The sequence below is a fragment of the Ezakiella coagulans genome (assembly GCF_003096635.1).
GTDB lineage: Bacteria > Bacillota > Clostridia > Tissierellales > Peptoniphilaceae > Ezakiella > Ezakiella coagulans.
The window spans coordinates 1-57671 of the sequence record NZ_QEKV01000007.1 but is presented as its reverse complement, the minus strand read 5'-3'; the positions used below and the strand labels follow the sequence as shown (position 1 = coordinate 57671).

The 57671-nt window shown below is 34.3% G+C and carries 45 protein-coding genes and 1 tRNA gene (1 of these 46 running past the window's edge); 7 read left to right on the top strand and 39 right to left on the bottom strand.

Translation table 11 applies throughout. The features are described from left to right. The 6 genes from dnaK to lepB all read right to left on the bottom strand — a co-directional run. Positions 1-874, bottom strand: the beginning of a protein-coding gene (dnaK, locus tag C7381_RS06405) for a molecular chaperone DnaK (RefSeq protein ID WP_034545793.1). 956 nt of this gene lie to the left of the window's left edge; the window shows 874 of its 1830 coding nt (coding positions 1-874); the start codon lies at positions 872-874; its stop codon lies off the left edge, out of view. A gap of 33 nt (positions 875-907) precedes the next feature. Next, entirely contained in the window at positions 908-1429 is a 522-nt protein-coding gene (grpE, locus tag C7381_RS06400; protein ID WP_116480328.1) for a nucleotide exchange factor GrpE, read from the bottom strand. After that, entirely contained in the window at positions 1430-2449 is a 1020-nt protein-coding gene (gene hrcA, locus C7381_RS06395; protein ID WP_034545797.1) for a heat-inducible transcriptional repressor HrcA, read from the bottom strand. A 197-nt stretch (positions 2450-2646) separates the two neighbouring features. After that, positions 2647-3777, bottom strand: a complete 1131-nt coding sequence (hemW, locus tag C7381_RS06390) for a radical SAM family heme chaperone HemW (protein WP_116480327.1) — start codon at positions 3775-3777, stop codon at positions 2647-2649. Next, entirely contained in the window at positions 3777-5579 is a 1803-nt protein-coding gene (gene lepA, locus C7381_RS06385; RefSeq protein WP_116480326.1) for a translation elongation factor 4, read from the bottom strand. Before lepA ends, hemW begins: the two co-directional genes overlap by 1 nt. A 6-nt stretch (positions 5580-5585) precedes the next feature. After that, entirely contained in the window at positions 5586-6248 is a 663-nt protein-coding gene (lepB, locus tag C7381_RS06380; RefSeq protein WP_116480325.1) for a signal peptidase I, read from the bottom strand. Between the two features lie 155 nt (positions 6249-6403). On the opposite strand from lepB, the gene C7381_RS06375 reads away from it, so the two are divergent. The 4 genes from C7381_RS06375 (at position 6404) to C7381_RS06360 (ending at position 11990) form a co-directional block, all read left to right on the top strand. Beyond that, positions 6404-6841, top strand: coding sequence for a kinase/pyrophosphorylase (locus tag C7381_RS06375; protein ID WP_116480324.1), 438 nt, complete (start codon positions 6404-6406; stop codon positions 6839-6841). A 9-nt stretch (positions 6842-6850) separates the two neighbouring features. Further along, positions 6851-9487: a pyruvate, phosphate dikinase gene (ppdK, locus tag C7381_RS06370; RefSeq protein WP_116480323.1), complete on the top strand. Its 2637-nt coding sequence runs from the start codon at positions 6851-6853 to the stop codon at positions 9485-9487. A gap of 78 nt (positions 9488-9565) precedes the next feature. Beyond that, entirely contained in the window at positions 9566-10291 is a 726-nt protein-coding gene (locus C7381_RS06365; protein WP_116480322.1) for an ABC transporter ATP-binding protein, read from the top strand. After that, entirely contained in the window at positions 10281-11990 is a 1710-nt protein-coding gene (locus C7381_RS06360) for an ABC-2 transporter permease (RefSeq protein ID WP_116480321.1), read from the top strand. The genes C7381_RS06365 and C7381_RS06360 overlap by 11 nt, the downstream gene beginning before the upstream one ends. Positions 11991-12036: 46 nt before the next feature. On the opposite strand, the gene C7381_RS06355 is transcribed toward C7381_RS06360, so the two are convergent. The 10 genes from C7381_RS06355 to C7381_RS06310 form a co-directional block, all read right to left on the bottom strand. Further along, a complete protein-coding gene (locus C7381_RS06355) occupies positions 12037-16968 on the bottom strand; it encodes a phosphoribosylformylglycinamidine synthase (RefSeq protein ID WP_116480320.1) in 4932 nt (1643 codons plus the stop codon). Continuing rightward, the gene (gene trpS / locus C7381_RS06350) at positions 16968-17957 is read right to left on the bottom strand and encodes a tryptophan--tRNA ligase (RefSeq protein WP_116480319.1); all 990 of its coding nucleotides are present in this window, start codon (positions 17955-17957) and stop codon (positions 16968-16970) included. Before trpS ends, C7381_RS06355 begins: the two co-directional genes overlap by 1 nt. Positions 17958-17994: 37 nt before the next feature. Next, positions 17995-18855: a KPN_02809 family neutral zinc metallopeptidase gene (gene ypfJ, locus C7381_RS06345; protein ID WP_116480318.1), complete on the bottom strand. Its 861-nt coding sequence runs from the start codon at positions 18853-18855 to the stop codon at positions 17995-17997. Positions 18856-18872: 17 nt separating this feature from the next. Continuing rightward, positions 18873-19403 (bottom strand): hypothetical protein, encoded by a 531-nt coding sequence (locus C7381_RS06340; RefSeq protein WP_116480317.1) that lies wholly within the window; start codon positions 19401-19403, stop codon positions 18873-18875. 110 nt (positions 19404-19513) lie between these two features. Then, a complete protein-coding gene (locus C7381_RS06335) occupies positions 19514-20029 on the bottom strand; it encodes a class IV adenylate cyclase (protein WP_116480316.1) in 516 nt (171 codons plus the stop codon). Positions 20030-20034: 5 nt separating this feature from the next. Then, positions 20035-20763 carry a glucosamine-6-phosphate deaminase gene (nagB, locus tag C7381_RS06330; protein ID WP_116480315.1) on the bottom strand — a complete coding sequence of 243 codons (729 nt, stop codon included), beginning with the start codon at positions 20761-20763 and terminating at the stop codon, positions 20035-20037. A 5-nt stretch (positions 20764-20768) separates the two neighbouring features. Next, positions 20769-21452: a metallophosphoesterase gene (locus tag C7381_RS06325; RefSeq protein ID WP_034545825.1), complete on the bottom strand. Its 684-nt coding sequence runs from the start codon at positions 21450-21452 to the stop codon at positions 20769-20771. Continuing rightward, positions 21449-23044 carry an ATP-binding protein gene (locus C7381_RS06320; RefSeq protein WP_116480314.1) on the bottom strand — a complete coding sequence of 532 codons (1596 nt, stop codon included), beginning with the start codon at positions 23042-23044 and terminating at the stop codon, positions 21449-21451. Before C7381_RS06320 ends, C7381_RS06325 begins: the two co-directional genes overlap by 4 nt. Next, positions 23041-24078, bottom strand: coding sequence for a metallophosphoesterase family protein (locus C7381_RS06315; RefSeq protein ID WP_116480313.1), 1038 nt, complete (start codon positions 24076-24078; stop codon positions 23041-23043). Before C7381_RS06315 ends, C7381_RS06320 begins: the two co-directional genes overlap by 4 nt. Next, entirely contained in the window at positions 24075-24920 is an 846-nt protein-coding gene (locus C7381_RS06310) for a hypothetical protein (protein ID WP_116480312.1), read from the bottom strand. Before C7381_RS06310 ends, C7381_RS06315 begins: the two co-directional genes overlap by 4 nt. Before the next feature lie 93 nt (positions 24921-25013). Between C7381_RS06310 and C7381_RS06305 the strand changes: the two genes are divergently transcribed. From C7381_RS06305 to sdaAA, 3 genes are read left to right on the top strand one after another with little or no spacing between them, the layout of a single operon-like run. Further along, complete coding sequence (locus C7381_RS06305; RefSeq protein ID WP_116480311.1) at positions 25014-26849, top strand: hypothetical protein; 1836 nt, start codon at positions 25014-25016, stop codon at positions 26847-26849. A 2-nt stretch (positions 26850-26851) separates the two neighbouring features. Further along, on the top strand, positions 26852-27523 hold the full coding sequence (gene sdaAB / locus C7381_RS06300) for an L-serine ammonia-lyase, iron-sulfur-dependent subunit beta (protein ID WP_034545838.1): 672 nt from the start codon (positions 26852-26854) through the stop codon (positions 27521-27523). 1 nt (position 27524) lies between these two features. Continuing rightward, positions 27525-28409 carry an L-serine ammonia-lyase, iron-sulfur-dependent, subunit alpha gene (gene sdaAA, locus C7381_RS06295; protein WP_116480310.1) on the top strand — a complete coding sequence of 295 codons (885 nt, stop codon included), beginning with the start codon at positions 27525-27527 and terminating at the stop codon, positions 28407-28409. 47 nt (positions 28410-28456) lie between these two features. On the opposite strand, the gene C7381_RS06290 is transcribed toward sdaAA, so the two are convergent. From C7381_RS06290 to C7381_RS08860, 23 genes are all read right to left on the bottom strand, one after another. Then, on the bottom strand, positions 28457-30076 hold the full coding sequence (locus C7381_RS06290) for a phospho-sugar mutase (RefSeq protein ID WP_116480309.1): 1620 nt from the start codon (positions 30074-30076) through the stop codon (positions 28457-28459). Positions 30077-30129: 53 nt separating this feature from the next. Then, positions 30130-30226, bottom strand: a tRNA-Sec gene (locus C7381_RS08590). Positions 30227-30308: 82 nt separating this feature from the next. Then, the gene (locus C7381_RS06285) at positions 30309-30998 is read right to left on the bottom strand and encodes a response regulator transcription factor (RefSeq protein ID WP_245893783.1); all 690 of its coding nucleotides are present in this window, start codon (positions 30996-30998) and stop codon (positions 30309-30311) included. Between the two features lie 2 nt (positions 30999-31000). Beyond that, complete coding sequence (gene selB, locus C7381_RS06280; protein ID WP_034545849.1) at positions 31001-32884, bottom strand: selenocysteine-specific translation elongation factor; 1884 nt, start codon at positions 32882-32884, stop codon at positions 31001-31003. Continuing rightward, positions 32884-34263: an L-seryl-tRNA(Sec) selenium transferase gene (gene selA / locus C7381_RS06275; RefSeq protein ID WP_034545852.1), complete on the bottom strand. Its 1380-nt coding sequence runs from the start codon at positions 34261-34263 to the stop codon at positions 32884-32886. Before selA ends, selB begins: the two co-directional genes overlap by 1 nt. 7 nt (positions 34264-34270) lie before the next feature. Then, entirely contained in the window at positions 34271-35308 is a 1038-nt protein-coding gene (selD, locus tag C7381_RS06270; protein ID WP_116480308.1) for a selenide, water dikinase SelD, read from the bottom strand. Further along, the gene (locus tag C7381_RS06265) at positions 35301-35879 is read right to left on the bottom strand and encodes a ComEA family DNA-binding protein (RefSeq protein WP_034545855.1); all 579 of its coding nucleotides are present in this window, start codon (positions 35877-35879) and stop codon (positions 35301-35303) included. The genes selD and C7381_RS06265 overlap by 8 nt, the downstream gene beginning before the upstream one ends. A 102-nt stretch (positions 35880-35981) precedes the next feature. After that, a complete protein-coding gene (locus tag C7381_RS06260; protein ID WP_116480307.1) occupies positions 35982-37352 on the bottom strand; it encodes a DNA repair protein RadA in 1371 nt (456 codons plus the stop codon). 1 nt (position 37353) lies between these two features. Next, a complete protein-coding gene (locus C7381_RS06255; protein WP_116480306.1) occupies positions 37354-39741 on the bottom strand; it encodes an ATP-dependent Clp protease ATP-binding subunit in 2388 nt (795 codons plus the stop codon). Then, the gene (locus C7381_RS06250; protein ID WP_165803618.1) at positions 39734-40687 is read right to left on the bottom strand and encodes a hypothetical protein; all 954 of its coding nucleotides are present in this window, start codon (positions 40685-40687) and stop codon (positions 39734-39736) included. The genes C7381_RS06255 and C7381_RS06250 overlap by 8 nt, the downstream gene beginning before the upstream one ends. Further along, complete coding sequence (locus C7381_RS06245; RefSeq protein ID WP_116480304.1) at positions 40668-41078, bottom strand: hypothetical protein; 411 nt, start codon at positions 41076-41078, stop codon at positions 40668-40670. Before C7381_RS06245 ends, C7381_RS06250 begins: the two co-directional genes overlap by 20 nt. Continuing rightward, positions 41068-41541 (bottom strand): CtsR family transcriptional regulator, encoded by a 474-nt coding sequence (locus C7381_RS06240; RefSeq protein WP_034545866.1) that lies wholly within the window; start codon positions 41539-41541, stop codon positions 41068-41070. The genes C7381_RS06245 and C7381_RS06240 overlap by 11 nt, the downstream gene beginning before the upstream one ends. Before the next feature lie 340 nt (positions 41542-41881). Continuing rightward, complete coding sequence (locus C7381_RS06235) at positions 41882-43075, bottom strand: copper amine oxidase N-terminal domain-containing protein (RefSeq protein ID WP_116480303.1); 1194 nt, start codon at positions 43073-43075, stop codon at positions 41882-41884. A gap of 125 nt (positions 43076-43200) precedes the next feature. Further along, the gene (locus C7381_RS06230) at positions 43201-44052 is read right to left on the bottom strand and encodes a bifunctional 5,10-methylenetetrahydrofolate dehydrogenase/5,10-methenyltetrahydrofolate cyclohydrolase (RefSeq protein ID WP_116480302.1); all 852 of its coding nucleotides are present in this window, start codon (positions 44050-44052) and stop codon (positions 43201-43203) included. Positions 44053-44097: 45 nt separating this feature from the next. Continuing rightward, a complete protein-coding gene (locus tag C7381_RS08715; protein WP_052085375.1) occupies positions 44098-45117 on the bottom strand; it encodes a C40 family peptidase in 1020 nt (339 codons plus the stop codon). Between the two features lie 93 nt (positions 45118-45210). Then, positions 45211-46500, bottom strand: coding sequence for a phosphopyruvate hydratase (gene eno, locus C7381_RS06220; protein ID WP_034545883.1), 1290 nt, complete (start codon positions 46498-46500; stop codon positions 45211-45213). Next, entirely contained in the window at positions 46501-47274 is a 774-nt protein-coding gene (tpiA, locus tag C7381_RS06215; RefSeq protein ID WP_116480301.1) for a triose-phosphate isomerase, read from the bottom strand. Further along, positions 47264-48448: a phosphoglycerate kinase gene (locus C7381_RS06210; protein ID WP_116480300.1), complete on the bottom strand. Its 1185-nt coding sequence runs from the start codon at positions 48446-48448 to the stop codon at positions 47264-47266. The genes tpiA and C7381_RS06210 overlap by 11 nt, the downstream gene beginning before the upstream one ends. 2 nt (positions 48449-48450) lie before the next feature. Then, a complete protein-coding gene (gap, locus tag C7381_RS06205) occupies positions 48451-49461 on the bottom strand; it encodes a type I glyceraldehyde-3-phosphate dehydrogenase (protein WP_116480299.1) in 1011 nt (336 codons plus the stop codon). 172 nt (positions 49462-49633) lie between these two features. Continuing rightward, positions 49634-50599 (bottom strand): BMP family lipoprotein, encoded by a 966-nt coding sequence (locus C7381_RS06200; RefSeq protein ID WP_116480298.1) that lies wholly within the window; start codon positions 50597-50599, stop codon positions 49634-49636. Positions 50600-50711: 112 nt separating this feature from the next. After that, a complete protein-coding gene (locus tag C7381_RS06195) occupies positions 50712-55718 on the bottom strand; it encodes an S-layer homology domain-containing protein (RefSeq protein WP_116480297.1) in 5007 nt (1668 codons plus the stop codon). 238 nt (positions 55719-55956) lie between these two features. Then, the gene (locus C7381_RS06190; RefSeq protein WP_116480296.1) at positions 55957-57276 is read right to left on the bottom strand and encodes a CAP and S-layer homology domain-containing protein; all 1320 of its coding nucleotides are present in this window, start codon (positions 57274-57276) and stop codon (positions 55957-55959) included. 304 nt (positions 57277-57580) lie between these two features. Beyond that, positions 57581-57661 (bottom strand): hypothetical protein, encoded by an 81-nt coding sequence (locus C7381_RS08860; RefSeq protein WP_425433148.1) that lies wholly within the window; start codon positions 57659-57661, stop codon positions 57581-57583. Positions 57662-57671: the final 10 nt, after the last annotated feature.

Here is a 57671-nt window from a genome sequence, read left to right as displayed (position 1 = left end):
CCGGTGCAATTGTCTTTTCAACCAAATCACTTGTGAGTTCATTGAATTTTGCTCTTGTAATATCCATATTTAAGTGAAGCGGTCCATTTTGAGTTGCTGTAATAAATGGCAAGTTAATGTTTGTAGTCATAGTTGATGAGAGTTCCTTCTTTGCTTTTTCAGCAGCTTCTTTAAGTCTTTGAAGACTCATCTTATCTGATTTCAAATCAACTCCGTTTTCCTTTTGGAATTCATCTGCAATATAATCAACGAGTTTGTTGTCGAAATCGTCTCCACCGAGTCTGTTATTGCCTCTTGTAGCCATAACTTCGAACACGCCGTCGCCAACTTCAAGAATTGAAACGTCGAATGTTCCTCCACCAAGGTCATAAACCATAATCTTGTGTTGACCTTCTTCTTTGTCCATCCCGTATGCAAGTGCAGCAGCAGTCGGTTCGTTGATAATTCTCTTTACATTTAAACCTGCAATTCTTCCTGCGTCTTTTGTGGCTTGTCTTTGAGCATCTGTGAAATATGCAGGAACTGTAATAACAGCGTCTTCAACTGTTTCGCCAAGATAGCTTTCAGCATCTGCTTTTAACTTTTGAAGAATCATTGCTGAAATTTCTTCAGGTGTATAATCTTTTCCATCAATACTAATTTTATAATCGGTACCCATTTCTCTTTTAATAGAAGAAATTGTTCGATCCGGGTTTGTAACAGCTTGTCTTTTTGCCGTTTCACCAACTAATCTTTCTCCTTCTTTTGTAAATGCTACAATACTTGGAGTAGTTCTGTTTCCTTCAATATTATGAATAACAGTAGGGTCTCCACCTTCCATAACTGCAACACATGAATTTGTTGTACCTAAGTCAATACCAATAATTTTACTCATTTATAATATCCTCCTCAATTTAAAATTAATTAATTATTTACTTACTTTTACCATTGCCGGACGTATAACTTTATCTCCCAGCATAAATCCTTTTTTTAGAGTTTCGGTTATTATTCCACTTTGAACTCCATCTTTTTCTTCCATCATTACCGCGTAGTGCAGATTAGGATCAAAAACTGCCCCATCGCTTTCCATAACATTTATATCTACATTTTTAAAAGCTTCGATAACTTGATCATAAATCATCTTGACTCCGTCATATATATTTTTATCCTCTATATGTGAAAGTGCAATATCAAAATTATCAATTACAGGAAATAAAACTTCCGCAAATTTTTCAACTCCCAAGTTCACACTATCATGTTCTCTCTTTTGTGCTCTCTTTTTAAAGTTTGTAAAATCTGCTTTAAGCCTTATAAGCTGTGTCTTTAGAGAATCTATTTCTGTGGTTAATTCATCCGATTCATTTGTATCTTCATCGCATAAATTCGGTTGAACATCTTCATCAATGACTTTTTTATCAACATCATTCTTAAACTCATTATTTTCTTTCATTTAGTCCTCATCCCCTTTCAAATTCGCATTTAGAAACCTTAATGTCTTGTCAAGTTCAAGAATTGCATTTATAGCATTTGAATAATTCATCCTTACAGGAGCAATTATACCAAAAGATGCGGTCCTGTCACTGTCAAGCAATATATTTGAGGTTATAACTGTTAAATTTTTTAAACTTGAATTTTCATCGCCTATATGAACACTAATTCGCTTATTTTCACTACCTTTAATTAAATCTTTTATCTGCGAACTGTCTTCCATAATCATAGCTACTGTTTTTACATTTTCTGTATCTATAAAATCCGGATGCTCAAGTAATCTCGTCACACCACTTAAAATCAATTCATCTTCCATTGATTCATCCGACTCAATATCTTTTAGAATGTTTTTTAAGACGTCCAATTTATCAAAAAATTCTTTTTTGTAAAGCTTTTCAAGATTTTCAAGGAAATAACTTACTTTCCTATCGTAAAAATACTGCTTTAGAAAATTATTAAATTTCTCCTCATTGATAGTGCCTCCGTCATGAACAACATTTGTAGAAACTTCCAAATCTTTTGTCATTATTACAAATAGAAGATTCGAATCGTCTATACGCTTTGCAAATACTTGAGAAATTTCAGCATCCTTATAATGAGGAATAAACGTGAGTGTGGCATAATTTGTCATCAAATTAAGAACTTCTCCCGCTTTTAGCATCATCTTCTCAAGCTTAGTCCCTTCCGACTCCAACAATCTCTTAACAAACTTTCGAGGGTTGTCTTCCTGTCTTGTTGTGGAATCAATCAAAGCCGTTACATAATTTTCAATTGCAGAACCCGAAGGAATTCTTCCGCTTGAGTGATGTGTTTTTGAAATAAATCCCTTTTCTTCCAAATCACTCATTACATTTCTTATAGTGGCGGCGCTAAGTCCTATGTCATAGTTTTTCTCAATAGTTCTTGAGCCGACCGGCTGACCGGTTTCAATGAAAGAGTTTATAATACTGTTTAATATTTTCAGTTCTCTTTGACTTAACATTTTACACCTCCCACTTTTTATTAGCAATCTTATGTTGTGAGTGCTAACTATTAAATATATACCCATATAATTTTCATTTAATCATAATTAAACTGTAATCTATAAATTTTTTATTATAATTTTTTATGAATTAGCACTTATATGGTTTGAGTGCTAACAATGAATCTTATACCCTGATTTTTAATTTTAAAACATATTTATAAAAGTAAATCAATCTCAACAAGATTTGATAAATCCATTCCTTTTTCTGTTAAAACCACATGACCTTTTTCTATTTTTATAAGTCCGGAATCACAATGTTTTTCTAAATTAAATACATCAAAGAATTCTCTATTAAATCTCTCATTAAATTTCTCAAGAGAAATTCCATCTTTAGTCCTTATATTTAAAAAAGAATATTCGCTCATCTTGTCACTTAAATCAAGAACATATTCGACTCTATATGGTAACTCTTTTCTTTCAAGTGCTTCATAATAATATTTTAAGTTTGAAAAATTCTTTCTTCTTTCCCCTTCTATAAAAGCGGAGGCCCCAATCCCAAACGCAAGATACTCATCAAGGTTCCAATATTTTTTATTATGTCTTGACTCAAAACCGGATTTAGCAAAATTCGAAATTTCATATCTTTCATATCCAATTTCACTCAAGAAATTCGAAAGGTCATGATAGCTCTTTCTTTCTTCATCTTCGCTCGGAAGAATTAGTTTTTTGTTTTTTATGTCTTCATAAATTGGAGTGTTTTCATGCACAATAAGACTATATGCTGAAATATGATTTATTCCTAATTCACTTATCAGCTTAGCATCTTTTAACTCCCGCTCTTCTGTATTTCCAGGAAGAGATAACATCAAATCTGCAGAAATGTTTTTTATACCGCTCTCTTTCAATTCATTAACCGCTTTTAAAAAATCTTTAAATGATGAGGTTCTATTCAGTGTTTTTATAATTCTGTCGTCAGACGTTTGTAGTCCAAGACTCGCCCTATTTATTCCGGTTTTATAAATTTCTTTATAAAGGTGCTCGTCAGTTGTTCCTGGATTTATCTCAAGCGTATTTTCGGAATGATCTAAAACATTAAAGCCACTGTATATCGCTTCCATAATTCTATTAACATTCTTTGTTCCAATTAAAGAAGGCGTGCCGCCCCCAAAATAAATTGAGTCGACACACCTCTTTCCATAAAGTTTTGAATAAAGACCAATTTCCTTTATCAAATAATCCACATATCTATTTTTTTCATCTTCACTTTTAGGAACAAAGCTTAAAAAGTCACAATAACTGCACTTACTTTTACAAAACGGTATGTGTATATAAATTCCTAAATTCATTACTTTTCCTTATATTTCAACACTTCCATGAACGCTTCTTGTGGAACGTCAACATTTCCTACAGAGCGCATTCTTTTTTTACCTTCTTTTTGTTTTTCAAGCAATTTCTTCTTTCTTGAAATATCTCCGCCGTAACATTTTGCAAGAACGTCTTTTCTTAGTGCGGAAATTGTTTCTCTTGCAATAATTTTCGAGCCGATTGCAGCTTGAATAGGAACAGCAAATTGATGTCTTGGAATTACGTCTTTAAGCCTTTCAGCAATATCGCGTCCCCTTGAATATGCCTTTGATTCGTGAACAATTAGACTGAATGCATCAACAAGTTCTCCGTTAATTAGAATGTCGAGTTTAACTAGGTCGCTTTGTTCATATCCAGCAAGTTCATAGTCGAGCGAAGCATATCCTTTTGTGTTGGATTTAAGTGCATCGAAGAAATCATAAATTACTTCATTTAGAGGCATTCTAAAATGCAAAACAACTCTTCTTTCGTCGAGATATTCCATGTTCTTAAATTGTCCTCTTCTTTCGATACAAATGTCCATAATGTTTCCAACATAATCTTTTGGTGCCATAATATTTGCATCAACCATCGGTTCTTCGATAAAATCAATTTCTCCTTGCGACGGTAAATTTGTAGGATTTTGTATTTCAAGTACTTCCCCGTCGGTTTTGTGAACTCTATAAATTACCGATGGTGCTGTAGCAATAATATTTAAGTCAAACTCCCTGTCAAGTCTTTCTTGAATTATTTCCATGTGTAATAGTCCTAAGAATCCACATCTAAAACCGAAGCCCAAAGCTTTCGATGTTTCCGGTTCGAATGTTAGGGACGCATCGTTAACTTTTAATTTTTCCAAAGCTTCTCTAACAGTGTTGTAGTCCTCGCCTTCTGATGGATAAATCCCGCAATACACCATCGGAACTACTGCCTTGTATCCCGGAAGACGTTCTTTTGTAGGTCTAGACGCATCTGTAACAGTGTCACCCACTCTTGCGTCCTTGACCTCTTTTACAGAAGCTGTGAAATATCCTACGTCTCCTGCTTTAAGCTCATCAACTTTTAGCATGTGTGTTATATTTACACCAACTTCGGTAACTTCGAATTCCTGATTTGTGGACATAAATTTAATATTCATTCCGGCTTTAATGCTTCCGTCAAAGACTCTTACATAACACACAACTCCCAAATACGGGTCATAGTATGAGTCGAATATGAGTGCTTTTAGCGGTGCATCATCATCTCCTTCAGGTGCCGGAACATTTTTTACAATATATTCCAAAACATCTTTAATATTTAATCCTGTCTTAGCGGAAATTAACGGCGCTTCAGAAGCATCGAGTCCGATTACATCCTCAATTTCATGTTTTACCTCATCCGGCATTGCACTAGGCAGATCCATTTTATTTATAACCGGAAGTATCTCAAGATCTTGATCGAGTGCAAGATAAACATTTCCCAAAGTTTGAGCTTCAACACCTTGTGTTGCATCTACAACCAAAACAGCTCCTTCACATGCGGCAAGTGAACGTGAAACTTCGTAGTTGAAGTCAACGTGGCCCGGGGTATCAATCAAATTTAATGTATATTTTTTACCATCGTCAGCTGTATATAAAAGTCTTACCGCTTTAAGCTTTATTGTTATGCCTCTTTCTCTTTCAAGGTCCATACTGTCCAAAGTTTGCTCTCTCATATCTCTTAGTTCAACTGTATTGGTAGCTTCCAAAAGTCTATCTGCGAGAGTGCTCTTACCGTGGTCTATATGAGCAATGATAGAGAAATTTCTTATATGCTCTTTTTTCATAAATAACTACCTCAACTTTCCAATTCTATCAAATGGGAAAACTCTAAAAACGCATCTTCCACCTATGCTTTTTTTATTTACCGGTCCAAATGCTCTAGAATCTCTACTAGCAAGTGGAAGGCGATTGTCTCCCATAACAAAATATTCTTCATCCGATAAATCAATCGAAACATTTCCTTCAGTATAAATTCCGGTTTCAATATACGGCTCGTCAATGAGTTCGCCGTCAATAAAAACACTTCCGTTTTCTATTTCAATATGTTCGCCCGGAAGACCTACAACTCTTTTTACATAGTAATTGCCGTCTGTTTTAACCTCATCTTTTAAAACAACAATGTCTCCGCGTTTAAAACTTCTAAACAATTTATCAAGTTTAAGCTCAATAAGCCTGTCTCTATTGTGCAAAGTAGGCATCATGCTTTTTCCGTCAACAACCGTGAATGCAAAAACAAATTTTACAATTAAAATTGCTATGATTGCAGCCGATGCCAAACTTTTTATCCATTCAATCACTTCTTTTTTTATCCTTTTTGTTTTATTTTGCTCATCTGCATCTTCAAAAGCTTCATCGCCATCTTCGATTGGCTCTAAGACTTCTTCCGAAGCATCTTTATTTTCGATTAATTTTTTATCATTATTTTCGATTAATTCATTTTTATCATCGTTCATATTTTACACCTCTATCCGTTTAATTATACCATTTAATTATTTAAACTTCAAGGAAAACCAGTATTTTTATTGCTTCATCAAAGAAAAATAAACGAGCTATAATCTTTAAAAAAAAATATATATGTGGTATAATAAAACGAGTGAGAGGTGAAACGATGGATTATAAAAATATTGATTTTTGCCATAATTATGATGACGGAAAAATCCTATCAGATTTGAATGATGCGGACGTAATATTGCTTGGTCCATCGAGGGTTGGTAAAACACCACTTTCATTTTATATGGGCTATTTTGATTTAAAAGTTTGTAATATTCCACTTGTACCAGAGGCAAATTTAACAGAAATGTTTAAGTCTCTACCAAGGGAAAAAACCTTCGGTCTTACAAGAAGTGTCGAGTCAATCAGAAAACACAGATTGTCACGAGAAGAAAATCTTGGTATCAGTTCGAATTACGCAAGTGAAGAAAGAATATTTGACGAGCTTATGTACGCCCATGATATTTATAAAACGCTTCGAATACCAATTATAGATTTAGATAAGATGGCAATTGAAGAAGCAACGGTTTTTATTTCTAAAAGAATTAGTAGATGAGGAGGAAACATGAACAAGTTTACTTACAGTTTCGAAGAAGGTAATGCAAAGATGCGCTCACTGCTTGGCGGCAAGGGTGCAAATTTATGTGAAATGACAAATTTGGGGATTCCTGTACCCCCGGGATTTACAATTTCAACCGAAGCATGCACAGCATTTTATAATAATGACGAAAATCTTCCGGAAGGTTTAATGGAAGAAGTTACAAAAAGGATTGCTGAAGTCGAAACTAAGATCGAAAAGAAATTCGGGGATAATGAAAATCCACTCCTATTCTCCGTAAGAAGTGGCGCAGTTTTTTCTATGCCGGGAATGATGGATACAATTTTAAATTTAGGTTTAAATGACGAAACCGTTGAAGGCCTCGTAAAAAAATCATCAAACGAAAGATTTGCTTGGGACAGCTACAGAAGATTCATTCAAATGTTTTCCGATGTTGCAATGAGTATCCCAAAATATGAATTTGACGACATATTTAATGATATAAAGAAAAAAGAAGGTGTCAACAGTGACCAAGAAGTCTCAGTTGAAGGCCTTAAAGAAACAGTTAAAAGATATAAAGAAAAATATAAGGAATACATCAAGGATGACTTCCCTACAGATCCAAAAAAACAACTTGAAATCGCAATCAAAGCTGTTTTTGATTCATGGATGAATCCGAGAGCAAAGACTTACAGAAGACTCCACAAAATTGACGACAATCTAGGAACTGCTGTAAACATTCAATCAATGGTCTTCGGTAATATGGGAGATAATTCAGGAACAGGCGTTTGCTTCTCAAGAAGCCCGTCAGACGGTGAAAACAAATTATTCGGCGAATTCCTTATGAACGCTCAAGGTGAAGACGTTGTTTCAGGTGTAAGAACTCCGCAAAGTATTTCACAACTTGAAGATACAAATAAAAACGTATATGACCAATTTCTCGACATTATTGAAAATCTTGAAAAACATTATAAAGATATGCAAGATGTTGAATTTACAATTGAAGACGGCAAATTATACTTCTTACAATGCAGAAATGGTAAGAGAACCGCAAGAGCAGCTTTAAACATTGCAGTAGATATGTATGAAGAAGGTCTTATCACAAAAGAAGAAGCTTTGATGAAACTTGAACCGAACAGTTTAAATCAACTTATGCACTATCAGTTTGACCCAGCTGAATTAAAGGACAAGGTTCCTTATGCAAAGGGTCTTCCAGCAAGTCCAGGTGCTGCATCCGGTGAAATCGTATTTACTCCTGAAGCTGTACGAGAAAAACATGAAGCCGGAATCAAAACTATTCTTGTCAGAGAAGAAACTTCTCCTGAAGATATCGACGGTATGGTTTTAGCTGAAGGTATCTTAACTGCACGCGGAGGTATGACTTCTCACGCAGCTGTTGTTGCAAGAGGTATGGGTAAGTGCTGTGTTGCCGGAACAAGTGAACTCAGAGTCGAAGAAAATAAAAAAATTATTAAAGGTAAAAATGGAGATCTCAAAGAAGGAGATATAATTTCTATAGACGGTACAACAGGTACTGTATATTTAGGCGACATTAAAAAGATTGAACCTTCCCTAACCGGAAACTTTGGAAAATTTATGTCATGGGCAGATGAAGTAAGAAAACTTGGTGTTCTTACAAATGCCGACACGCCGAAAGACGCAAAAACCGCAAGAGAATTCGGTGCAGAAGGAATCGGTCTTACAAGAACTGAACATATGTTCTTCGATGAAGCTAGAATCAAAAATGTTCGTAAGATGATTCTCGCCGACACGAAGGAAGAAAGAGAAAAATATTTAGCAAAACTTCTTCCATACCAAAAAGAAGACTTCAAAGGAATTTTTGAAGCAATGGACGGTCTTCCTGTTACTGTAAGACTTCTCGATCCACCGCTTCACGAATTCTTGCCGGTAAAAGACGACGATATTAAATCAATTGCTAAAGATATGGAAATTGATGAAGAAGTTTTAAGAACAAGAATCGAAGAATTAAAGGAATTCAACCCGATGCTTGGACACAGAGGTTGTAGACTTGCCGTCACCTATCCTGAAATTTACAGAATGCAAGCAAGAGCAATAATTGAAGCTGCTCTTGAAGTAAGTGCGGAAGGAAAAACTGTTAAACCTCAAATTATGATTCCGCTAATCGGCGAACTCAAAGAATTGAAATATGTAAAATCTGAAATTCTTGAAGAAATAAATACAGTCTTTGAAGAAAAAGGTGAAGAAATTCACTATGAAATCGGAACAATGATCGAAGTTCCTCGTGCAGCTCTTCTTGCTGATGAAATTGCAACTGAAGCAGACTTTTTCAGTTTTGGAACCAACGATATGACTCAAATGGTCTTCGGTTATTCAAGAGACGACTATGGAAAATTCATCAACGAATATTTAGACAAAAAAATCTTCAAGGTCTCGCCTTTTGAATCACTTGATATAAATGGTGTTGGCAAACTTTTAGACATGGCTACAACTCTTGGAAGAAAAGCCAACCCGAACATTCATATCGGTGTTTGCGGTGAAGCCGGCGGAGATCCTGATTCAATTAAATTCTGTGATGAAATCAACCTTGATTATGTAAGTTGCTCACCATACAGAGTTCCAATCGCAAGATTGGCTGCTGCTCAAGCTGTGATTGAACACAAGTTCGAAGAAAGAGATAAATAAGTTTATTAAAACTAAAAAAGCTATAACAAAAGGATAAATTCTACAATTTATCCTTTTGTTATATAATAAGGAGATAAAATGATTGAATTAAAAAACTTAACTAAAAAATTTGGCAAAAACACCGTTGTTGACGACATTAATCTAACTATACCAAGTGGAAAAATTTACGGATTTTTAGGACCGAATGGTGCCGGTAAATCAACCACCATCAATATGATTACAAATGCCCTTTCAATTACATCAGGCTCTATTCTTATTAACGGTATCGATGTAGAAAAATATCCATACGAATCAAAAAAACAATTTGCATATGTTTCAGACACTCCTACCGCATACGACAAGATGTCCGGCATACAGTTTTTAAACTTTATTGCCGACGTTTATGAGATAGACGAAAACAAGAGAGTTGAAAACATTAAAAAATACTCTGAAATATTTGAAATGACAGACAATCTAGGTTCTGAAATTTCTTCATACTCTCACGGTATGCAACAAAAAATTATAATAATCTCTGCTCTAATCACTGAGCCGGAAGTTTTTATTCTTGACGAGCCTATGGTGGGTCTTGATGCCAAAAGCAGTTTCAGACTGAAAGAGATAATGAGAGAAATGGCTGACAATGATAAAACCGTCTTCTTCTCCACACACGTTATGGAAGTTGCGGAAAATATTTGCGACGAGATTGCAATTATAAACAAAGGAAGACTTGTTGTTAGCGGTACTTTCGGTTCTATAAAACAAAAAATGGGAGAAGACGGAAGTCTCGAAAAGATTTTCTTGGAGTTGACAGACGATGAAAAATAAACTTTTACTTTTAATAAAAAAGGATTTTTATTTGCAATTTTCTTTTATCGACAACATAATTCATCCATCAAGATCACAAAAACCTCTTAAAGAAAGATTGAAAAATGTGATTGGACTACTTGTAATTTTGGCTTATGCTTCCATAATAAATTACAGCGTTGTACTTCCCGCTTTTAAGTCAACCGGAGTAAAACCTGAAGATATTGTCAAAGGAACTATGGTTGCCGCAACATTTTTTTCTATAATATTTACGCTTGCGTCCTCGATGAGTAATTTCTTTTTCAGCGACGACATAAAAATCTTGACAAGACTCCCGATAAAGATAAAGGACATTATTGCTGCAAAAATAGTTTCTATGAGTACGACAAATTTTATTGTTTATCTTTTTATCTCATATCCCGCAGCAATAAAATATGGTCTTCTAAAAAATTCTGGTATTTTGTATTATTTGTTTTTTATAATAGGTTCCATTGCAATACCATTAATTATCACTTCAATTATTTCTCTTGTGACGATTTTTATAATGCAATATATAACAAAAATTCCAAACCTAAAAAACAAATTTCAATTTATTTCTCTTTTATTGGGTTTAGTATTTTTTGTATTTTATCAAATGGTGATTCCAAAACTTAGCTCCGAAGAAAATTTCAACATCGCTTTTGATAAAGCAAAAAACATTTTCAAGTACCTATTCCCTTTTGATAACTTGTTTCAAAAATCAATAGGACTTATCGGTGAAAGTGTCAGCATTTTATCACTTATAATACTTGTCGGATTGTGTGCAGTCCTCTTCTATTTAACGTCGAACCTTATGGTTAAGCCGTTTTTAAAAGGCTTCCAACAAAATCGTGTTAGCCCGAACAAAAAGAAAAAAGTAAATATTGCAAAAGTTAAATCAACATCTGTTACATTTACAATTGCAAAAAAAGAAATGGTTGATATTATTAAAACACCGATTTATCTTTTTAATACAATGTTCACCGGCGTATTCGTGATAATCATTTTCGTGATTGGATTTTTAAATGCTGCCAAAGAGGATATGGGTGCAAACGGTGGGGTCCTTTCTCTTATTTCCAAGCTACATGAAAAAATATATCCATTTATATCAAAAGAGTTTTTATTAACAATTGTTATCGTTTTTCTTGTTGGATTCGCACTTGCATTGATTTCAGGAATCTCAAACGATCCATCTGCAACATCGATTTCAAGAGAAGGAAAAAACATAAGACTTCTAAAATCGCTTCCGATAAATTCAAAAGACCAAATAAAGGGACGCATCGTTGCATCAACACTTCTAAAAATTATTGCACAGACTCCGATTTTTATAGTTCTTATGATTGCACTAGGAAAATATTTTTATCTGATGATTTTGGGGTTATTGGGATTCGTGCTCGCCTCATTTTTTATTTCAAACTTAGGACTCTTCTTTGATATAAGAAGTCCTAAGCTAAAATGGGACACGCCGCAACATGCAATCAAACAAAATATGAATGTTTTAAAACTCACGCTATCATTATTTGCATTGGGATTTGCATTCTACTTTGTGATTTCAAGGCTTTTACAAAATAAAATTATCAATATTTTACAACTGCCGTCTGTACTTCTTTCGATTCCTATTGTGCTTATTCTAATTGGATGTATATTATTTTCATTAAATGTAAGCTCTTTTGAAAAATATCTAGTTAAATATGACATATAAATAAAAGCAAGATATGAATTCATATCTTGCTTTTTTCATACATATTTTATTTAAAGTATTTAACCCCGGATTTAAATAGTTCTTCAATTTCAATTTCACCGAAGTTTTTGTATGTGTCACCCGATACACGTTCGGAGTGGCCCATCTTTCCTAAAATCTTTCCTGTCTTGTCCATAACGCCTTCAATGTCACATTTTGAACCGTTAGGATTAATTACATATTTGAATGCAATTTGATTGTTCTTTACAAGTTCTTCGATACAGTTGTCATCCGCAACAAATCTTCCTTCTCCGTGTGAAATAGGAACATTGTAACAGACATCCTTTTCTATATACTTGAGCCATGGGCCGTCATTTGTAATACCGACTGTCGGAATTATTTTTGAAATGTGGCGACCGACTTCATTATATGTTAGAGTCGGTGAAGTTTCTTCAAGCTTCATAATTTTTCCATACGGAAGAAGTCCCGTTTTAATAAGTGCTTGGAAACCGTTACAAATTCCTAGAATAAGTCCATCTTGTCCATTTTCATCGAGCAGATATTCGATTGCACTTGAAACCTTTTCATTTCTTAGCACATTTGCAATAAACTTTGCACTTCCATCCGGTTCGTCGCTCATAGAGAAGCCACCCGGAATAAAGAACATTTGTGATTTTCTAATTGACTCTGCAAGTTCTTCAATTGAGCTTTCGAGCATTTCAGGTGTGATGTTCTTTATAAGAACTTCATTTACCTTTGCTCCGGCTCTTTCAAAAGCGATTCTTGAATCGTATTCACTGTTTGTTCCTTCAAATACGGCAATTGTTACAAGCGGTGTTTCAACTTTTTTATTTGAATGTGTTCTTCTTTGTGAAGCTGAATTCCAATTTAAGTCCTTTGCTTCTTTTTCAATCGGCGTTCCATAAACTTCGTCGAGTCCGTGAATGAAAGCATCCTTGATTGATTCGTATTGAAGCGCTGTTCCATTTACTATAAACTCTTCCCCGCCGGTTGAACCTATATTTGTAACACCGTCGAATTCATTTTCATATTCAACAATGACATCGAGTGGTCTGTTTGAAAGTAAAGTTTTTGCATCGAGTGTAGCGTCAAATCCAATATCATTTCCGAAACTCATCTTCATTAGAGAAAGCAAAATATTTTCTCTGTCGACAACATATGCCGTCTTAATATTGCCGCTCTTTATTTCTGCTTCGATGAGATTTAAATTCTTTAAGAATATATTTTCATCGACAAGTCCGTTTTCAATTTCGTTTCTAACAATACCGAGCTTATATCCGCCTTTGAGTTCAGAAGTTGTCACAGCTTTTTTGTCGCCATAACCGACTGCAAAACTGATGAGTGTCGGTGGAACGTGAAGATTTTCAAAACTTCCGCTCATTGAGTCTTTTCCTCCTATAGGCGGTGTTTGTGTAAGGCTCGAAGCTTTCATTGCACCCAAGAGAGCGATGAAAGGTTTTTGCCATTTTTCAGGTGCATCTTCGAGCTTTTCAAAGTATTCTTGATATGAAAGGCGTATTGTGCTTAGAGGTGCTCCCGTTGCAACAGCTTTCAATACTGAAATTAAAACTGCATAATAACCGCCTAAGAATGGATCTTCTGCACTGAGTTCAGGAATAAATCCGAAGCTCATATAACTTACAGTGTTTGTTAAATCTGTTTTTGAAGGAATCTTTGCAACCATTGAATTGATTGGAGTGATTTGATTTTTTCCTCCAAGCGGCATCATGGATGTAGCTCTTCCTACAGAAAAGTCGAAATGTTCCAAAAGATTTTTCTTTGATGCGTGGTTGATTCCTTTAATCTCTTCTAAGAGATATTTATTTAAATCATGTTCATTCTTTTCATCGAAATATTTTACAGACTCGTTTGAATCCACAACAACTTTTTGCTTTCTCGGTGCACCCGTTGAGTCCATAAATTCACGGCTCATGTCGCAAGCAATTTTGTCATCATAGTACATTTTAACTCTGCCTGTATCGGTTACATCTGCAACATGTGTAGCTTCAAGGTTTTCTTCATCCGCATATTTCAAAAACTCAGCCATATTTTCCTTAGAAACTACAACCGCCATTCTTTCTTGAGATTCACTTATTGCAATTTCTCGCGGTGTTAGACCCTTGTATTTTAGCGGTACTCTGTCCAAATAAATATCCAAGCTGTCTGCGAGTTCACCGATTGCGACTGAAACTCCGCCGGCCCCGAAGTCGTTACATTTCTTTATTAATGATGCCGCTTCGGTTCTTCTCATGAGTCTTTGAATTTTTCTTTCTGTCGGTGCATGTCCTTTTTGAACTTCTGCACCCGATTTTTTAACACTGTCCTTTGTGTGAACTTTTGATGAACCGGTTGCTCCGCCGACTCCGTCTCTTCCAGTTCTACCGCCAAGTAAGATAACAACATCGCCAGGAAGCGGTTTTTCTCTAATGACATTCTTTCTCGGTGCTGCTCCCATAACAGCTCCTACTTCCATTCTCTTTGCCTTGTATCCCGGGTGGAACAATTCCTCAACATAGCCTGTCGGTAAACCGATTTGGTTTCCATACGAACTGTATCCCTTCATTGCATCGCGAATGATTTTCTTTTGCGTAAGCTTGCCTTCCAATTTGTAATCGTTAATCGGGTCGCTCGCACCTGTTATTCTCATCGCTTGATAAACATATCCTCTGCCTGAAAGCGGGTCTCTTATAGCTCCTCCCAAACATGTTTGAGCTCCACCGAACGGTTCAATTTCAGTCGGGTGATTGTGAGTTTCATTTTTAAAGAACAACAAATATTCTTCATTTTTTCCGTCAACATCAGCCGGAATAATAAGAGTGCATGCATTTATTTCATCGCTAACTTCAACGTCGTCAAGTTTTCCTTCTTTTCTCATGAGTTTTGATTGAATAGTACTCATGTCCATCAACGAAACAGGCTTCTTTGCATTTGCTTTTTCTCTCATTTCGAGATATTTTTTGAATGCTTCTTTTATTGCTTCGTCACGTTTTGAATCAGTATTCTTAAATTCAACATCTTCAAGATTTGTGAAGAATGTTGTGTGCCTGCAGTGGTCACTCCAATATGTGTCGAGAATTGAAATTTCTGTGTCTGTCGGGTCTTTATCTTCTTTTTTGCAATAATCCTGTATTGTTTTTAAATCTGCAACGCTCATTGCAAGTGAGTGCGAATCGTGAAACTCTTCAAGTTCTTTTTCGCTCATGTCTTTAAATCCGTCATATGTCAAAATTTCGTTTGATCTTTTTGACATGTCTCTTAGAGATGCTGGGATTTCAAGAAGTTCTCCTTCTTCCTGATCTACAGGATTTATTAGAATTGCTTTAATCTTTTTTATTTCGTCATCGGTTGCGTCAGGAATAGTTATTACCTCTTCAACTTCAGCATCGACATTTGATTCAGGAAGAACTGCTTTAATTGTGTCTAAAAGCCCCTTCTTTCTTTGGTCGAACTGCCCTGATTTATATTTTATAACAATTGAATTTTCGAGTTTTGTTTGCAAATCGATTGCATCGTTTCCGGTCACTATTTCATCAACCGGTGGCTCTCTTAAAATCGTATCTTTAATATTGTCGATTTCAGCATCCGTCAATCCGTCAATGTCGTATCTTCTATACAATTTTAAATTGTCAAAAGATTTTCCAAGCTCTTCTTTTATCAAATTTCTTACGGAATTTGAAGGAACATCAAAGTCATCCTTCTTCCAAACATAAATTCTCTTTACCATTGGCGCAATATCCTTTCTGTAATAAACATCATTAAAATTAACTTTTTTAACATCGCTATAAGCTTTTTCCATCGCTTCATCAAAACTGTCGCCGCATGCACAAATTCCAAGCACACGTCCGCCGTTTGTATAAACGCTTCCGTCTTTCTCTTTAACGCCGCCATAATAAATTTTAGAATATTCTACAGAGTCTAAACCACTGATTTCAAATCCTTTTTTGTAATCTCCCGGATATCCTCCGCTTGCTAAAACAACATTTACGATCTTTTTATCATTAAGAACTAGTTCAACATTCTTTAGATTTTTTTCGGTTGTTTTAATCATCAAATCAAGCAAGTCACTTTCGAGATTCATCATCAAACATTGTGTTTCAGGATCACCGAATCTACAGTTTATTTCAAGAACTCTAGGCCCATCCTCAGAAATTATAAGGCCCAAGAAAATAATTCCCTTGTAATCAATATCTGCTTTTTTTAGTGCGTGAACAATCGGCTGAACAATTTTTTCATCAATTTCTTCTTTATATGCCAAGGCTTCAAAATCAGGAGTAAAAGTTCCCATTCCTCCTGTATTAGCTCCGACATTTCCTTCGAAAATCGTCTTGTGATCTCTTGTTGGATTGAATAACTTTATTGTTTCTCCATCTAAAAATCCAATTAAACTAGTTTCAAAACCCCAGAGGAATTCTTCAATCAAAATCTTTTGATCTCCAAAAATTTTATTATCCAAAACATTTTTTATGCCTTCTTCAATTTCATCGTCATGTTCTGCTATAATAACACCTTTTCCTGATGCGAGTCCATCAGCTTTTAGAACAACTTTATTTTTTAAGTTTTTATCTCTTAATTCTTTTGCATATTTAATAGCTTCTTTTGAGTCTGTAAATGTTTTATATTGAGCAGTAGGAATATTTTCAAGTTTTAAAACTTCTTTTGTAAACTCCTTTGAACCTTCAAGCTTAGAAGCTTTTTTGTCAGGTCCAAATATTTTTAGTCCCGCTTCAATAAACTCATCAACAATTCCCTCGCAAAGAGGTGCTTCGGGACCCACAATTGTAAATTCGACTTTTTCATTTTTTGCAAAATCTAAAAGTTTTGAAATATCTGTGTCTACAATATCTACATTTTTCCCGATAAGTTTTGTGCCGCCATTTCCCGGTGCGAAAATAAGTTCAACATTATCGCCGCGTTGACTCTTAATTTTCTCTCCAATAGCGTACTCCCTTGCTCCGCCACCAACAATTAATACTTTCATTACATCCCCCTCAAAAATCCTATTTTTTCATAAACTCTTTCAAGTGTTTTTGATGCAACTTCTCTAGCTCTTATCATTCCATCATGTGCAACTTCAATCAGATAATCTTCGTTTTGTAAAAACTCATTTGTCTTATCTCTAACCGGACCGATTGAGTTTTCGACCGCTTCAATTACTGCTTTTTTTAAATCTCCATAACCTTTTCCCTCAAACTTAGACAGAATATCTTCCATATTTTCATCTGTGCAAGATTGATATATTTCAAGAAGATTTGAAACCCCCGGTTGATCTTCTGAATAATTTATTTCTCCAACAGAGTCGGTCACTGCTCTATTAATTTTCTTTTTTATATCTTTGTATTCTTCAAGAAGAAGTATATATGCAGCAGGATTAGGATCGGATTTGCTCATCTTAATTGTCGGATCTTGTAAACTCTTTATCCTGTTACCCATTTTTCCGATAAGTGGTTCCGGCATAACAAAAGTGTCGCCGTATATTCCATTAAATCTTTCTGCAATATCCCTTGTAATTTCAACGTGTTGCTTTTGGTCATCTCCAACCGGCACAAGGTCTGTGTCGTAAAGAAGAATATCGGCCGCCATTAAAACCGGATAGCAATAAAGTCCTGCATTTGCTCTTTCTTCATTGTCTTTTATTTTACTCTTAAACTGATGCATTCTGTTTAGCTGTCCAAGAGATGTATAGGTATGAAGAGCCCATCCAAGTTCTGCATGTTCAGGTACATGACTGTTTACATATATAATGGACTTTTTCGGGTCCAAACCATTTGCAAGGTAAATCGCAATTAGTTTTTTTGACCTCTCTCTTAACTTTTCAGGATCTTGTCTTACAGTTATCGCATGAAGATCAGCAACACCAAAAATACATCTATAGTCATTTTCTAATTTTTTCCAGTTTCTTAAAGCACCTAAATAATTTCCTATTGTCAAATCCCCCGAAGGCTGTATAGCACTATAAACTGTTTTCATAATTTCATCCCTTTCTATATTTTTAAAAATTTATAAATTACAATTCGTCATAAGGTACACTGAATGTGTCTCCTTGTGAAAGATCTCCCGCTTCATATCCGCGTTTAAACCATCTTTCTCTTTGTTCTGCCGTTCCATGTGTGAAAGAATCCGGAACAACAGCCCCTTGATATTTCTTTTGAAGAGTATCGTCACCGACTGCCGACGTTGCATTAATCGCTTCCATCAAGTCTCCCTTTTCGAGATACCCTGCTTCATCTTCCCATCGTGCAAATACTCCCGCTAGATAGTCCGCTTGAAGTTCTATTGCTACAGAAATTTTATTATATTCGGTTTCTGAAAGGTTTCTCCTTTTTGACTGTTGCTCTCTCATTATACCAAGCATATTTTGAACATGATGCCCAACTTCATGAGCAACTACATAAGCAATTGCAAAATCCCCTTTTGCTCCCAAGTTCTTGCTCAGTTCATCGAAAAAATCCAAATCCATATACAGTTTTTGGTCTCCCGGACAATAAAATGGTCCTGCTTGTGCAGATTGGACACCGCACGCACTCTTTACAGCACCGTGGAATATATGCATGACCGGTTCTTTATATGTTAAGCCGTTTTCTTCAAATATTTTTTTCCAAACATCTTCCGTATCTTTTAAAACAACGCTTAAAAATTGCATTTTTTCTTCATCAGCTGCTGACGGCTGATAACTTGAAGCTGTTGGAGCTCCGCCCGTCAACATATCTAGCGGATTTCCTCCCATTATTAAATATATAACAGCAACTATAATTAGTCCGAATCCACTTATTTTAAATCCGCCGGTCGGCCTAAAACCACCTCCGCCGGAATAACTTCTTCTTCCGTCTTCAATATTTGAGCTTCCCTCTCTTCCACGCCACTTCATAACAAAACCTCCATATTTTAATTCCACATAATTGTGTTTTTCTTGATGCTATAACATATAAACGGTACAAATATAACACAAAAAATCATTCCAACAACTTCATTGCTTAAATGACTAATCAAAAATTCATTAAAAATTCCTTTTTTCAAAATCACATCGTATAATATAAATCCTGTCGTAAAAAATGAAATACGCCCAATGATAACTGCAAAAAAACTTGAAAGGAGTTCATTGTTGTAGAAAATATTTTTTATAAAACTAATTAAATAACTACCCACAAAAGCCTCAATCACAAATGGCAAATAATCAATTGAACTTTCAAGCTTATATCCATTTAGGAAAATCAAAATTGCACTCGACAGTAACAGATAAGTCAAAAGTACAGTTTTCCCTACAAGAAAAGCCATCAAATATGAGATTGCACAAATACCCAAAAATTTGACGGCCATACCGTTTAAAAATTTATTTGATAAAATCATAAGGATTGCACTAAAAAAAACACCCAAAAATAAAACTATAATGTTTTCTTTTATAACTGATTCTTTCATAGCAACCTCCTTGATTCATTATATCATATTTACATATTTTTTTCGAGTCATTCAGGTCACTTATGACAAAAAAATAAACCGAAAACGTTAATTTCGGTTTATTTTTTTATTTATAAAGACTTTAAACTATCTTTTAATTCTTTAATCGATTTTGTAGAAATATGTTCTTCAGATATACCAAGTCGAGCAATTATAGACTGTAGTGCTTCCGTTGACTTCGCCTCTATCTCCATATATGGAAAAGGATAAACATCATCACTCCACTTATCAATGTCGAAAACAAAATCCTCAAGAACATATTTAATTCTTTTCTTTGACTCTGATGTATATATTATACCAAGTTTATCGGCAATTTCTAGAAAAGTTCTAGGCTCAGAAATTTCTGTAGTCAATTCACTACTTACTCTCGCATTTTGCGACGAGCTTATCTCTTTTAAAGTGAAATATCCTTTGCCGCCAACTTCTCGGAGTCTCAAAAATGATTCTCCCTCCGTTTTTGCATCCAAAAATCTGTGATTGACTTGCTCTTCTGTTGAAATCTTCTTTGCTCCGATTTTCTCGACCATATCTATATAATCCTGAATCTCGAAACCAAGAACTTTTACTTCTATTTCTTTTTCGAGCATTGAACTTATTTATCCAATTCTTCTTTTATATCTTCGTCGATATAAATGGTAACATTTTTATGCAATTTAAGGAATGTTACCGGGCAATCAGTCGTGACTTTATCATCACATAAAAGCTTTTTAATAGCGTCAGCTTTTTTCTTTCCGCTTGCCAAAAGGATTATTTCCTTTGCTTGAAGAATCGTTCCCATACCCATTGATATTGCATATTTAGGCACTTCTTCTTCATTGTTGAAGAATCTTGAATTTGCATGAATAGTGGATTGTGTTAGCTTAACAATTCCTGTTTTACCATTCAGTTCCGGTGTAGGTTCATTAAATGCAATGTGTCCATTTTCACCAATTCCCAAAACTTGAATGTCTTGGCAGCCCAACTTTTGTACCAACTTTTCATATTCTTCTCCGGCATTAATGTCATTTTCGTCTTTTGCCTTTGGAACAAATGTTTTTGATTTGTCAATGTCAACTTTATCAAAAAGATTGTCATCCATAAATCTTCTGTAACTTTCTTTGTGTCCTTCAGGAAGTCCGATATATTCATCCAAGTTTACACTTGTTTTATCCTTAAAAGAAATTCTGCCTTCCTTATTTGCTTTTATTAATTCATTATATAATCCTAGCGGAGTACTCCCAGTTGCAAGACCTAAAACTTTTATTTCGTTCCAGTTTTCAATCATTTGTTCAGCTGCGAGCTTTGACATATCGTCATAATTTTTACCTACTACAAGTTTCATAGTTGTTACCTCCTTATGATAACAGGTGTGAAATTGATAAAATCACAGGATGTTAAAAAATATTCAACTCCATTAATGTTTCCTTCAACAGCATTTTGATGCCCATTTGCATGAAGATGTCCATAGATACAGACTTCAACATTATACTCTTCAAGGATTTTTGCGTACACATTCGGTTGCTTATTATTGTCGAATGGTGGATAATGAAGCATTGCGATTATCGGCCTACCCCTTTTACATGTATCAAGGCTAAGCTTTAATCTTATAATTTCTCTATCCGTAATTTTTTTATCATTTTCTTCGTACTCTTTAGAAGTGTCATCGAGCCAAATTCTCGAACCTGCAATCTCATAACCTTCGACGCTGTATGAATTATTTTGCAAGAATTTTATTGTCTTAAGATTTAAATCATTCATCTTTTTTAAGCCTGACCACCAATAGTCATGATTGCCCCTTGATAAAATCTTTTGTCCAGGTAGCGAATCGAGAAATTCCAAATCCGGAATTGCCTCTTCCAATTTCATAGCCCAGCTTATATCCCCGGCAACGAGAACAGTGTCCTCATCTTTAACTATACGCTCCCAATTCAATTGAATCTTTTGTTTATGATCAATCCAACTGTCTGAAAAAACATCCATAGGTTTGTTTTTTCCGCCGTCAAGATGTGTATCGGAAAGCGCATAAATCAAATAATCACCTCGTTTATATTATAATATTTGCGATTTATTATGTCCAACAATCTCTTATTGGATGTAAAATACATAATCTGTTTTTTACTTGAAATATTATACAATATCTCTGCAATTTTTTCCAGTCTTTCATCGTCAACAAATAAAAAAGCATCATCAAAAATAATAAAATCTTCATCAGTCAAAAACTCGTTAAATGCAAGCTTTAATGAAAAAATTGCAATTTCCATTGTTCCTGACGAAAAATTTTTTTCGCCCATTCTTCTCTCTCTATCTAAAAATAACTCCATCTTGTCGCTTATTATTAAATCATTTTTACCTGTAATATTAAAATAAATATCCTCTGCCCTATTAATAATCATAGTTTTCGGTGCTTTCTTCTTTTCAATTTTTAAAAAATCTAATGCATCGATTGTGAGTTCGTTTACCAAATATCTTCTATCCATATTTTCGCTTTGTCTTTTTAAAACAGAAAGCCTATCTTTGAGATATAATGTATTTTCAGAAACTTTCATTATATTATCAAGCTGTCCTTCCAAAAAAGATAGTTCTTTTTGAAGTTCCATTTTAGAATCATTTATTTCTTTAATTTTTGAATTTACTATTGAAATCTCACCCAAAACATCATTAATTTCATATTCTTTTTTTTCATTACTATCCGAGTTATAAATATTACTCAAAATAAAAACAACAATAAAAATCGCCGAAATAATATTTAAATACCAAAAATATTTATCTAAATTAAATGCGTATTTGGTTACAAACGCCGCCAAAATAAATAAAACAGCAAGAATCGGAAAGATAATTTTATTGGACTTCTTTTTAGAACTCATATTTAAACTGTCATGATATATTTCATTCTTTAAGTCCTCAAGTTTTGTTTCTCTCCTATATAGCTTCAAAAGTCTGGCGTCATGTTTTCTCAATTCATTATTAATTTCGTCAGTCTTAATTTTTTTCTTAGAACTTTGGATAAGTACTTCTTCACCAGCTCTTATTTCATCCTCTAAATTTGCAATCTCATTTTTTATTCTCGGTCTTTTCTTTTGCCACGAACGGTCGCTTCCAAGTTCTTCATTTTCTTTTTTTAGATTTCTAATCGCCTTTGAAACAATGTCTTCATCCATTTCATCTTTCAAAATCAAAAATCCTAAATCTCCGACATCTTTATTTGTAGTATCAATATAGAAAAATTTCCTGAACGTTTCACTGTCAACATTTAAAAAATCATTCCCAGGCGTCAGGATTTTATTTGTAAGAGAAAATTTTTCCGTTATATCATTATTTCCCTCGTCAAAAACCCTGCATGTTTCCATACTTAGATTTCGTTCTACAAGATAATGCCTATTGTCATAGCATAGTTTCATGCTCACATTAGATGAACCGCCGGTATAAGTTTCAAAGCCATCTACATATGATTTTCTAAGTGTTTTTCCATCGAGAAATCCATAAAGAACTGCGTCAATACTCGATCTTAATGTGGTCTTGCCAACCTCATTCTTTCCATAAATTAAATTTAAACCGTTATCAAAATTAAAACTTCTGTCCTTGTATGCTCCAAATTCAATTAATCGTATATTTTTTATTATCATTTCGTTCCCACCAAATGTTTAATTGCATTTTCGATAACTTCACGCCTTAAATTTTCATCTAAGTTCTTTTTATCCAAAAAATTTACAATACCTGCAAATAATTCAGAATGCGTTTTCATAAACTCTTCAGTATAAATTCTTTCATCAAGAATCTCTACACATTTATAAAAATTGGACAAAGTTGCCTTTAAGTCATCTGAATTTATATAAATATTTTTTGAGCCTTTGAGTTTAAGCCTTAAAATATTAATTCCACCTTCAATTTTTAAAGTTTCTATAATTTCTTCATACGAAAGACCGTCAACATTTAACTCCGTATCAATATATTTTAATTCTGAAAGCCGTACAAATTGCAATTTCAATTTTTCGTCAATGACGCCGTACATTCCGCCATGATCTCCTGTTTCTCCAATCGATAAAGGCGTGAGACTTCCAGAATAGCATACATTTTTTGAAAGTTCCATCGGCTTATGAATATGTCCGAGTGCAACATAGTCAAATCTATTTAGGCTAGAAACCGCCACCGGCATATAGTTTGAGTCAACATTAGTGCCACTATGAAGAAGTAAAATATTTCTTTTAGATTTAAACTTTATCGCATCTATAACAGGAACTCTTTCAATAGAATTTGTCCAGCTGTGCATAAATATCGATAAATCATAATCCTGCAAGACAAATTCATCTATTTCATTTGAAAAATTCACTATTATATTTTCAGGAATATCAACGTCTACAAGAACATTATCTCCACCGACATAGTCATGGTTACCAAAGATAATAAAAATTTTTTCTCCCATAAAATTCTTTAAAATCTCTATAAATCTGAGAGCATGTGCTTTTGTAAAATATTCTTTATTAAAAATATCTCCGGTTATAAAAATAAAGTCTATATTTTTATCATTTGCATACATAACTGCATTTTGTAGAGTTCTCCACATTTCTTCACGTAAAAAATAGCCATCAAGATAAATATTATTCTTAAATGGCTCGCATAGATGTAAATCACTTATGTGCAAAAAGCTGAATTCCCTCATCTTCTATAAACACCAACCTTAATTTTATTTGACCTTTCAATTATGTCACCAATCCTTGAATCAGACGGCATAATATTTGCAGCTGCAACAAATTGTATTATTGCGTCATTGTCCATATTATTTTGAGATGCAAAAACAGTTGCAAATAGAGTTTTAGTAAAATCTGTCTTGATATTTTCAATCAAATAACAGATTCCGGTTTTGTAAAAATATAGTGAATCATCATCAATAATAATAACTCGCGTTTTAAAATCTTCAACCAAACTATATGAGAAATTTACAAATTCATAATTAGATGTAATTTTAAACGGACAAAGATCAACTACTTCTTTTTTTGTTAAAATAGCAATTGTTGGGTTAAATTTTATATATAGATGTGCTTTCGGTCCGAATATAATAATATTTTTATAGTATTCGTTTGCTTTTTTTATAAACTCAGAAGCAAATTCCATTTCCGATTCAAAAATCGGAAGTATAATATCATTTTCATTGTAAATAGACGTTATGTATTTACTTTTTATAGATCTAATATCATCAAATGTAAAAACTTGAGATGAGGACTCGCCACTTAAAGTTATTTTTCCATCTCTGATAATACCAATAACTCCTGTGTCATCACGAATATCTATTCTTTCAACCTTAACTGAATTTTTCATGAAATAATTGTAAATTTCCTCGCCAAAATTGCCCCCAAGCGCCGTCAGAAGTTTAAAATCACAATTATAATTTTTCATAAGTTTGTATAAATTTTTTGTTCTTAAATCACATGAAATATCACATGATTTTTCTCCGTCTTTAAACTCAAGCAAAAGTTTAGGACTTAGTTCTACCAAAAGCGACATAAATCTCTCCTCCACTTTTATTTTTACCCATTTTTTAACCTTTTACTCTTTAAATTCTACAAAAAATAGGATATAATAATATGTGGTGAAGATATGAAAAAATTATTGACAATAATACTTGCATTTTTATTAATTAATAGTATAATTATACAAGCGGAACCTGAAAACTATGACACAGTCATTTTAAATGGTAATATATATGATCCGCTTGCCGGCGTTTATCTAAAAAACTATAACATCGGTATAAGCTCCGGTAAAATAAAAAAAATAACACGAGATGAAATAAACGGAAGCAACGTGATTGATGCCAAGGACAAACTTGTTTTGCCTGGTTTCATAGATGCTCTTTCAGATGCTAAAAACGAAGAATATAATCAACTGAGGTTAAAAGATGGGGTCACTACAACAGTTATAAAATCAGACCTCCCTTTTGATAAATATATTCTTCAGGAGGAAAATCAAATAAGCTATATAAATAGGATTTTGATTTATGATTTCACCCCAATTTTTAATCCAAACGCATCAAAGGAAGAAAAGGAAAAGTTTGAATCTGATTTAAACGAACGTTTAGATGAAGGATATGCCGGTTTATATTTTAAGCCGACTCCAAATTCAAAATTTCCAAATTTAAAAAACATTCCTGTAAGCTATCCGATTTATCTCGATTTTTTCGAGTTTGAAGACTCAAAAATCATTCCTTGGCTTGACAAATTTAAAAATGATCAGAAAAATGACAGAAAAATTTATATAGTTAATTCAAACTTTCATTTTAGCTCAATGGATAATATTATCGGTTATTCAAACGATGAAGAAAACGTTTTTATGGGTGGCTACCCTTTTAGCTATACAAATATTGTGCCTTCTGAAATAAGCGACGAAAAATTTAACAAGCTTATTAATCAGATTTCAATTAATCAAAATGAATTCAACATATTTCGTTTAAGTGCAGAAAATAAAAACATGACTGACACACTTTCTGTTATTGGCCTTATTGATGAAAAAATAATAAATAAGGCTCTAACCTGCAATTCATTTGTTTCGGAGTCTTTTAATCGTTTCGATGCGCCGAGACCTTCTACCGCTGGAATAAACACATTTATGGGAAGACTTTTCCTAACCTTTGATAAAGAGTTGCCTGAGCAAAAAGATTTTTATAATACTGTATTTTCTCAATCAACAATACTGAGAAATATTTTTGGAAATCGCTCTTTTCTTCAAAATAAAGGATGCATTGAAACCGGGGCAGATGCTGATCTAATCATTGTTAATACTGAGAATATTTCACAATTCTCATCAATGACAGAAGAAATTCATCCGTCAACCGGAATAGATTCTGTTATTCGAAACGGATATATAATTTACGACCAGGGTAATTACAGCACAATCGCTCCAAAAGCGTACTATCTAAAAGACGAGATACCTTCATTTATAGATGAATCTTACACGATTTCCACCAAAGGAAAAAAGAAACGAAAATTTGAACTTTTAAACTACGAAGGCAAACACTATGTAAGAGCTCACGAGCTTGCGGATTATTTAAATATAAAGTATGAAGAGAATGGCGGAACTTTTTATTTCGGCGGAATTATAAGACTTGAAATTGGTAATAGAGATTTTACAATCGGCACAAATAAGTTAAGCCTAAAAAATTCTCCACATCTTATTGACGGAAGCTATGTCATCGACATAAATGATTTGGATGATATTTTCGAAAGTTATTACAACATTGAAATAGGCGATGAAACTTTGAACTTTAGTGCAGACAAGATGTCTAAACTTCTCGACAAAAAAGAAGACAACGGAAGTTCAATTAATGTAGATTTAAACCCTGTTAGTATTTTTATTTCTTATTTAATGGCGGCAGGTTTAATATTTTTATTTGTTTTCTTACTTAATAAAAAGAGAACGAAAACTAAAAAAGGAGAATAAATATGAGAGATTTCAGTTTAAAAGAAATATTGGGTCCTATTATGATAGGTCCTTCAAGTTCCCACACTGCCGGTGCATGTCGACTTGGAAAAATTGCAAGAAATATTGTCGGAGCAAATTTTACTTCAGTTACTTTTTTACTCCATGGCTCTTTTGCAAAAACTTATCATGGACACGGCACTGACAAGGCCTTACTTGCCGGAGTTATGGGTTTTTCTCCAAGCGACGAAAGAATTAGAGACTCATTCGAAATTGCCGACAAAATCGGTCTAAAATATGAATTTATTCCAACCGATCTAGGATATTGTCATCCTAATACGGTAAAAATGATTTTCCATTTTAACGACAAACCAGATTTCTATGTTCAAGGTTCATCAATAGGTGGTGGTAATATTATTATTACAGACATTAACGGAACCGACATTACATTTACCGGAGAACGTCCTACTGTAATTGCAAAATATCAAGATAAAAAAGGTATTATATCTAGAATTACCTCACTTTTTGCAATTTCAGGATTTAACATTGCGAATATGAATGTTATAAGAAACGGAAAACAAGCAACTCTAATCTGTGAATTTGACAGTGATATTGATCCTGCTGTAATTGACGATATGGTAAGACTATATGACTTTGACTTTGTTAAATTCATTGACCATGGAAAGGATGACTAATATGTATAATAAAGCAAAAGAAATAAAAGATTTGTGTATAAAAACCGGAAAAGAAATTTGGCAAATCGCACTTGATAAAGATTTCGAAAATACCGGAATAGAAGAGGCAGATTTACTCGAACTTATGCACGAAACACTAGAAGTCATGCGTGATTCAGCGTATAAAGGACTTGACCAAGCTGTCTATTCAATGTCAAAAATCACAGGTGGAAGTGCTGTAAAAGTTAATAAGTTTGCAGAAGATTCAGTCAGTGGAAAGACAATTACCCGTGCTATGGCAATGGCTCTTTCTGTTTCCGAAGTTAACTCTTCGATGGGAAGAATAGTTGCTGCCCCTACTGCAGGTGCAAGTGGAATTTTGCCTGCTGCCCTTTTCACTATGCAAGAAAAATATGGATATGATGATGATAAGCTTGTAAAAGGACTAATCGTAGCAGGTGTCATCGGTGAAATTATTGCTCAAAACGCAAGTATTTCCGGTGCAGAAGGCGGATGTCAAGCAGAATGTGGTTCAGCTGCCGCAATGGGTGCCGCTGCAATTTGTTATTTGAGAGATTATGATATCGACACTATTTTTGCAAGTGCCGCATTTGCTATAAAAAATATTTTAGGCCTTGTTTGTGATCCGGTTCTTGGACTCGTTGAATATCCATGTAACCTTAGAAATGCAAGCGGTGTTGTGAACGCTATAATCTCAGCTGACCTTGCAATGTCCGGATTACCATGCCTCATTCCACTCGATGAAACAATCGACTCTATGAGACAAGTTGGAAACTCACTTCCTGAAGCTTTAAGAGAAACCGCTTTGGGTGGACTTGCCGCAACTCCTACAGCTGAAAAGCTCGGAGAAGAAATGGAAGAAAAAAACGCACATAGCGAAAACTAAAAAAAAGCTGTATAAGACTTATAATAATAAATCTTATACAGCTTTTTTTATTTTGCAAATTGCTCTACTTTTTCGCGGAGCTTATTGAGCTCAATCATGATTTTTTCTTTGTCATCCCCAACTCCATACATATAAATCTTTAGCTTAGGCTCTGTCCCCGATGGGCGCATGCAAATTTTTATTCCGTTTTTTAGGTTGTATATCAGAGCATTAGTCTTCATACTTCCGGTTTCCAACAAATAATCTTTTCTTTTATCAACCTCGATATCAAAAAGACGATCCACAAAATCCTCTCTAAACTCTTTCATCACTCCGTTCATTTTTTCGCTAGAATCGACACCTTCAAAATAAATCGAAAAATTGTTTTCGATGTGATATCCATAGTTTTGATGTATTTCTTCCAAAACATTTTGAAAAGTCATGTTTTTATTTTTAAAATATCTGTATGCGTCAACTACATACAAAAGTGCACTTAAACCGTCTTTATCACGAACAACGCTCCCTATTTCATATCCAATCGATTCTTCATACCCAAAAATAAATTCTTCATCTTTTCCGTCAAGTTCATTTGCAAAAACTGATATATTTTTAAAACCCGTAAGCGTTTCAAATGTTTTATATCCAAAATCTCTTGCAATTTCAATACCCAAGTCATCAGTCACAATCGTCTTAACAATTCTTCCGTTAGTTGTTAAGCCTCGCTCTTTGCGTACGAGAAGTAAATAGTAGATAAGAATTGCACCGATTTCATTGCCTGAAAAAATCCTGAAAATCTTTCCTTCTCTCGATGCAAAAGACATTCTGTCAGCGTCAGGATCGTTAACTACAATTAAATTTGCATTCTCTTTTTCTGCTAAATCAATTGCAAGTGAAAAAGTCTCCTTTACCTCCGGATTTGGATATGGAATAGTCGTAAAATCCGGATCCGGAAACTCTTGCTCTTTTGGGATAAAAAACATAACATTTTTATCTTTTAAGATTTTCTTAGCCGTCTTCTCTCCGCAACCGTTATATGGGCTGTAAACCATCTTAAAAGGCGTTTTATCGTCATACATACTAAGTGACATTATATCTCTATAATAATCGTTAAAAACATGTTTAAAGTTAAATTCAATAGGTTTTTTGTTAGGAATGTTTGCTAGTTCTTCTTCATTTATTTCACTCATAAAATATTCAATAATTTCTGCATCGTCTTCCAAAATTTGAGAACCTGTTCTTTTGTATACTTTGTATCCATTATAATCTTTTGGATTGTGGCTTGCAGTAACCATAACGCCACAGAATGTTTTAAGATGTCTTACAGAATAAGAAAGATGAGGTGTTGCAACAATTTCATCAAAAAAATAATATTTAATATTAAAATATTCCATTACAGATGCAGTTATTTTCGCAAAGTCACGACTATTATGCCTTACATCATATCCAATCACAACTCCCCTATCCTCCGCATTATTTTTTTTAATCCACTTTGCAATAGCGATAGCCGCTTTTTTAACGGTAAAAACATTCATCCTGTTTGTTCCTGCATCCATATATCCCCTGAGGCCTGCAGTCCCAAACTTCAGATTGCCATCAAATGCCGCTTCGTATTCTTCATTACTCATAGAGAGAACACGAGTAACAGTATCTTTACCATAAACTCTCTCATCTGTCCATTTTCTTTTCATAAAATCCTCCAAAAAAATAACTGTTCTATATTCAAATAGAACAGTCTCATATATGGCGGGAGTACGTGCGAATCGAACACACCAATGAGGCTCCGAACCCCATTCGCCGGTTTTGAAGACCGGAGGGCCCACCAGGACCCATCTACCCCCACAAATCCAACAAGTTCTATTATACACGAACAAAAAAGAAAATTCAAGGGATTTATGTTACATTCATAAACCCCCTTACGATTTATTTGTTATAATCATAAAAATAGTAACCTTGTCCCCATTTTGTCAATAAATACTTAGGGTTTTTCGGCTCTTTTTCAATTTTCTCCCTGATTCTTCTTATGTGAACATCAATACTTCTAACGTCACCATAATAATCATATCCCCAAACTTTCGTCATAAGTTCTTCCCTTGAAAAAACTTTTCCCGGATTAGAACCTAAAACATAAATCAAATCGAACTCTTTTCCGGTAAGTGAAACCACGCTGTCATCCTTCACGAGTACTCTCCCCACCGGTTTTATAATATATTCATCAAACTTTATATCTATATCGTCTGTGTCCTTAAATGTAGACTTTAGCCTTCTCATTATAGCTTTTATTCTGACTTTCAATTCAAGTATATTGTATGGTTTAATCAAATAATCATCCGCACCATATTCAAGTGCCAAAATCTTTTGAATGTCATCATTGTTTTCAGTAGTAATAATAATAGGAATAGTCGACATCCTTCTTATACTTTGAATTATTGTTAGACCATTAATATTTGAATAATCAAGTTCCATAACTATTATATCATAATTTGCACCCAACACACCCAGAAGTTCATTTTTCGGGTCTGTACAAATCTTAACCTCATAATCATCTTGTTCCATTGAGTATGCGAGATTTCCGGCCGACAACCTATTTTCATCTATAATTAATAACCTCAAAATTAATCCCTTCTCTTAAACAAAAACCTTTCGTCACCTTGTCTTCTAGTAATCTTTTTAGCATCGTAATATTCCAAAAGAGCAACAGCAGTCTTTCTATTGGTTTCCAATTCATCCCTTAGAATCTTAACATTTATTGATTCATGTTCATTGAATAACTTAAAAACTGTATCTGTACATTTTAAATAATATTCATAGAGCAAAACCTCTTTTGACATCTCAATTAAAATTTTATCCTTTATCATTGCATTTATCAAATCAGGTGATGCTCCAATCAACTCTTCTTTTTTGTATAAACGATTTTCTTTCTTCATGTAATTAACAATTTCATCAATTTTCTTTTGTTCAGCATCGGTATACGTTCTGAAGAAAGTACTCAAAAGAACTAAATTATCGTCTATGATAATATCTTTATCGGCACTTATACGATTTAAAAAAGAATCCTGAATCTTTTGATTTAATCCTCTCAAAAACTTTTGTCTTATTTCTTCTAAAGAAACACCCAGTCTCAAAGGGAATTTTTTGTGGTACTCTTCAAGATATTCTATTACTCCATTTTGAATTTTCTTTATATCTGAAGAAAGAACTAGATAATTGTCTCCAATCGTTTCGACGGTTCCTTCGTCTTCAAGATTTTCAATGTCACTTATTATATCTTCTTCCGGTATAGAAAGAAGCTTCGAAAGATCTGACTTCGTTACAAAATCTGTGCCGCGATCTGCAAGAATAGCTTCAATCGATTCGGAAATACTGTCAGTATCCTTATTCTTTATAAGCTCAATGGACTCTTCTCTAAATCTCTTTTTCTTGCTTGGTTTTAGTTCCAAAATTTCTCCACCGCCAATTGTTATGACCGGACTGAAAAATCTTACAATAAATTTATCCTTTCGCATCGCAACAATTTCGTCTTGAAGAAGTAGTTGCGCATAACACTCTTCTCCCGGATTAAGTTCCCCTCTATCAAGTAGTATAACTCGTGCTAGTGTCTCTTCACTCCCAATGTGAAATCTTACACGGGACCTATTTTTTATTGAATACTTTGAGTCTGGTATACATTTTAGCTTAACATCAATTAAATTTGATACTAGCAAATGATCTTTAACCGAAATGACCGAACCTCTTTTTATATCTTCCTTTTTTACATTTGCAAGATTCATCGCCACACGTTGCGAACTGAAACTTTCATTCATATCCTCACCGTGAACTTGTATTGAACGAATTTTACTTTCAATCATTTCAGGATAAATAAAAACATCCTGATTTATCTTAAACTCGCCATGAGTCTGAGTCCCGGTAACGACTGTACCCACACCTTTAAGCGTGAACACGCGGTCAATTGGAAGAACTCCTTCACCTTTATTTATATTTTCAGGCATTTCACTAATAAATTTAGAAATTAAAGATTTCAATTCATCGATACCATCACCCGTTTTTGAGCTCACAGGGACAATCGGTGCATCTTTTAAAAATGTGTGAGAAATATATTCCTTAACATCATCAAGAACAAGTCCCAACCAATCTTTATCAACCATATCAGTCTTTGTTATAACGATTATGCCCTTGTCAACTCCAAGCAAATTTAAAATATTAAGATGCTCTATAGTTTGCGGCATTATTCCTTCATCCGCTGCTACAATTACAAGAACAATATCCATTCCATGAACACCGGACAACATGTTTTTTACAAACTTTTCATGCCCAGGTACGTCAACGATTCCAACTCTAACACCTGATTTATCATCATAGTATGTGAAACCCAAATCTATTGTTATTCCCCTTTGTTGTTCTTCTGACAATCTATCTGTATTTCTGCCTGTAAGAGCTCTTATAAGTGATGTTTTTCCATGGTCAATGTGGCCGGCAGTTCCAATAATAAAGTGTTTCATTAACTCTCCTTAATTTCTTTAAAAGCTGAAATTACTCTTTTGACATCATCGTCAATAAAAGTTCTCGGGTCTATGATAAAATATTCTTTGTGGATTCTTCCAACAACCGGATATTTCAAATGTCTAAGCCTATAGTCAATCTCCCCTTCTGAAAGTTCATCATCGGATACCTTGACAACATAGGTCGGAAGCTTTTCAGTTGGAAGACTTCCTCCTCCAACTTCCGAATAATCTTCCACAACCTCAGCTTCATATCCCAATTTTTTAAGACCCTTTGAAACTTTTTTTGAATCTTCGAGAATATTTTCTTTTGATTTTGTAATCATATTAAGTGTAGGAATCTTTTTAACTGGATCTTTTTCGTATAAATAAACCTTAAAAATTTCTTCTAAAAGTTTTATTGTCATCTTATCAACTCTAAGAGCCCTCGTCAACTGATTTCTCTTTAGTCTGTCTATATATTTTTTCTTACCGATAATTATCCCCGCTTGCGGTCCGCCCAAAAGTTTGTCTCCGCTGAACGTAATAATATCAATGCCTGACTCGACTGACTCTTGAACAGTCGGTTCATGCATAAGACCATACTCTTCCAAATTTACAAGAACTCCGCTTCCCAAGTCTTCAATAAGCGGCAATTCGTTGTCATTGGCAAGCTTTTTTAATTCAAAAGCCTTAACATCTTCAGTAAAACCTACAACTCTATAATTTGACGTATGAACTTTCAAAATAACGCCGGTATTTTCATTAATCGCTCTTTCATAATCAAAAAGATGTGTTTTATTTGTAGTTCCAACTTCTCTCAGCTCACATCCGCTTGCTTCCATAACATCAGGAATTCTAAAGCTTCCACCGATTTCAATCAGTTCACCGCGGCTTATAATAGCCTCTTTTCCTTTTGCGAACTCTGAAAGCACCAAAAGAACAGCTGAAGCATTGTTATTTACAACCATTGCCGCTTCAGCTCCTGTCACTTTTGTAATGAGGCTTTCAATGTGAGAATATCTGAGCCCTCTAACTCCTTTTTCAAGGTCAAACTCAAGGTTTGAATATCCAAGAAGAATGTTTTCAATCGAAGATACCATGTCCTTACTTATTAAACTTCTTCCAAGATTTGTGTGAATAACTGTTCCGGTTGCATTCACAAGAGGTCTCAGGCGATCCTCTTTCAAACTTGAAAATGATTCAATTATGTCATCATCAAGTCTTTCAATTTTTCTATCTAGTTCATCTTCTGTGATTCCATTTCTGATATCGTTTCTAAAACCGTTTAAAATATCATTTGCTAGATCTTTTATAGCTTCAATATCAACGGAATCAGATAGTATTTTTATTTTATCACGACCTAAAATTTCATCCATCTTAGGAATTTTACTATACATACAACACCTACTTTACATAAAGTCGTTTTTCTCTTTTCTTAGTGACTTCACCTATAATTGCTCCCGGATATGGTGAATCATTAAGTGCTTGCATAATTTTATTTGCCCTTTTTTCATCAGCAGTAATTAAAAGGCCTCCTGATGTTTGAGGGTCAAAAACCAAGTCATCTATATAATCGTTGTGCATCGATTCATATCTATTTGAAAAATATTTTTTATTATCATATGTTCCCTTTGGAACAAGTCCCATTTGAGCATAGTCATGTGCACTCTTGATTGCTACAAGTTTATCTGTATACAAATCACACGATAAATCAGCGCCATCCAGCATTTCAATAAGATGTCCTGCAAGTCCGAAACCTGTTATATCCGTTGCTGCCGTTGCACCACCGCCTTGCTCAATAGCCTTTAACCCAAAAGCATTGAGTGTGCTCATCGACTTTACAACTTCATCTATTTCATCTTGCTTTGCAAAACCTGCTTTTATTGCAGTTGTTAATACACCAGTTCCTATTGGCTTTGTCATAATAATGAGGTCACCTTCATTTGCAGAACTGTTTCTTAAAAGATCTTTTCTGTGGCAGAATCCTGAAACTGAAAGTCCATATTTCGGCTCATCATCTTGAACTGTATGTCCACCTACACAAAGACATTCCGCTTCCATCATCTTATCGAATCCGCCTCTTAAAATCTCCTGTAAAATGGAAGGGCTTAAACAGTTTGGAAAGCACACAATATTCATAGCCATCTTCGGATATCCGCCCATTGCATAAACGTCGGACAATGAGTTTGCAGCTCCGATGAGTCCAAATGTATATGGATCATCAACAATAGGAGTAAAGAAATCCAAAGTGGTTATTAACAAATTATCATTTCCTAAATCATAAACCGCCGCATCGTCCGATGTCTCTATGCCAACCAATAATTTATCATCTGAAATTACATTTTTTGTTATTCCTCGCAAAACTTGCGACAATATGTCGGGACCGACTTTTGCCGCTCAGCCGCTTGTCTTTGCATATTGTGTTAATTTTACATCACTCATATATTTCCCCTCCAACAGCAATCAAACCTTTTAGAGCCTCCATTTTCTTTTTACCGAAACCGGAAACTTTTAACAAGTCATCTACTTTTTCAAATGGCTGCGCCTCCCTATAGGCAATAATTTTATCAGCCGTCTTTTCTCCAACTCCCGGAAGAGTCATTAACTCTTCTTTTGTTGCCAAATTTAAATCTATATAACTTTGAGATTTAAGATCCGCAGCCGCAGTAGGTTGTTCTCCTTTTTTCGGCACATAGATCTTCATCCCGTCTTTAATCTTCTCAGCGAGATTTAATGCATCGGGGTCCGCTTCTTCTAAAAGTCCACCCGCTTTTTCAATAGCATCGATAATACGTTTATCCTTTTCAAGTTGGTAAACTCCGGATCTTTTAACACTTCCACTAACATGAACAATCAAAAGATCGTCCTTTTTCTCACTCTTTTCTTCCACAATGTCCTCTCGATTAATCTCATTTGCACTCGTTTTAAACCTAAGTATATCTTCATTATTGTCTTTACATCCGGCAAATGAAAAAATAAAAATTATAATTAAATAAATAAATTTTTTCTTCATATATTCCTCCCGAAAGAACACGTACTATATTTTCATTTTAACATAAATATTAATAATTTGCAATAAAAAAAGCATTGAAATATCGAAATTTCAATGCTATAACTATTTCAAATAATGGGAAATCGCCTCAGATATATTTTTGAATTTTATCACTTTTGCATTCGTAGCTTTAAAATCCCCATTTCTATCGCTGATTGCAATTTCGCTAACCCCGGTTCTGTCAGCTTCTTTAATTTTTTCAGAAAGGCTTTGAGACTTTCTGATTTCTCCTGTAAGAGCAACGTCTCCTATAAAAACAACATCTTTATTAAGAGGTTTTCCGTAATAAGAACTTGCAATACTCATAATAATCGCAAAGTTTAAAGACGGATCATATGTTCTAAACCCCCCAACCGCTTTAAGGACAACATTCTGATCAAAAAGTTTTAAATTCATTGTGTCTTCAAGAATACTAATACAAATATTTAAACTATCTTTTTTTATTGAGTCCGTTATTCTAGACGGATATGGTGTGAAAGATTTACTCATAAGACTCTCAACTTCAAGAACAATCGGTCGTGAGCCTTCCTTTATTGCACCAAGTGCAGAACCTTTGACTGGACTTTCTCTCGTTGTCATAAAATACTCAGAAGGATTGTCAATAGAAATAAGTCCTTTGTCCTCCATTTGGAAGAATCCCATTTCGCCGGTTGAGCCGTATCTGTTTTTTGTAGCAACAAGAGATCTTAATGCTTCTCCTTTTTCACCTTCAATATATAAAACAGTGTCGACCAAATGCTCTATAGAACGAAGTCCGGACAACTCGTCTTCCTTATTCATTTGTCCTACTAGAAAAACAATTCTCGGATTCTCTTTATCTTTTGCAATTTCAACGCATTTATATGCACATTCCAGGCTCTGTGTAGGGCTTCCGGCCCTGCTTGGTAAATATTCATCGAGAACGAAAGTTTGTATTGAGTCAACAATCAAAACATCAATACACATGCTTCTAACACTTTGGTCTACCTCATTAAGACTATTTGTGCTAATAACATAAAGATTATCCGAAGTTTTATCTAAAATTCTTTCCGCCCTCTTTTTTATTTGACTTTCGCTTTCTTCACCACTTGCATATAAAACCTTATAGCCAAGTTCGCCAAGTTTATTTGAAAGTTGCAGAAGAAGTGTACTCTTTCCTGCACCGGGACGTGCGGTCAAAATGGTGACGGAGTCTCTAACGATTCCGCCACCCATAACTCTGTCGAGTTCATTTATTTTTGACATTACTCGGTCAGAATTTAAGCCTTTTACTTCTGAAAGTTTTGAAACAACACCGCTTCCAATATTTCGTTTACCTTTTACATTTATGCTCTTTACCGGTTCCGGCTCTTTTTCAACCATTGTCCCCCATTTGCCACAACCTGGACACTTTCCAAAACTACCAACAGATTCATATCCGCACTCTGTGCATCTGAACAAATTATTTTTAGCCATACTATTCCCTGTTTACCACAACTTTATCTTTGAAATCGAGAATAACTTTATCCCCAGGTTGAATTTGACCGCGGACAATTTCTTCTGAAATAACATCTTCAAGCGACTTCATTAAAACACGCTTTATAGGTCTTGCACCGTAAGTGTCACTATATCCTTCCTTTGCAACATGAGTCAAAAAATCATCCGTAACTTCAAGTTCATATTTATCTTTAATTCTTGATTTTATCTTTTCAATTTCAAGATTTACAATTTTCTTCACTGCTTCTTGGTTGAGTGTATTAAATACGACAATTTCATCGACACGATTCAAGAATTCAGGTTTAAACATTTCTTTCAGTGCTTTATCTACCTTGCCCTTTATCGCTTCGTTTTCAGTTTCATTACCTCCTCCAAAGCCATATGTGTTCTTTTTCTTTAAATCAGATGTGCCGGCATTTGAAGTCATAATTATAACCGTATTTTTAAAATCTACAACTTTTCCCTTGCTGTCTGTGAGTCTTCCCTCTTCCAAAATTTGTAGAAGAGCATTGAAAATATCTGGATGTGCTTTTTCAATTTCATCAAACAAAATAACTTGATACGGATTTTTTCTTACGGACTCAGTAAGCCTACCGCCTTCCTCATATCCGACATATCCCGGAGGCGAACCGATGAGCTTTGAGACGCTATGTTTTTCCATAAATTCACTCATATCTACAACTGTCATTTTATTCTCGTCTCCGAATAGCTCATAAGAAATTCTCTTTGCAAGATAAGTCTTTCCAACTCCTGTCGGTCCGACAAATAAAAAGCTTCCAATCGGACGATTCGGGTCTTTAAGCCCTACCTTTGACCTCTTTATAGCTCTATCAATGACAGAAATTGCTTCCTCTTGACCGATAACTCTATCACTTAACTTCTTCTCAAAATTTCTCAATTTTAAAAGTTCATTGTCAGTCATTTGAGAAACCGGAACTCCACTCCAAGTTGACACAACCTCTTCGATTACCGACTTGTCCACAACTTCATACTTATTTGCAGCTTCGAGCGAGTCTTTTGAAATCTTGTCCTCTATTATTCTTTCCTCATCTCTTAGTCGAGCAGCACGCAAAAAATCCTGTTTTAAAACAGCCGCTTTCTTTTCCTCGATTATAGATTCCAATTGCTCTTTTAGAATCTTCGAAGAATCTTCACCCTTTACTTTTGTACGCTTTTTACTCATCGCCTCGTCCATAACGTCGATTGCTTTGTCCGGTAAAAATCTTTCAGTAAGATATCTTTCCGAAAGAGTTACCGCTTCAATAAGTGCATCGTCTGTAATCTTAACCCTATGATATTCCTCGAATTTCTTTCTTATACCTTTCAAAATCTTTATAGTTTCATCAACTGTAGGTTCTTCAACAGTTATGGTTTGAAGCCGTCTTTCAAGTGCAGAATCTTTCTCTATATATTTTCTATATTCATCAAATGTAGTAGCTCCAATGATTTGAATGTCTCCTCTTTCCAGATAAGGCTTTAAAATATTCGAAGCATCAAGACTTCCCTCTGACCCCCCGGCACCGACAATATTATGAATTTCATCAATAAATAGAATGACTGTATCGTCATTTTTTGCCCTTTCAAGAAGTTTTTTAATTCTATCTTCAAAGTCCCCTCTATATTTTGTTCCGGCAACAAGCATTGTCAAATCAACCTTATAAATGATTTTATCTTTTAAATAGTATGGGACATCTCCTGATACAATTTTTTCAGATAGACCTTCAACAACAGCCGTTTTACCAACTCCCGGCTCGCCGATAAGCGTCGGATTGTTTTTTGTCCTTCTCGACAAAATTTCAACCATCCTAGAGATTTCTTTTTCACGTCCTATAACAGGATCAATCTCTCCACTCTTTGCCTTTTCATTTAAATTTGTAGTATAATTTTCAAAAATTTCTTCATCCGACATGTTTGGACCGTCCGGGCCCATTTCTTCATCGCCCTGATTAAGCATATTTCTTATGAATAGCCGTTTGTCAAAGTCAAGACTTCTCAATACCATATCAGTAATATCTGTATTATCACTTATCGCTGCGGTAACAAGTACATCAAGAGTGACCATATTTTCTCGCATCAAAGCCGCAAGCCTTTTTACATCTCTTGTAACGACTCTCCTATACCCAGGTGTTGTTCCTTGAACCCTCTCACTATCACCGATTCCCACTATATCAACAAGTCCATTGTAAAATCTATTATAATCAAGTCCATATCTTGCTAAAACGTTTATAATTTCAGCATCTGTTCTTTTCAGAGCGGCAAGAAGAATGTGATGAGTGCCGACAACATCAGCCTTTAACGCTCTAGCCTCTTCTTCGCTGAACTCTATTACCTCTCTTGCGATTTTATCAAACCTTGAAAAATCAAGCATTTAATCCCTCCTTATCCTCAAATAGCAAAGAATAAAAATATTCTTCGATTTCATTATGTTTAAAATTCATATTAGAAATATTCGTGCCTTGTGTTTTTATTAGAACATTTCTGATTTTCTCGCCTTGTACTTCATCGCCCATGATTTTTCTAAAAAGTATAATATCATCAACGGTTCTCAAAAAATCACCGGTACTAATTCTTCCACTATTTCTTGCCGATTCAACCCTATCTGCCAAAAACTCCATAAAATTTTGATTTTGTCCTAGTTCATAAGCTTCGGCTCTTTCTTTTACTTCTAGCTCGGACACAATATTTTCTATAAAATTTATATCCTTATACGGTTCTGTTTTTGAAATACATCTAACTATAAAAAATGCACTTGCTGCAGCCTTATCTGAATACGGAATCAAAAGTGCACCAGGCCTTCTCATAGTTTTGTTTACCATATACATTACCTTGTTAGAATTCATAAGTGCCGGAATATGAACGATTGAATCAATCATAAATCCATTTCCACAAAGAGGAATTTGACTCGATAAATATCCGAAATTTCTATCTTTTTGAAAAGCCAAATCTTCTGACATAATCCTCAAATATCCATTTAATTCATCATACTTCTTCACAGGATTATCCAAAGTATAACCGCTAAATGATAAGTGTTCCGTATCATTAATAGTAATTATTATTTTTGATTTATCATCATATAAAATACTTGCATCTTCATTGGAAACACCCATTGATAATAGATTTTTCTCCACGAAAGAATCCACTTCACCTTTTTGTGCAAAATATGAAGGAACATATCTTAATGGAATTGGAAGCTTTGAAATTTCTGAAAGAAAAGTATTTCTCACTGCATTTTTCTCTTCCAAAGTAAGTTCTGACGGATATTTATAACCCCTTAAATTTCTAAAAAAGTCAAAACTATATCCTTGAATTACCATGTGCCGCCTCCTCAAGTTTTTTCTTAATCTCTTCGGCTTTCTCATATTCTTCAAGTCTTATCGCTACCTCAAGATCGCGTTTTAAATCCGCAAACTCATCCCTTTTTTGAAGCATAGGATAAAGATTTCTATTTTTCATTGCTTCTGAAATTTCCTTCTTAAATACTTTATAACAAACCTCGCATCCAACAGCCATCCTAAGACTTATATCCGCCCACTTTCTGTGGCATTTCGGACACTCTTTTTCATTGCTATCTTCATCCCCATCTGATGCCAACTTTTCTAGTCCCTTTAAGAAATTCATAATATCATCGGAAAGAACAACATTAACATCTACTCTATTGTGATTTTCACCACCATTTGCGTCATTATATAAATTTCTATTCTTCATAATCAATCTCCTTGAAAACCGCAAGCAACATATTTCTAAGTAAAGTTGCTCTCAAAACATTTCTGTCTTGCCCCTTAATATCGAGCGCTCTTTCCTCAATAGCCGCCTTGAGTAAATTTTCTTCCTTTTTATCTATAATAGAATATGAACTTAACATATCTATGATTTGTTCACTTGCATTTAAAGTAATAGAATCACCTATACTATCCAACAGCTCTTCAAAAAATCCATTGTGAACATGAATTTCAACCCTTTCAATCTTAATATAACCTCCGCCGCCTCGTCTCGATTCAATATAATATCCCATTGTCGGTTGAAATCTGGTTTGTAAAACATAGTTAATTTGCGATGGACTGCAATTAAAGTCATTGGCAAGTTCGTTCCTTCTGAGCTCAACAATCCCTTCATTATCGTCTAAAAGCTTATTCAAAAAATCTTCAATTGAATTAGATAATCCTGCCAAAAATCTCAACCCCTTTCTTTAATTTATCATCAAATTATTTCTGACCTTTTCTAACCTTGTTTATACCCACAAATATAATTCTTAAATCAAAATGATTAAAATTCGTGTTTTAGATAATCATTAGCTGATATGTATTAAAGAATTTCGCCATTATTTGCTAATTATTATAAGCGTACGATTATTTATAACAGAATATATATGATGATTATAGCATTAATTATACAATTTTTGCAGATATAAAATTAAATAAATTAATTGTTTTACAAATATACACTAAAAAATGCAGGCATATTACCTGCATTTTTACTGAATTAATATTTCAATTATTTTTAATTTTTAATTATATTCTCTTATTCGGTTTCAATGTTTTATTTCCGACTTTAACAACAGAATTTTCCAAAAGTGTCATCTTGTCGAAATAAGATTTTTTGAGTTCAGGAACATCGTCTCTGTATTGTACATCACTAGGGCCTGTTTTTCTAAGCGACATACCGTTATCAACTGACAACAAATTATTCGGAGATTCCGATTCGCCTTTAAATTGGACTATATCAAAAAGTCTTCCGCCTGCACCGGAGCTATTTTTTAAGTCATAGAATCCAAGTCCGATTTCATATAATCTAACCCTGACATCTTTTAGATTTTTTAAAGGAACTTCAACTGTTACTTGTGGATTTCCAAATTTGTATACAAGATTTCCATTTTTAACATCTGCGCTTACATTCTTTCCTTCCGGTAAAGCCGGTGCTAGTGGAACAATAATAATTTGGTCCGCAATTTTAAAGCATTCCCTCATATCGTCATAATATACTCCACTCGATGTGAAAAAGTCCATGCTGGATTGCTTGATCAAATATTTATTTTTCGAATAAAATTCAACCTTCATTCCCATATCTTCATATTCCGGATTATATGTGTTACTCAGATAATATGATTGAACGAAGCCTTCATCTTTTTTGTATGCTTCAACAAATTTGCTTCGAATTTCAAGACGCTCACCATCATCTGATTCTTTAATGAACATTTTGTCATCAAATTTAGGTGGCAAAATTAATTTAATACCGAATTTAGGAAATTCTTTTGCTGTGTATTCGTTTGTTTTATGAATAGGGAATTTTTCAGGTTTTACTCCGATGTAAACAGAGCCGGATGCTTGATCCCAACCGACTGTTTTAGAAAAAGCCTCACCGAAGAATCTGAGTGGAACGAACGTTCTGTCATTTCTAATAAGTGTCTTTACATCCATAAACCCCTTTACTCCATCTTTTACATATTCATTTGCGCCGACTTTAAGCTCCAAAGTTTGTGTGCCATTTGTAATTGTTATACTCTTTGTTTTAGCATCATAATCAACCTTGTATCCCATAGTTTCTGAAATAAAACGAAGCGGCACAAATGTTCTTGAGTTTTCCATGATAACATCAGCTTGTTTTTGCTCACCGTCAATAAACAAGTTGTAACCTTCAGCCTTTGAGTAATTGCTTGAAATCAATATGGCAATACATGCTGCCAAAATACAAATAAATTTTTTCATACTTACCTCCAATATGATAAATTGTATAATATAATTATACAATTTAATATTATAAAAATCAATCTAAATTATTTTATAGATATAAATACAAAAACTCACCGCATGAACGGTGAGTAAAAATCAATTTATTTGTTTGTTTGTTGTTCGCATGCTTTTACAACTTGCGAAAGAAGAATCGTAGTTGTAATTGAGCCTACTCCACCCGGTACAGGTGTAATTGCTTGTACATAGTCTTTAACTTCTTCATAGTTTACATCGCCCGACAATTTTCCATCTTCTGTTGTTCCGACTCCAACGTCAATTACAATAGAATCATTTGTGAAATATGATTTGTCAAGTGATGCAGGTCTGCCCAATGCGGTTATAACAAAATTTGCTCTTCTAGTGTGGTTCTTTAAATCCTTTGTGTGACTGTGACAAATCGTGACAGTTGCATTCTCCGAAAGAAGCATCATCGAAAGCGGTTTTCCAACAACCATAGAACGATTAATAACGACAACTTCCTTGCCGTCAAGATTGTATCCGTGACCTTTTATCATTTCAACAGCAGCACGCGGTGTTGCCGGTTCAAGGCCGCTCTTGTCACCTTCAAATATCTTCTCAAGATTTACCGGATTCATTGCGTCAACATCTTTTTCAGGTGCGACAACATTTACAACTCTTTCTTGATCAATAGATTTTGGAAGTGGTCTAAACATTAAAATTCCATGAACTTTTTTGTCAGCGTTCAACTTTTCTATTTCAGCAATTAGTTCATCAGTGGTAATTGATACCGGTAGTCCTATTGGTTTTGTGTGAAGACCAATGGATTCCGAAACTTTTAAAATTGCCCTTTCGTACGAAATGTCCGAATCATTTTCTCCAACCCTAACAATTGCTAACGTTGGACTAACTTTTTTGTTTTCTAAGACTTCAATTCTCTTTTTTAATTCAGCTTTTAGCTTATCTGCTACTATCTTTCCTCTCAACTCTTTCATAAATACCTCCATTAAAATAAAAAAGCGGACTAATCCGCTTTTAATTTATAAAACTCTTCTTGCATTAACATAAGTTCTGATATAATAATTTGAATTTAATTTGTCAATAACAACGCCTGGATTTATCCCTGAAGCAGAATGAATAAATTGTCCATTTCCGATATAAATTCCGACGTGACTTACTCCTGCTCCTGATGTATTGAAAAATAACAAGTCTCCAACTTGAAGGTTTGCCTTGTCAACAGGTTTTCCAAATCTTGATTGTGAAACACTTGTTCTTGGCAATTTAATACCCATTTGTCTAAAAACAAATGTAGTAAAACCGCTGCAGTCAAACGAGCTTGGACCTGATGAACCAAATACATAAGGTTTCCCAAGCTGTGATTTTGCTATTGAAACAAGATTGTTTGATTCTGCAATGTTGACTCTATTAAGTTCATCATCGCTTCTATTAAGGAATTCATCTTGAAATCTGATATTATCTTTTTGAATTGCAAGAATGTTTCCAGCATTATCAAGACAAATAAAATTCCCATTTTCATAATCACGAACAATTACAGCATCATCTTTGTTGTATTGGCGTCCGCCATATACAAAAGCATTCTTAATAAATCCAAGGTTTATTTTTGGCATAACTGATACGGATATATCTTCAGAAAGAACATATCCTGTAAGATCGTCTTCAGTTTTAACCAATGAAAATTGACCTTCGTTTTTTATCACACTAAGCTCTTCGTCTTCGAGTAAAAATCTTATCGCATCATCTGTATTTTTATCTTTCTTGAGAGCTGTGATTCTCTTAACTACAATATTACTTGAAACTACTTCTTTAAGAAGAATATTGTTCTTAGTAACAAGGACATTTTCATTATTTTTTACTACAACATATCCCTCAGACTTAGTTTCTTTTATTTCAACATTTTCGCCGTCAGTAAATGACGTTTGTTTTCCGCTCGGCGTAGTTACTTGTACCGGGTTAATTATAGTACCTGTGTCAAACGTTGCAAGTGCCAATACGGCAACAGCACCCGTTACTCTTAGTACATTCTTTATAACTTTGTGCATAGTTCCTCCTTCGCGATATATTTATTTTACCATATTTAAATATATCGTGTCAAGCTTCTTATGTAAACCCTCGGATGAACCGAAGGTTTTAGATTATTTTATGTTGTAGAATGTCTTTAATCCAAGATATTCAGCATCATCGCCAAGTTCTTCTTCAATTCTTAGAAGCTCATTATATTTTGCAACTCTATCAGTTCTTGCAGGAGCCCCGCTCTTAATTTGTCCTGCGTTTAATGCAACAGCCAAATCAGCAATAAAACTATCTTCAGTTTCTCCTGATCTATGACTTATGACGGCAGTATATCCTGCTTTCATAGCCATTTTTACAGCATCAATGGTTTCTGTAAGAGTTCCGATTTGATTTAACTTAATTAGAATTGAATTTGCGACATTTCTCTTTATCCCGTCTTCAAGTCTCTCTGTATTTGTTACAAACAAGTCGTCGCCAACAAGTTGGATTTTACCGTCAACTTCTTTTGTAAATTCTTCCCAAGCTTCCCAATCGTCTTCTGCAAATGCGTCTTCAATTGAAATAAGAGGATACTTATCAATAAGCTTTTTATAGTACGAAATGAGCTCTGAAACTGTATATGATTTTCCTTCACCCTTCATTTCATAAATTTTCTTTTCGGTATTATAAAACTCTGTGGATGCAACGTCGAGTCCAAGATAAATATCTTTTCCCGGTTTATATCCTGCTTTTTCAATAGCAGAAACAATAACTTCAAGTGCTTCTTCATTTGACTTTAAATCCGGTGCAAATCCACCTTCATCACCTACACCCGTTTGAAGTCCCTTGTCCTTTAAAACATTTTTTAATTCGTGATATATTTCAGCACCCATTCTTAAAGCTTCTTTAAAACTCTTAGCACCGACTGGTAAAATCATGAATTCTTGAATATCTACATTGTTGTTTGCATGTTCCCCGCCGTTTAAAATATTCATCATCGGAACCGGAAGAGTCTTTGCGTTGACTCCACCGATATATTTATAAAGCGGCATTTGTAGTTCATTTGCAGCAGCTCTAGCAACTGCCATGCTTACGCCTAAAATAGCATTTGCCCCAAGTTTTTCCTTTGATTTTGTGCCGTCAAGTTCAATTAAAACTCTGTCAATCAGTGTTTGTTCAAATATAGAAAGTCCAATAAGTTCCGGTGCAATCACATCGTTTACATTTGAAACGGCCTTTAAAACACCCTTTCCTCCATAACGTGATTTATCTTTATCGCGAAGTTCCAAAGCTTCGTGAATACCCGTAGAAGCCCCACTTGGAACCATTGCTCGACCAATTACTCCATTTTCCGTAACAACATCTACTTCAACAGTCGGATTTCCTCTAGAATCCAATACTTCCCTTGCATGTACATCTAAGATATAACTCATTTATTTCACCTCACAATTTAGAATTCTTTCCCAATCATCCACTTTGAGCGAAGCTCCGCCTACTAAAACTCCATCCACATGATCAGTATTAATAATTTCATCAATGTTTTCCTTATTCACACTTCCGCCATATAGTAAATGAACGTCTTCTTTAACACCATCATACATATAGTCGAGTGTATTTCTTAAAAACTCAAGAGTTTTTTTGATTTCACCGATTTTTGCAGTCTTACCCGTGCCAATTGCCCAAATCGGTTCATAAGCATAAATAATATTTTTTGCATCTTCGATTGAAACACCACTCATAGCTTCTTTTAGCTCTTTATATAAATAAGCTTCATAAGTTTTATTTTCTCTCTCAGAAAGCGGCTCGCCGACACATAAAACCGGTGTTAAGCCTGCAGAAAGAATCATTTTTATTTTTTCATTCAAAAAATCGCCGTCTTCATTAAAAATAGTTCTTCTCTCGCTATGTCCAACCAGAACATATTTAGCACCGAAGTCTTTAACTTGAAGTGCACTTATTTCGCCTGTAAACGCTCCTTTTTCTTTTGAATATACATTTTGAGCACCATAACATGCATTTGTATCTTTTAATGCGTTTTCGCACATTTCGAGATAAACAGAAGGGACAAAAATAATTTCTTCCCTTCCATCTTTAATCTTCATTTTATTTATAGATGAAAGAAGGGATTTTGCTTCATCCCTTCTCATATTCATCTTCCAATTAGCCGCTAAAATTTTACGTCTCAAACTATCACCTTTATTTATCACTAATTGCAGCGATACCAGGAAGTTCTTTTCCCTCCATCATTTCAAGACTTGCTCCGCCGCCCGTTGAAACATGAGACACTTTGTCTTCATATCCCGAAAGTTTTACAGCTAAAGCACTGTCTCCGCCGCCAATAATCGAAATCGCATCAGATTCTGCAACAGCTTTTGCAATTTCAAAAGTTCCTTTGCTAAACTTTTCATTTTCAAACACGCCCATTGGACCGTTCCAAATAACAAGTTTAGCCTTCTTTATTTTGTCTGCAAATAGATTAATAGTCATCTTTCCAATATCAAGTGCCATAGTATCTTTAGGTATATCTTCAAGCAAAACCGTTTCTACATCTTTTGGCTTATCTAAACTTTCGGAGACCACAACATCAACCGGTAAGACTAAATCAACTCTAGCCTCTTTGGCTTTTTCAATTAGCGATTTTGCAAGCTCAACTTTGTCATCTTCAACAAGCGATTTGCCCATGTCATATCCATTTGCCTTCAAAAATGTGTTTGCCATTGCTCCACCAATCAAAATTGCATTTACTTTATTTAAAAGATTTTCTATGACACCAATTTTATCGGAAACTTTTGCCCCACCGAGAATTGCGACAAAAGGTCTTTTTGGATTGTCAAGATTATCTTTTATATACTCAATTTCTTTTGCTACAAGAAAACCTGCAGCAGAAGGCATCAGTTCTGAAACTCCAACGTTCGAAGCATGAGCTCTGTGGGCTGTACCGAAAGCATCATTTACAAAATAATCAGCATGCTTTGCCAAAAGTTTTGCAAATTCCGGATCATTCTTTTCTTCTCCCGGTGAAAATCTTGTGTTTTCAAGAAGCATGACTTCCCCGTTCTTCAAGTTTTCACTTGCAGCAATTGTCAACTCATCTGCAGGAGTCGTTGCTTCAATAAAAACAACATCTTGTCCCAAGAGTTCCTCAAGTCTTGCCTTTACAGGTGCAAGCGAAAATTCTTTTTTATATTCACCCTTTGGTCTGCCCAAATGGCTCATAAGAATAACGCGAGCTTTTTGATCTATCAAATACTTTATTGTTTTAAGTGAAGATCTTATACGAAAATCGTCTGTAATTTCTCCATCTTTCATAGGAACATTAAAGTCTACTCTGACAAGAACTCTTCTTCCTTCGACTTTTAAATCCGTTACTATCTTTTTCATTTTTATTTTTCCGCTTTTGCAACCATTTGAGCCAAGTCTACAACACGCATTGAATAACCCCATTCGTTGTCATACCATGCTACAATTTTGAACATATTGTCTCCCATTTGAAGAGTAAGTTTTGAATCAACAATTGATGAATTCTCATCTCCTGTAAAGTCTACAGAAACTAATTCTTCTTCTGTATATCCCAATATTCCCTTCATCTTACCGTTTGCAGCTTTTTTAAGAGCATTGTTAACTTCTTCAACCGTTGCAGATTTTTTAAGTTCTAAAACAACGTCAACTACTGAAACAGTCGGTGTCGGAACGCGAAGTGCATAACCGGTTAATTTTCCTTCAAGTGAAGGAATAACAAGTGCAACAGCCTTTGCAGCTCCTGTTGTTGTAGGAATCATAGACAATGCCGCAGCTCTTGCTCTTCTTCTATCTTTTTTATGTCTGCTATCCAAAAGCATTTGGTCTCCCGTATATGCGTGTACAGTTGTCATAAGACCTCTTTCGATTCCGAATTCATCTTCGATAACTTTTGCAACAGGTGCCAAACAGTTTGTTGTGCAGCTTGCATTAGAAATTATATTTTGTGTATTTTTGTCATAAGTGTCATCATTTACACCCATAACTATTGTATTGTCCAATTTTTTGCCCGGAGCTGTCAAAATAACCTTCTTAACAGTGCCACGAAGATGTTTACCAAGACCTTCCATATCCTTGAAAGCACCTGTTGCGTCAATAACAATCTCAACTCCATCTTTTGACCAGTCAATCTTTTCAGGGTCACGTTCTTGAGTGAAATTAATGCTTTTACCGTCAATAACAAATCCGTTTTCAGTCGCTTCTATTTCATGAGGCAATTTCCCATAAATTGAGTCATATTTGAATAAATGAGCTAAATCATCAAGATTACCGCTTGCATTTATGTGAACCAATTCTAATTCAGGATGTTTTCCTTCCAAAAGAATTCTTGCTACATCACGTCCAATACGGCCAAAGCCATTAATACCAACTTTCATTTAAGTTCCTCCTTAAAAATTCGTTTCCAAATGGAAATCTTTTGCACAAATCTAAATGTGCTCTTACACATATATTATACCATAGATTGATTAAATTTTCTAATGTTTGAATATAAATAAAAAAAGATAAATTAATTACACAGGTTCTAATTTATCTCTCTTTTTAACAAATTTATTTTAAATTTTTATTAATATAAAGCTTATAAGACTCGGAATCATATGGAACTAAAATTTTTCCGCTAATAATGTCATTCTTTATTTCATCTACAGTTTTCAAGCCTTCCTCATCCAAATAATTCTTTACATCAACAAAAACTACATCATCTTCTAAAGAATACTCCGAAAAATTCGGCTCCCCGCTTTCCATAAACTTTTTAATTACTCGCCCATAATCCACCGTTATTGAAATATCCGGTCTCAACGACCCGTTCGCCAAATAATCATCAAACTTTATTAACTTATAACTTGCGTCATCGTCTTTTATATCCGCATCTCCTGAAACACTAAAAACAACATCCGCCCCACCGTTCTTAAAGCTATTTAAAAGTTCACTCATAGCATCAACATCATGAAAAGAACTTAAATAATCCACATTGAAATCAATCGGACTTTCTGTTTCAAGATAATTTACTCCATTCTTAAAACCATATTCCACACTTTCAACTAAAGGGATTTTCTCTCCACCGACAAATAAAACTTTTCTATTATCTGAAATCTTAGAAGCTATAATGCCGGCAAGAAATGCTGCGTCCTCACGCTTTATTGCAATCTCCTTCAAATTTTCACGTTTTTCTTTTAAAACTGAATCTATAAGAACAAAGTTTTTCTCCGGATACTTGTCACAAATCGCAGGAAAAAATTCGTTCATAACAGTCCCGATACCGAAAACTAATTCCGAATCTTCCAAATTAAAATGTTGTGTTTCGTCTATTGTAAGCTTTTTTGCATCAATATTAAAATTATTATTTAAACTCGAAACAACCTTATCCACAAAACTTTTATCGCTGTAGTATCCGTGATCCAAAACTCCGACCTTTATCGGCGTAACATTCTCCGGTTCTTTAACTTCCTGTGGCTTTTTACAACCGAAAATAAATAATGCAATTAAAATTAAAATAATTATTCTATTTCTATTCATATAAATTCTCCTAATACCATTATTCTATAGACTAATTATATAGTAAACCAAAAATATTTTCAAACAAATAGAGACTTGATTTTCTCAAGCCTCCATGTTGTTTAACAATAATTTATTTGCTCATTGTAAATTTTACAATCTTATCAAGTACCAATGCAAGTTCCTTTCTACTTACAAGACTCTTAGGACCTAATTCTCCGTTCGGTTCAATTTTTAATAAACCTTCTTGAAGTACTCGTATAACAGCATCTTTACTCCAATTTTCCAAACTTCCGAATTGAGTTAAATCAACTTTACTACCCTTTGGTAATTCTATTTTGAAAGCATCTAGCATCCTGCAAATCATTATAGCAAATTCTTGTCTTGTGACTTTTTGATTTGGCTTAAAGGTACCATTTTCATATCCTTTAATAATATTCATGAAAGCAGCCCACTTAACTGACTCAGCATACCAGGCATCGTCCTTAACGTCTTCAAATTTTACATTTTCCCCAGCGTTTTTATCCGTTGCCAATCTTCTAAATACTTCAGTTACCATCGCTCTTGAAATCGAAAGATCAGGAGAAAATTCTTTTTCACTCGTTCCAACAAGAACTCCACGACTGACCATATTCTTTATAGCTACGCCGAAATCGTCATTAGGGATATCCTTTAAATTGACAGGTAAAGTCGGCTCTTTAACATCAAGCTGAACTTCTTTTGCAATCGGTTTTAGTACGGTATTTTCTTCAGCCTTAACCTCTTGTTTTTCTTCAGTTTTAACTTCTTTCTTTTCTTCCGGCTTTATTTCCTCTTTCTTTCCATTTGTATCCGGTCTGCGTCCAGGTCTCGGTCTTACAACTACATCATAATCCGGCACCGGTTGTGGATCCGGTTCAGGTTCAGGTTGTGGTTTTGGTTCAGGTTGTGGTTCCGATTTTTCTTCCCTTAAGTCAAGTTTTACGTTCAAACTCCATTGGTACGCATAAGCAAATGTAAACTTAATTTGTGCATCTACTAGCTTATCTTTATTTTCTTTTAAGAAATCATCACTTAAATTTAATTTAATCTTATTTGTTTTCAAATCGTAGCTTGCATCCACTTCATCTAAGTTTGTTTCTATCATAGTATAGTCTTGAGCCATTTGTAACGCATCTTCATCGCTAGGCGCATCATCTTCATTCATTTTCTTAATTAATGTTGTGAATAGTTCCTTGTAGCCTTTGTATTTATTATCAAATTCAAGTTCTTTTACACTTACTTTTATAGGCTCATCTTCTGTAACGCTTTGTGCCCAGAAGTTCAGACTTCCAATTCCCATTTGAGCTTGCATATACTTACCTGCAATATATTCGCCAAGGCCCTCATATGTTTCGATGTGGTTGCCTGAAAGGTCCATATCCTTTATATCTGGGAACATCTTAATAACAGTTGCATCTTTTAAACTGTTAGCCGATACATCCAAGAAGTTAAGCTTAGTCAAATCTTTTAGCATAGATATATCACTTATGCCGTGACTATTGACTCTCTTCCCATCTATCATCTTTTGTCTTACATTATTATGCACGTCAAGACCTGTTAAATTAGTAAGCCCTTTTATTGGTGTAAGGTCTTCTATCCAGTTGTTGTATAGTTTTAAGAAAGTAAGATTAGTCAATCCTTCAAGCGGCTTTATGTCAACAATTCTGTTTCTTGAAATTTCCAGATACTCAAGCTTGTCTAAGTCTTTCAAGTAGCTAATGTCGCTGATTTCATTTTCATTTAACTTCAACTTCTTAAGATTCTTAGCATATTGTATGCCTTCTATGCTCTTAATTCCATAGCTTATCATGAATTTAAACTCATCTGTACCTTCCAAGCTCTTTGGAGTTCCAAGTATGGATTTATTAGCATCGTCTTGAATTCCAGGCTTGCCGTCATTATCTAGCCAATGAGAGATCAATGTTAAGCTTTCCATCTCTTTCTTAGTAACTTTTTGATTGTCAGGACGATTTGGATCCAAGTTCTTGTTTATAACTTTTAAGAATTTAGGATCTGGAATATTAATATATTCATCTTGTTCTAATTTTTCATAAACAAAAACTAATTCTTCGATATCTCCGATAACTGTATCAAATTCAATGTCCTTGTGGTCCTTAACCCATTGTTCAAGTTTTGCAAGTTCTTGTTTTTCATCTTCTGATATAGTTCCATTTTCTGCTAACTTTCTAAGCATATCAATCTTGGCGAGTTCTTTATTTAGGTCTTTGTTTAAACCCTTGAGCTCTTTATATTTATATCCATCAATTTCAGGCGCTTTATCAATTCCCACTACTCTTAACGACATGTTTTTCATAACATGCATATTTTCTGTAGTTTTTATTTCATTACCACTTTCATCTTGGTATTTCACAGAAAGTTCTCGAACAAATTCTTCATGTTTTTTTCTGATACCTTGGTCTTCACCGTCATCAAGAAGTAAAACACTAGTTGTAAGCTCCGTATCGTAATTTACACCGTCTATAGCGATTTCATATGTGTAAGTTATGTTTCCTCTGTATCCACGCGGTGCAATCACTTCAAGCATTTGAACATTATCTTTTCCGTAAAGCCCCTTGCTTACACCGACCATGATGAACTTGTCGCCGCTGTCTTGAGTGCCTTCGTTAACCGGATACCAGTAAACATATTTTCCGCTTCCCGCAGGAACCTCAGCTTTCGCTCTAATCTTTGTCATCGGGTTCTTAAAGTTTGTTCCATAAATCGTAACCCAAGTCTTTTTGCTTTCTTGTCCCAGAGGTGGAGTTGTATGAGTTAGGTCCGGCTTTTCCGTGCTTCCGCCGCTTGTACCGTAACTTTGAATTCTCGCAAAACCGAGAGTCATATCATCTTTGTTCTTTCCTTCCGGTAAAACTGATAGAACAAGAAGATTCGCTCTATCATTTGCTGTAGCATTGACATCCGAAACATATACGCGTCCGTCAGTTGATAGAAGAACAGTATAAGACTCAGTTCTATTTGAATTGTTTTCCGGCAATGTGAACTTCAATATTTGTTCACTTCCATTGCCCTCCAATGTGTAAGGAACTTCTGTTTGTTCACTGTCTTTCTTAAGATTTTCCATCTTAATGATTTTTACTCTTGTGTGACTTGCATTCGTTTCGTCATCACTTAATTCAATTCCATGAATTTTAAGCTCAACATCTCCACCTTGTGAAGTTAATACCTTATCACTTATGAAATCTGCTGACAATATAATTCCATTACCGTCTTGAATAAAGTAGCTGTTTATTCTATTGTCTTTTCTTCCATTGTAGATTCCTTCCGGATTTTTGAATGTCCTAAATCCGAATCTTATCTTAGGTGCATTCTTAAATTCTCTTTCTTCTGATAATGTTACAATTATCTTGTTACCTTGAATTTCAACTGTGTCAGCATCTTTAAGCTTTTCAAATTTAGGCTCAGCTTTTACATATTTTCCTTCGTGTTTTTCAATATCTGCTGTTCCATCAAACGCTATTTCTGTATTATCTTTCAATGCATTTGGATATGCTTCAAAAATGTCGTGAGTAAACTCAGTTATAATCTTGTTTCCAGCTTTAAATATTCTGTTCGCTTGGAAGTTTATAGAGTCGTTGTTGCTGCCGTACTTGTTTTGAACCAAGTTTGCAGTCATTTTTTCTTCACCGGCGTAATATAGCTTTAGAGTATAAGATTTGTCTTCAACGCTTTCTTTGAAAGTGATATCACTTGTCGCAACATCTTCTCTTCCAATAAATGGACTCATCATCATAGAGCCGCTTATATCACTATCTCCATCATATACCTTTACACTCAGCTTACTTGTATCAATGTTTTCACCAAAAACAGAAGCTCTTACTGAACCACCGCTAAGAGGAATATTCTCATTTGTTAAAGTAAATAGCTCAATACTAGCTTCTTTTTCTTCTTGGGACTTCTTCTTTTGAACTATAGTAAGCTTCTTACCATTTTGAAGCTTGTTTTTAATCATGAATGTTACTTCATAAGTGATGTCCTTGTCACTTGTGTTTTCAGGAAAAGGAATACTAGCTACTCTAGCATTCTTAGATCCAGTGAATGTAGTTTTTATAGAAGGATCCATAACTGTATCTTTCTTTACAATAGCATCTAATTCACCATCTTTCAAGATGTCACCGTTTATAAGTGTTAGATAAACTTTTTTATCTTGCTCTTTTGAGTCAATCTCCATGTTTAAAACGTCATCTTTAATATCTTCAGTATCACTAACACGTGAAATAGTAGCAACTCTCTCTATTGGGTCTTCATCATTACCACCAAGTGTACATTTATTCTCTGTTCCATCGATATTTATATTTAATTTAATACCGTCACTGTAGTCTCCAGGTAATTCGCCATGTCCTATACTGATCTCATATTTTTTACAACTTTTTGCAAAATTTTCAAGTATTGTTAGTTCTACTTTAAATTCATCTTTAGATATATTTGTAATTTTATTGTTTACACCATTAAAGGCAATTTTACCATTAGAAGTATACTTAACTTGTAGTTTATCGACATTCTTAGTCTTTACAATTGCTGTATAAGTTTTACTTGCATTCTTAATATTTTCAGTAAATGTCTTAACCAGCTTTCCGTCACCCATATCCATGCCAAGAATTTGTGCTTTATTAGTATCTTCACCTGGTGTAGGTGTAGGATTTGGATTAGGCTCAGGACCCGGATTAGGTTCTGGGCTTGGCTCGCCAGAATCTTCTTTTCCAGAAACTCTTACATTTATCTTTCCACCACTAGACCACTTTTCGCCCTTAAACTCAATAGTCCAAACTACATCAGACTCAGTTTCATTTTTAGGTATAGTGCAAGTGTATAGAAAATAATCGCCCTTATTTTCTACATTAGGCTTAAGATTATTGTTGTAATCATCTTGTTGATAAAAAACTGTATCTTTTCTAGCTCTAGTTTGTAAATTAGTAATGCCTTCAGTATATACTTTAGCCTCTAATTTACCTCCCGACTTTTTGAAATCAACACTTAATTCCTTACTTTTTGCTCCATCATTGATGGATATACCAATTAAATTTGCACCTTGTGCATTAAGCACTGGCACAAATGTAATCATCATCAAGAATACAAGTGTCAATGAAATTATTCTCTTCATAAAAAACCTCCAAATAATTTTTTTAGTCAATTATAATTATAACATTGAAAGTACTCTAAATCAAGTAAATTTTTGTTAAAAATGCATATTATTTATTGTTTCCAGCCTATTAACTATTAATAATTCCGTATTTGTGATTTAAGTCATAAGATTAATGGATATTTTAATAATTATATAAAAAAGAAGGCCAATTATGAACATGGCCTTCTTTAAATTCGTAGGTAATGATTTGTTTATTTTATTTTTCCGAGTCAAATACTTGAACTGCAAGGATTGTGTGTAATGGATAATCCTTCTTTTCTGTACCGTAATTATATATCACACCGCTGACTTTTACGTCCAACCAAGTGGTGTTATAACTACTGCTCATCATGTTTCTGTAATGTCCTTCGCTACCTTTCCATATGTCAAATAAATACTTTGCTATAAATTTTACATCATTAATATACTTCGGATCTTGAGCACTATATTTTTCATTCCCAGGAGTGTAAGTATAAACCAAAACATTCTCTCCGAGCGAACAACCCTTACATCTATCATAAGAAGGTAAATAATCAAAAGCCGTTCTAAAACTTCTTAATCCATCTAGTCTCTTGTGTGATTGATCATAATTTTTTCCAGTTCTGTGATAACCATTTTCAGCAAGTTCGATTGCCCTCGTCTCAGTTCCTCTTCTAAGATGTTCTCCAAGAGTAAGAGGTGCCACTCCATTTGCTTCTCTCTCTTTATTCAACAAATACATAAATTCATCTCTTAGCTCATCAAAATCAATTATTTTACCACTATTAAAAAGTTCTGTAAAATTGTTTGTATATTTGAATTTTTCATTATTTAACTGAGCTTTATTTGCTTCTATTGTTTTTTGTTCGTCTATATTATTTTCGTATTCACCTTTATTATTTATTAAATCTATAGTAGATTCATTTTCATTTGTAGATGATGGCGAATCCATTCTTATAATTTTAAATAAAAGACTTGTAAGTTCTGCTCGTGTAATTTGTAGTTCCGGCTTAAACGAGCCATCAGGAAAGCCACTTATTATTCCACCTGCGACAAGATTTTGTACTTCCGCTTGAAACTTTGAGTTATTTATATCTGAAATTTGAACTTTTTCCGTTCCTTCTATTCCTTTAAACAAATTACTAATAATATATGCTGTTTCTTCTCTAGTAATTGCTCTTGAACTTTCTGAACCCGCAAAAATATTCATAGGCATTCTATCCATAGCAAAATTCACTTCTAAATATCCCCAATTTTTACTATTCGGTTCAATTTGGTAGTCCGCAACTTGATTGTTTACCAATTCTTGATTCGACATAGCATATCTTCCTAAAATCGCAAGTGCTTCCTTTACAGAAATCATATTGTCCGGTTTAAAGCTTCCGTCCTCATAACCGTTTATAAATCCCTTACTTGCAGTCTCTACAATTATATCTTTCGCCCAGTGACTGGAAATGTCCTTAAACTCAATTTGAGCCGACTCAACGACTCCGCTGCTAGCTATTAGTATTGCCAACAGAAGTGCAATCATTATTTTTTGCTTATTTAACTTAAACATAATTCACTCCTGTAAAATATATTTCTATATTTATTATAATATATATTTAAATATTTTACAATATAAAATATTGTTTTAAAATACCAATATTAAAATAATCTATATTGTCAATAAGAAGTAAAATTTATAGGCTCTTTGTCAACAATGGGGGAGGCTTGCATAAAAACAAGCCTCTCTTTCATTTAAAAATACACATTATTAGTAAAACATAACTACTAAAAATAACTCTGTTCAATTTCTCGGATTTTTTGCATGGCAAACAAAACCCCTAGGGGTTTTCGCCGCCGCTGTTACATATTCTTTTCTATTTACACATCAAAAATATTCTATTCCTAAAACTATCGAAGTTTCTAAAGCCGTAGCTTATTCTTTTTAATGTTTTTATTTTTGTATGT

What these genes read in the sequence shown, in the direction of transcription:
- grpE (WP_116480328.1), bottom strand. Translation starts at nt 1,429, where the DNA reads ATGAAAGAAAATAATGAGTTTAAGAATGATGTTGATAAAAAAGTCATT.
- hrcA (WP_034545797.1), bottom strand. Translation starts at nt 2,449, where the DNA reads ATGTTAAGTCAAAGAGAACTGAAAATATTAAACAGTATTATAAACTCT.
- hemW (WP_116480327.1), bottom strand. Translation starts at nt 3,777, where the DNA reads ATGAATTTAGGAATTTATATACACATACCGTTTTGTAAAAGTAAGTGC.
- lepA (WP_116480326.1), bottom strand. Translation starts at nt 5,579, where the DNA reads ATGAAAAAAGAGCATATAAGAAATTTCTCTATCATTGCTCATATAGAC.
- lepB (WP_116480325.1), bottom strand. Translation starts at nt 6,248, where the DNA reads ATGAACGATGATAAAAATGAATTAATCGAAAATAATGATAAAAAATTA.
- C7381_RS06375 (WP_116480324.1), top strand. Translation starts at nt 6,404, where the DNA reads ATGGATTATAAAAATATTGATTTTTGCCATAATTATGATGACGGAAAA.
- ppdK (WP_116480323.1), top strand. Translation starts at nt 6,851, where the DNA reads ATGAACAAGTTTACTTACAGTTTCGAAGAAGGTAATGCAAAGATGCGC.
- C7381_RS06365 (WP_116480322.1), top strand. Translation starts at nt 9,566, where the DNA reads ATGATTGAATTAAAAAACTTAACTAAAAAATTTGGCAAAAACACCGTT.
- C7381_RS06360 (WP_116480321.1), top strand. Translation starts at nt 10,281, where the DNA reads ATGAAAAATAAACTTTTACTTTTAATAAAAAAGGATTTTTATTTGCAA.
- C7381_RS06355 (WP_116480320.1), bottom strand. Translation starts at nt 16,968, where the DNA reads ATGAAAGTATTAATTGTTGGTGGCGGAGCAAGGGAGTACGCTATTGGA.
- trpS (WP_116480319.1), bottom strand. Translation starts at nt 17,957, where the DNA reads ATGAAAACAGTTTATAGTGCTATACAGCCTTCGGGGGATTTGACAATA.
- ypfJ (WP_116480318.1), bottom strand. Translation starts at nt 18,855, where the DNA reads ATGAAGTGGCGTGGAAGAGAGGGAAGCTCAAATATTGAAGACGGAAGA.
- C7381_RS06340 (WP_116480317.1), bottom strand. Translation starts at nt 19,403, where the DNA reads ATGAAAGAATCAGTTATAAAAGAAAACATTATAGTTTTATTTTTGGGT.
- C7381_RS06335 (WP_116480316.1), bottom strand. Translation starts at nt 20,029, where the DNA reads ATGCTCGAAAAAGAAATAGAAGTAAAAGTTCTTGGTTTCGAGATTCAG.
- nagB (WP_116480315.1), bottom strand. Translation starts at nt 20,763, where the DNA reads ATGAAACTTGTAGTAGGTAAAAATTATGACGATATGTCAAAGCTCGCA.
- C7381_RS06320 (WP_116480314.1), bottom strand. Translation starts at nt 23,044, where the DNA reads ATGATAATAAAAAATATACGATTAATTGAATTTGGAGCATACAAGGAC.
- C7381_RS06315 (WP_116480313.1), bottom strand. Translation starts at nt 24,078, where the DNA reads ATGAGGGAATTCAGCTTTTTGCACATAAGTGATTTACATCTATGCGAG.
- C7381_RS06310 (WP_116480312.1), bottom strand. Translation starts at nt 24,920, where the DNA reads ATGTCGCTTTTGGTAGAACTAAGTCCTAAACTTTTGCTTGAGTTTAAA.
- C7381_RS06305 (WP_116480311.1), top strand. Translation starts at nt 25,014, where the DNA reads ATGAAAAAATTATTGACAATAATACTTGCATTTTTATTAATTAATAGT.
- sdaAB (WP_034545838.1), top strand. Translation starts at nt 26,852, where the DNA reads ATGAGAGATTTCAGTTTAAAAGAAATATTGGGTCCTATTATGATAGGT.
- sdaAA (WP_116480310.1), top strand. Translation starts at nt 27,525, where the DNA reads ATGTATAATAAAGCAAAAGAAATAAAAGATTTGTGTATAAAAACCGGA.
- C7381_RS06290 (WP_116480309.1), bottom strand. Translation starts at nt 30,076, where the DNA reads ATGAAAAGAAAATGGACAGATGAGAGAGTTTATGGTAAAGATACTGTT.
- selB (WP_034545849.1), bottom strand. Translation starts at nt 32,884, where the DNA reads ATGAAACACTTTATTATTGGAACTGCCGGCCACATTGACCATGGAAAA.
- selA (WP_034545852.1), bottom strand. Translation starts at nt 34,263, where the DNA reads ATGTATAGTAAAATTCCTAAGATGGATGAAATTTTAGGTCGTGATAAA.
- C7381_RS06265 (WP_034545855.1), bottom strand. Translation starts at nt 35,879, where the DNA reads ATGAAGAAAAAATTTATTTATTTAATTATAATTTTTATTTTTTCATTT.
- C7381_RS06260 (WP_116480307.1), bottom strand. Translation starts at nt 37,352, where the DNA reads ATGGCTAAAAATAATTTGTTCAGATGCACAGAGTGCGGATATGAATCT.
- C7381_RS06255 (WP_116480306.1), bottom strand. Translation starts at nt 39,741, where the DNA reads ATGCTTGATTTTTCAAGGTTTGATAAAATCGCAAGAGAGGTAATAGAG.
- C7381_RS06250 (WP_165803618.1), bottom strand. Translation starts at nt 40,687, where the DNA reads ATGGTAATTCAAGGATATAGTTTTGACTTTTTTAGAAATTTAAGGGGT.
- C7381_RS06245 (WP_116480304.1), bottom strand. Translation starts at nt 41,078, where the DNA reads ATGAAGAATAGAAATTTATATAATGACGCAAATGGTGGTGAAAATCAC.
- C7381_RS06235 (WP_116480303.1), bottom strand. Translation starts at nt 43,075, where the DNA reads ATGAAAAAATTTATTTGTATTTTGGCAGCATGTATTGCCATATTGATT.
- C7381_RS06230 (WP_116480302.1), bottom strand. Translation starts at nt 44,052, where the DNA reads ATGAAAGAGTTGAGAGGAAAGATAGTAGCAGATAAGCTAAAAGCTGAA.
- C7381_RS08715 (WP_052085375.1), bottom strand. Translation starts at nt 45,117, where the DNA reads ATGCACAAAGTTATAAAGAATGTACTAAGAGTAACGGGTGCTGTTGCC.
- eno (WP_034545883.1), bottom strand. Translation starts at nt 46,500, where the DNA reads ATGAGTTATATCTTAGATGTACATGCAAGGGAAGTATTGGATTCTAGA.
- C7381_RS06210 (WP_116480300.1), bottom strand. Translation starts at nt 48,448, where the DNA reads ATGAAAAAGATAGTAACGGATTTAAAAGTCGAAGGAAGAAGAGTTCTT.
- gap (WP_116480299.1), bottom strand. Translation starts at nt 49,461, where the DNA reads ATGAAAGTTGGTATTAATGGCTTTGGCCGTATTGGACGTGATGTAGCA.
- C7381_RS06200 (WP_116480298.1), bottom strand. Translation starts at nt 50,599, where the DNA reads ATGAATAGAAATAGAATAATTATTTTAATTTTAATTGCATTATTTATT.
- C7381_RS06195 (WP_116480297.1), bottom strand. Translation starts at nt 55,718, where the DNA reads ATGAAGAGAATAATTTCATTGACACTTGTATTCTTGATGATGATTACA.
- C7381_RS06190 (WP_116480296.1), bottom strand. Translation starts at nt 57,276, where the DNA reads ATGTTTAAGTTAAATAAGCAAAAAATAATGATTGCACTTCTGTTGGCA.